This window comes from Burkholderia sp. Bp9143, assembly GCF_003853645.1.
GTDB lineage: Bacteria > Pseudomonadota > Gammaproteobacteria > Burkholderiales > Burkholderiaceae > Burkholderia.
The window spans coordinates 1-54,254 of sequence record NZ_QTPO01000057.1 but is presented as its reverse complement, the minus strand read 5'-3'; the positions used below and the strand labels follow the sequence as shown (position 1 = coordinate 54,254).

The 54,254-nt window shown below is 66.0% G+C and carries 53 protein-coding genes, 1 tRNA gene and 1 pseudogene; 25 read left to right on the top strand and 30 right to left on the bottom strand.

The window, feature by feature from the left end; translation table 11 throughout:
- The first annotated feature begins 314 nt into the window (after positions 1 to 314).
- Positions 315 to 689: a hypothetical protein gene (locus DIE23_RS32690; RefSeq protein ID WP_124616162.1), complete on the top strand. Its 375-nt coding sequence runs from the start codon at positions 315 to 317 to the stop codon at positions 687 to 689.
- 382 nt (positions 690 to 1,071) lie between these two features.
- On the opposite strand, the gene DIE23_RS32685 is transcribed toward DIE23_RS32690, so the two are convergent.
- Positions 1,072 to 2,208 (bottom strand): FRG domain-containing protein, encoded by a 1,137-nt coding sequence (locus DIE23_RS32685; protein WP_124616160.1) that lies wholly within the window; start codon positions 2,206 to 2,208, stop codon positions 1,072 to 1,074.
- A 247-nt stretch (positions 2,209 to 2,455) separates the two neighbouring features.
- Here DIE23_RS32685 and DIE23_RS32680 point away from each other — a divergent pair.
- The 7 genes and pseudogenes from DIE23_RS32680 to DIE23_RS32645 all read left to right on the top strand — a co-directional run.
- A pseudogene (locus DIE23_RS32680) lies at positions 2,456 to 2,641 on the top strand (integrase); the annotation flags it as partial.
- Positions 2,642 to 3,174: 533 nt separating this feature from the next.
- Positions 3,175 to 3,396, top strand: coding sequence for a SymE family type I addiction module toxin (locus tag DIE23_RS32675; RefSeq protein WP_185646581.1), 222 nt, complete (start codon positions 3,175 to 3,177; stop codon positions 3,394 to 3,396).
- A 1,687-nt stretch (positions 3,397 to 5,083) separates the two neighbouring features.
- Positions 5,084 to 6,202: a branched-chain amino acid ABC transporter substrate-binding protein gene (locus DIE23_RS32665; protein ID WP_124616155.1), complete on the top strand. Its 1,119-nt coding sequence runs from the start codon at positions 5,084 to 5,086 to the stop codon at positions 6,200 to 6,202.
- Between the two features lie 172 nt (positions 6,203 to 6,374).
- The gene (gene livH, locus DIE23_RS32660) at positions 6,375 to 7,301 is read left to right on the top strand and encodes a high-affinity branched-chain amino acid ABC transporter permease LivH (RefSeq protein WP_124616153.1); all 927 of its coding nucleotides are present in this window, start codon (positions 6,375 to 6,377) and stop codon (positions 7,299 to 7,301) included.
- An 11-nt stretch (positions 7,302 to 7,312) separates the two neighbouring features.
- Positions 7,313 to 8,584 carry a high-affinity branched-chain amino acid ABC transporter permease LivM gene (locus tag DIE23_RS32655; RefSeq protein WP_124616151.1) on the top strand — a complete coding sequence of 424 codons (1,272 nt, stop codon included), beginning with the start codon at positions 7,313 to 7,315 and terminating at the stop codon, positions 8,582 to 8,584.
- Positions 8,581 to 9,354: a high-affinity branched-chain amino acid ABC transporter ATP-binding protein LivG gene (livG, locus tag DIE23_RS32650; protein WP_124616149.1), complete on the top strand. Its 774-nt coding sequence runs from the start codon at positions 8,581 to 8,583 to the stop codon at positions 9,352 to 9,354. The genes DIE23_RS32655 and livG overlap by 4 nt, the downstream gene beginning before the upstream one ends.
- Positions 9,354 to 10,055: an ABC transporter ATP-binding protein gene (locus tag DIE23_RS32645; RefSeq protein WP_006484776.1), complete on the top strand. Its 702-nt coding sequence runs from the start codon at positions 9,354 to 9,356 to the stop codon at positions 10,053 to 10,055. The genes livG and DIE23_RS32645 overlap by 1 nt, the downstream gene beginning before the upstream one ends.
- 178 nt (positions 10,056 to 10,233) lie before the next feature.
- On the opposite strand, the gene DIE23_RS32640 is transcribed toward DIE23_RS32645, so the two are convergent.
- Positions 10,234 to 10,506, bottom strand: a complete 273-nt coding sequence (locus tag DIE23_RS32640; RefSeq protein ID WP_124616147.1) for a DUF4148 domain-containing protein — start codon at positions 10,504 to 10,506, stop codon at positions 10,234 to 10,236.
- 319 nt (positions 10,507 to 10,825) lie between these two features.
- On the opposite strand from DIE23_RS32640, the gene DIE23_RS32635 reads away from it, so the two are divergent.
- On the top strand, positions 10,826 to 11,908 hold the full coding sequence (locus DIE23_RS32635; RefSeq protein ID WP_124616145.1) for a LuxR C-terminal-related transcriptional regulator: 1,083 nt from the start codon (positions 10,826 to 10,828) through the stop codon (positions 11,906 to 11,908).
- 85 nt (positions 11,909 to 11,993) lie between these two features.
- Here DIE23_RS32635 and DIE23_RS32630 read toward each other — a convergent pair whose 3' ends face one another.
- Positions 11,994 to 13,295 carry an aspartate aminotransferase family protein gene (locus tag DIE23_RS32630; RefSeq protein ID WP_124616144.1) on the bottom strand — a complete coding sequence of 434 codons (1,302 nt, stop codon included), beginning with the start codon at positions 13,293 to 13,295 and terminating at the stop codon, positions 11,994 to 11,996.
- A 77-nt stretch (positions 13,296 to 13,372) separates the two neighbouring features.
- On the opposite strand from DIE23_RS32630, the gene DIE23_RS32625 reads away from it, so the two are divergent.
- Positions 13,373 to 14,257 (top strand): LysR family transcriptional regulator, encoded by an 885-nt coding sequence (locus DIE23_RS32625; RefSeq protein WP_185646580.1) that lies wholly within the window; start codon positions 13,373 to 13,375, stop codon positions 14,255 to 14,257.
- Between the two features lie 207 nt (positions 14,258 to 14,464).
- Here the strand turns inward: DIE23_RS32625 and DIE23_RS32620 are convergent.
- Positions 14,465 to 14,549 (bottom strand) — tRNA-Leu (locus DIE23_RS32620).
- A gap of 150 nt (positions 14,550 to 14,699) precedes the next feature.
- Here DIE23_RS32620 and DIE23_RS32615 point away from each other — a divergent pair.
- Complete coding sequence (locus DIE23_RS32615) at positions 14,700 to 16,025, top strand: leucine-rich repeat-containing protein kinase family protein (RefSeq protein ID WP_124616140.1); 1,326 nt, start codon at positions 14,700 to 14,702, stop codon at positions 16,023 to 16,025.
- A gap of 44 nt (positions 16,026 to 16,069) precedes the next feature.
- Here the strand turns inward: DIE23_RS32615 and DIE23_RS32610 are convergent, their stop codons facing one another.
- The 8 genes from DIE23_RS32610 to DIE23_RS32580 all read right to left on the bottom strand — a co-directional run bounded on the left by DIE23_RS32610 (position 16,070) and on the right by DIE23_RS32580 (position 21,426).
- Positions 16,070 to 16,699, bottom strand: a complete 630-nt coding sequence (locus DIE23_RS32610; protein ID WP_124616138.1) for a LysE family translocator — start codon at positions 16,697 to 16,699, stop codon at positions 16,070 to 16,072.
- Between the two features lie 84 nt (positions 16,700 to 16,783).
- Complete coding sequence (locus DIE23_RS39765) at positions 16,784 to 16,960, bottom strand: hypothetical protein (protein ID WP_185646579.1); 177 nt, start codon at positions 16,958 to 16,960, stop codon at positions 16,784 to 16,786.
- Between the two features lie 32 nt (positions 16,961 to 16,992).
- Positions 16,993 to 17,439, bottom strand: coding sequence for a copper chaperone PCu(A)C (locus DIE23_RS32605; protein WP_124616136.1), 447 nt, complete (start codon positions 17,437 to 17,439; stop codon positions 16,993 to 16,995).
- Between the two features lie 52 nt (positions 17,440 to 17,491).
- Positions 17,492 to 17,857 carry a copper homeostasis periplasmic binding protein CopC gene (gene copC / locus DIE23_RS32600; protein WP_124616134.1) on the bottom strand — a complete coding sequence of 122 codons (366 nt, stop codon included), beginning with the start codon at positions 17,855 to 17,857 and terminating at the stop codon, positions 17,492 to 17,494.
- A gap of 223 nt (positions 17,858 to 18,080) precedes the next feature.
- Positions 18,081 to 18,458, bottom strand: coding sequence for a DUF2946 domain-containing protein (locus DIE23_RS32595; RefSeq protein WP_124616132.1), 378 nt, complete (start codon positions 18,456 to 18,458; stop codon positions 18,081 to 18,083).
- Between the two features lie 118 nt (positions 18,459 to 18,576).
- Complete coding sequence (locus tag DIE23_RS32590; protein WP_124616130.1) at positions 18,577 to 19,071, bottom strand: SRPBCC family protein; 495 nt, start codon at positions 19,069 to 19,071, stop codon at positions 18,577 to 18,579.
- 63 nt (positions 19,072 to 19,134) lie between these two features.
- Positions 19,135 to 19,437 (bottom strand): 2Fe-2S iron-sulfur cluster-binding protein, encoded by a 303-nt coding sequence (locus DIE23_RS32585; protein WP_011659384.1) that lies wholly within the window; start codon positions 19,435 to 19,437, stop codon positions 19,135 to 19,137.
- 99 nt (positions 19,438 to 19,536) lie between these two features.
- Positions 19,537 to 21,426 carry a sigma-54-dependent Fis family transcriptional regulator gene (locus DIE23_RS32580; protein WP_124616128.1) on the bottom strand — a complete coding sequence of 630 codons (1,890 nt, stop codon included), beginning with the start codon at positions 21,424 to 21,426 and terminating at the stop codon, positions 19,537 to 19,539.
- A gap of 344 nt (positions 21,427 to 21,770) precedes the next feature.
- Between DIE23_RS32580 and DIE23_RS32570 the strand changes: the two genes are divergently transcribed.
- Together DIE23_RS32570 and DIE23_RS32565 are read left to right on the top strand one after the other, a co-directional pair.
- A complete protein-coding gene (locus DIE23_RS32570; protein ID WP_260436273.1) occupies positions 21,771 to 22,046 on the top strand; it encodes a DUF2964 domain-containing protein in 276 nt (91 codons plus the stop codon).
- 243 nt (positions 22,047 to 22,289) lie between these two features.
- Positions 22,290 to 22,577, top strand: a complete 288-nt coding sequence (locus DIE23_RS32565; protein ID WP_014898618.1) for a DUF1488 domain-containing protein — start codon at positions 22,290 to 22,292, stop codon at positions 22,575 to 22,577.
- A 151-nt stretch (positions 22,578 to 22,728) separates the two neighbouring features.
- On the opposite strand, the gene DIE23_RS32560 is transcribed toward DIE23_RS32565, so the two are convergent.
- Genes DIE23_RS32560 through DIE23_RS32550 form a run of 3 tightly spaced genes read right to left on the bottom strand, consistent with a single transcriptional unit; the run spans position 22,729 to position 24,472 of the window.
- The gene (locus DIE23_RS32560; RefSeq protein WP_124616124.1) at positions 22,729 to 23,592 is read right to left on the bottom strand and encodes an MBL fold metallo-hydrolase; all 864 of its coding nucleotides are present in this window, start codon (positions 23,590 to 23,592) and stop codon (positions 22,729 to 22,731) included.
- A gap of 3 nt (positions 23,593 to 23,595) precedes the next feature.
- On the bottom strand, positions 23,596 to 23,922 hold the full coding sequence (locus DIE23_RS32555) for a hypothetical protein (RefSeq protein WP_124616122.1): 327 nt from the start codon (positions 23,920 to 23,922) through the stop codon (positions 23,596 to 23,598).
- A gap of 13 nt (positions 23,923 to 23,935) precedes the next feature.
- Positions 23,936 to 24,472, bottom strand: coding sequence for a sugar ABC transporter (locus tag DIE23_RS32550; protein ID WP_124616120.1), 537 nt, complete (start codon positions 24,470 to 24,472; stop codon positions 23,936 to 23,938).
- A 205-nt stretch (positions 24,473 to 24,677) separates the two neighbouring features.
- Between DIE23_RS32550 and DIE23_RS32545 the strand changes: the two genes are divergently transcribed.
- Positions 24,678 to 25,529 (top strand): LysR substrate-binding domain-containing protein, encoded by an 852-nt coding sequence (locus tag DIE23_RS32545; protein WP_124616164.1) that lies wholly within the window; start codon positions 24,678 to 24,680, stop codon positions 25,527 to 25,529.
- 229 nt (positions 25,530 to 25,758) lie between these two features.
- Here the strand turns inward: DIE23_RS32545 and DIE23_RS32540 are convergent, their stop codons facing one another.
- Both DIE23_RS32540 and DIE23_RS32535 read right to left on the bottom strand, forming a co-directional pair.
- The gene (locus DIE23_RS32540) at positions 25,759 to 26,157 is read right to left on the bottom strand and encodes a hypothetical protein (RefSeq protein WP_124616118.1); all 399 of its coding nucleotides are present in this window, start codon (positions 26,155 to 26,157) and stop codon (positions 25,759 to 25,761) included.
- Between the two features lie 700 nt (positions 26,158 to 26,857).
- Complete coding sequence (locus DIE23_RS32535) at positions 26,858 to 28,159, bottom strand: NCS2 family permease (protein WP_096473708.1); 1,302 nt, start codon at positions 28,157 to 28,159, stop codon at positions 26,858 to 26,860.
- Between the two features lie 763 nt (positions 28,160 to 28,922).
- Between DIE23_RS32535 and DIE23_RS32525 the strand changes: the two genes are divergently transcribed.
- A complete protein-coding gene (locus DIE23_RS32525; RefSeq protein ID WP_096501652.1) occupies positions 28,923 to 29,201 on the top strand; it encodes a hypothetical protein in 279 nt (92 codons plus the stop codon).
- Between the two features lie 172 nt (positions 29,202 to 29,373).
- Here the strand turns inward: DIE23_RS32525 and DIE23_RS32520 are convergent, their stop codons facing one another.
- The 5 genes from DIE23_RS32520 to DIE23_RS32500 all read right to left on the bottom strand — a co-directional run bounded on the left by DIE23_RS32520 (position 29,374) and on the right by DIE23_RS32500 (position 34,062).
- Positions 29,374 to 29,748, bottom strand: coding sequence for a DUF2917 domain-containing protein (locus DIE23_RS32520; RefSeq protein ID WP_124616114.1), 375 nt, complete (start codon positions 29,746 to 29,748; stop codon positions 29,374 to 29,376).
- 252 nt (positions 29,749 to 30,000) lie between these two features.
- The gene (locus DIE23_RS32515) at positions 30,001 to 30,288 is read right to left on the bottom strand and encodes a hypothetical protein (RefSeq protein WP_124616112.1); all 288 of its coding nucleotides are present in this window, start codon (positions 30,286 to 30,288) and stop codon (positions 30,001 to 30,003) included.
- A gap of 89 nt (positions 30,289 to 30,377) precedes the next feature.
- Entirely contained in the window at positions 30,378 to 31,283 is a 906-nt protein-coding gene (locus DIE23_RS32510; RefSeq protein ID WP_124616110.1) for a metal-dependent hydrolase, read from the bottom strand.
- A 34-nt stretch (positions 31,284 to 31,317) separates the two neighbouring features.
- Positions 31,318 to 33,105: an SDR family oxidoreductase gene (locus DIE23_RS32505; protein ID WP_124616108.1), complete on the bottom strand. Its 1,788-nt coding sequence runs from the start codon at positions 33,103 to 33,105 to the stop codon at positions 31,318 to 31,320.
- Between the two features lie 57 nt (positions 33,106 to 33,162).
- A complete protein-coding gene (locus DIE23_RS32500; protein ID WP_124616106.1) occupies positions 33,163 to 34,062 on the bottom strand; it encodes a M24 family metallopeptidase in 900 nt (299 codons plus the stop codon).
- 507 nt (positions 34,063 to 34,569) lie between these two features.
- On the opposite strand from DIE23_RS32500, the gene DIE23_RS32495 reads away from it, so the two are divergent.
- Complete coding sequence (locus tag DIE23_RS32495) at positions 34,570 to 35,847, top strand: haloacid dehalogenase-like hydrolase (RefSeq protein WP_124616104.1); 1,278 nt, start codon at positions 34,570 to 34,572, stop codon at positions 35,845 to 35,847.
- An 81-nt stretch (positions 35,848 to 35,928) separates the two neighbouring features.
- Here the strand turns inward: DIE23_RS32495 and DIE23_RS32490 are convergent, their stop codons facing one another.
- The 3 genes from DIE23_RS32490 to DIE23_RS32480 form a co-directional block, all read right to left on the bottom strand.
- On the bottom strand, positions 35,929 to 36,702 hold the full coding sequence (locus DIE23_RS32490) for a slipin family protein (protein WP_124616102.1): 774 nt from the start codon (positions 36,700 to 36,702) through the stop codon (positions 35,929 to 35,931).
- Positions 36,699 to 38,291 carry a nodulation protein NfeD gene (locus DIE23_RS32485; protein WP_124616100.1) on the bottom strand — a complete coding sequence of 531 codons (1,593 nt, stop codon included), beginning with the start codon at positions 38,289 to 38,291 and terminating at the stop codon, positions 36,699 to 36,701. Before DIE23_RS32485 ends, DIE23_RS32490 begins: the two co-directional genes overlap by 4 nt.
- Positions 38,292 to 38,412: 121 nt before the next feature.
- Positions 38,413 to 39,447 carry an AraC family transcriptional regulator gene (locus DIE23_RS32480; RefSeq protein ID WP_124616098.1) on the bottom strand — a complete coding sequence of 345 codons (1,035 nt, stop codon included), beginning with the start codon at positions 39,445 to 39,447 and terminating at the stop codon, positions 38,413 to 38,415.
- A gap of 137 nt (positions 39,448 to 39,584) precedes the next feature.
- Here DIE23_RS32480 and DIE23_RS32475 point away from each other — a divergent pair, with 137 nt between their 5' ends.
- The 6 genes from DIE23_RS32475 to DIE23_RS32450 all read left to right on the top strand — a co-directional run bounded on the left by DIE23_RS32475 (position 39,585) and on the right by DIE23_RS32450 (position 47,202).
- Positions 39,585 to 40,718, top strand: a complete 1,134-nt coding sequence (locus tag DIE23_RS32475) for an acyl-CoA dehydrogenase family protein (RefSeq protein ID WP_124616096.1) — start codon at positions 39,585 to 39,587, stop codon at positions 40,716 to 40,718.
- Between the two features lie 293 nt (positions 40,719 to 41,011).
- Complete coding sequence (locus DIE23_RS32470) at positions 41,012 to 42,718, top strand: AMP-binding protein (protein ID WP_124616094.1); 1,707 nt, start codon at positions 41,012 to 41,014, stop codon at positions 42,716 to 42,718.
- Positions 42,719 to 42,827: 109 nt separating this feature from the next.
- Positions 42,828 to 44,357 carry a CoA-acylating methylmalonate-semialdehyde dehydrogenase gene (locus DIE23_RS32465; protein WP_124616092.1) on the top strand — a complete coding sequence of 510 codons (1,530 nt, stop codon included), beginning with the start codon at positions 42,828 to 42,830 and terminating at the stop codon, positions 44,355 to 44,357.
- Positions 44,358 to 44,375: 18 nt separating this feature from the next.
- Positions 44,376 to 45,278, top strand: a complete 903-nt coding sequence (mmsB, locus tag DIE23_RS32460) for a 3-hydroxyisobutyrate dehydrogenase (protein WP_124616090.1) — start codon at positions 44,376 to 44,378, stop codon at positions 45,276 to 45,278.
- Positions 45,275 to 46,066, top strand: coding sequence for an enoyl-CoA hydratase (locus DIE23_RS32455; RefSeq protein WP_124616088.1), 792 nt, complete (start codon positions 45,275 to 45,277; stop codon positions 46,064 to 46,066). The genes mmsB and DIE23_RS32455 overlap by 4 nt, the downstream gene beginning before the upstream one ends.
- A complete protein-coding gene (locus tag DIE23_RS32450) occupies positions 46,063 to 47,202 on the top strand; it encodes an enoyl-CoA hydratase/isomerase family protein (protein WP_124616085.1) in 1,140 nt (379 codons plus the stop codon). The genes DIE23_RS32455 and DIE23_RS32450 overlap by 4 nt, the downstream gene beginning before the upstream one ends.
- A gap of 67 nt (positions 47,203 to 47,269) precedes the next feature.
- On the opposite strand, the gene DIE23_RS32445 is transcribed toward DIE23_RS32450, so the two are convergent.
- Positions 47,270 to 48,175 (bottom strand): LysR family transcriptional regulator, encoded by a 906-nt coding sequence (locus DIE23_RS32445; RefSeq protein ID WP_124616083.1) that lies wholly within the window; start codon positions 48,173 to 48,175, stop codon positions 47,270 to 47,272.
- Between the two features lie 184 nt (positions 48,176 to 48,359).
- Here DIE23_RS32445 and DIE23_RS32440 point away from each other — a divergent pair, with 184 nt between their 5' ends.
- Entirely contained in the window at positions 48,360 to 49,898 is a 1,539-nt protein-coding gene (locus DIE23_RS32440) for an MFS transporter (protein WP_124616081.1), read from the top strand.
- Positions 49,899 to 50,061: 163 nt separating this feature from the next.
- Here the strand turns inward: DIE23_RS32440 and DIE23_RS32435 are convergent, their stop codons facing one another.
- From DIE23_RS32435 to DIE23_RS40485, 3 genes are all read right to left on the bottom strand, one after another.
- A complete protein-coding gene (locus DIE23_RS32435; protein ID WP_124616079.1) occupies positions 50,062 to 50,643 on the bottom strand; it encodes an HD domain-containing protein in 582 nt (193 codons plus the stop codon).
- 108 nt (positions 50,644 to 50,751) lie between these two features.
- Positions 50,752 to 51,309: a helix-turn-helix transcriptional regulator gene (locus tag DIE23_RS32430; RefSeq protein WP_124616077.1), complete on the bottom strand. Its 558-nt coding sequence runs from the start codon at positions 51,307 to 51,309 to the stop codon at positions 50,752 to 50,754.
- Positions 51,310 to 51,380: 71 nt separating this feature from the next.
- Positions 51,381 to 51,509, bottom strand: coding sequence for a hypothetical protein (locus tag DIE23_RS40485; protein WP_260436271.1), 129 nt, complete (start codon positions 51,507 to 51,509; stop codon positions 51,381 to 51,383).
- A 335-nt stretch (positions 51,510 to 51,844) separates the two neighbouring features.
- On the opposite strand from DIE23_RS40485, the gene DIE23_RS32420 reads away from it, so the two are divergent.
- Positions 51,845 to 53,248 (top strand): HdeD family acid-resistance protein, encoded by a 1,404-nt coding sequence (locus DIE23_RS32420; protein ID WP_124616074.1) that lies wholly within the window; start codon positions 51,845 to 51,847, stop codon positions 53,246 to 53,248.
- A gap of 95 nt (positions 53,249 to 53,343) precedes the next feature.
- Complete coding sequence (locus DIE23_RS32415) at positions 53,344 to 53,922, top strand: hypothetical protein (protein ID WP_124616072.1); 579 nt, start codon at positions 53,344 to 53,346, stop codon at positions 53,920 to 53,922.
- A gap of 62 nt (positions 53,923 to 53,984) precedes the next feature.
- Here DIE23_RS32415 and DIE23_RS32410 read toward each other — a convergent pair whose 3' ends face one another.
- Positions 53,985 to 54,182, bottom strand: coding sequence for a hypothetical protein (locus DIE23_RS32410; RefSeq protein ID WP_124616070.1), 198 nt, complete (start codon positions 54,180 to 54,182; stop codon positions 53,985 to 53,987).
- Between the last annotated feature and the right edge of the window lie 72 nt (positions 54,183 to 54,254).

Here is a 54,254-nt window from a genome sequence, read left to right as displayed (position 1 = left end):
CAGGCAACTCAGAAATGCCGCTGACTTGCCTGCATTAACTTAAACCAACCGGCCTCCACGATTCCCGGCGCGGTTCAACTCGCTTTGGTCGGGTTTGGATGAGGCGCAGGAAGAGAAAATCGCAGTCTTCTGGCGAGATTCGGGACGCATGAAGGCAGCAGTGCCGGACGCTTTTTCTATCGCGACAGATATATTCACTGATCTGAGCGTTTCATTGGCGGATCCGAGTGCTACGGTATCCAGAGTGAAGATGCTCTTGGTTTTTCAAATAGAAAATTAATTATTAACACGAGGCGTGCTCGAGGATTGTTGTAATGGATAGTGACGGGCGGTGTTTGAGTGTGATTCTTTTGGAGGATATGGATTTTTTTGATCTTATCAAAAAAATTGAGGCGGCATTCGTTGCGTGTCTCGTTGTAGAAGATAGGAAGGGCCGCTATTTCGCGGAGTGGCATGGAGATGAGTTTTCCATCAAAGTTATTGATAGAGTTGATCGGCTAGGAGAATTTTTATGTGACGAAAATCATGTTATCGATATCTGTGTCGAGTCGGGTAACAAATTATGTTCTGAATTTGAGGATGAGGTTAGGTTGATTTTGAAAAATGGTGAAATTGGTTGGTGGCGTGCGGTGTGGTCGAGAACTAATCGATTCGAAGGTTTGCGTGAAATATATCCGGATTTAGATTGATTTTAAGCAACGGCTGGCGACGCAGACCAACGGTGCGATGCTGTATGCATCGTCGGCGCGGCAGTCGCTGTCGGCCACAACCTATCGTTAAGTGAGCGGAAAAACTGCCGTTGGAACGGCTGCAATACATCCGAAACCTGACGGACGAACTACGTGCACAATTCGGCCTTAGCCGACCTTGGCGCGGGCTGGGTAATATGACGGATTGCTGACAGCGGCTGCATCGAGCAACCGAACGTCAGCTTCCTGCATCAGCGAACTCACACTCCCGACCCTAAGCGATCGCTCGGCATGAGATCCGGTCAAGGACCCTTCGCAAGATAAACGAGACACTTCGATGTATGACGCCCTATCATTTACGAGATCATTTAATTGGATTGTATTATGGCGAGGGGAAACGCCATGCACGCATTTCCTCACAAGCGCCCTCGATGCCGGGGAAGAGAGACCCGGCAGTAACGCCCATTAGTCGCAAATCGGCCATGACCGTTTCTACTTCTGATACGGGGATATCGAACGCATCAAGGAACGACTCGCCGCGCAATCGCTCCTGAGTTTGCACGTAGTTCTCTACATCATCCACGCTCGTGACGGCTGACAGTGCCTGCTGAGGAATCACTCGAGGATTGTTCTGCGTTGGGAATTCGAGGAACGATAAGTTGTTTCGGGGCGTTGCCAGCATTAATATGGACTCGATCGATTTCATCCACGCATCTAATCTGAATCTGAATATACGTGCATATTTGTCATTCGCATCTGGCGCGTGCCAGTGATGTCTAAACGCGAAGAACGCGGCAACGAAAGGCGAGAATGACCAATCTAACAAGGGAGTTGGGTAGCCGTGATGTTGTAACAAGTGAACGAATCCACCTCGGTCATCATTCAAATTGATATTCATTGCCTGTGTTAGCAGACCGCCGAGACGCTTGTGCATCATCGGCACATCCTCCGCCGTGTAGCGGTACAGATTCGCGCGTCCCTCACGATGAAACAGCGAACGCAGAGGCCAGGTGGAGTTCGACTGCCCTCGGAAAATAAACTTACGGTATGGGGTACCCAGAAGCTCGGCTTTCAGTTCGTTCCAGGTCGTTCGCTTGCCGACGATCCGGCTTTGTGCGTCGACCGCCATTCGACGGACTATCGCGTGCCCCGCGTCACCGACGTCCGTAGTGTATGAAAGCCGCATTCGCTCAGAATTCCAGTCACCTTCGATGTACACCCGTCGCGCGACACTTTGCGGCGACTTGATAACCTGTGATGCATAGACATGGGCTTCGACGAATGGAAATGGAACGTCCGGTCGGCCGGTATAGACTAAAGGAATGCTTTCAACCAAGAAAGGGTTCTGATTCGCGGGCACACAGATAGGGATTGCCCCGCATATGAAAGGTGGTTGCAGAGGCCAGTTGTAGGCAAAACCATCGTAGTTATCACCAAAACGGTCCAGATTTACGACGAGGTTGCCATCACGACTCTGTCCCGAGGAGCCATACTTGATACCCAGCCACTGTCCGTTCATTGTTAGATTCCGTCTTGTTTTGCCTGTCGATCCAATTGACTAATCGCGCCGTCACCAAGTCGCCATGTGATGGACAGATGGTAGTCCAGTGACCGATCTTTGAACAGATTCGCCGCTCGGAAGTCAATGTGACCACGCACACGATCGACTCATATTGGCCGGTTCCGAGCCTCCGGCGAATGCACCAACAGCAGACTTCGAGGCAGGTAACACAATCAAACTCCCGTCTTCCCTTTGGGAGTCTGACATGAAGACCGAACAAACTCGCGAGGCGTGGAACAAAGGCAAGTTGATTGGCCAGAAGCCACCGCTCAAGCCCCAAGAAGTGTGGGCCATCAGGATCTACCTTCACAACGCTCACGCCGTGCGCGATCTGGCTATGTTCAATCTCGCCATCGACAGCAAACTGCGCGGCTGTGATCGTGTCGCGATGGTCAAACAGGCTGCTCAGGGTCGATTTCGGCCATCGGAAGATATGGAAAGCGAAGGTTTCCCGCGAATAGCTTCCTTGTGTCCGGGCGTCCGAAGGGAAGTAACAGGTGTTTTTGTATCGAAACGTGCTCTTGCGCTGAGTGAAGTCAATTCATTCAAACTGTTTCGAATCGTTGCGTTCCGAGGCCGATCGACGTCCGCTTCGGTTCACTCTCTCCGTTCGCATCAGCGCATGCAATAGCCCGGTGGGCGCCGACGAAATTACGTGTCTATGCCTAATGGCTAACGTTCGCGCAAGCAGAAAATGTTTGGCGTTAGCGATGGTCTAATAGAAGTGTCCAATGATGAGCACGTGTGCGTCGCGTGCGAACGAGCGCTAAGCAGCCCGTAAATCCGGTCGAAGCATTGTTTCATCAAGGTAGTAGCAAGGGAGGAATCCGAACTATCAAAAACACTGTAGTAAACGAGCGCGGGCCGCAAGTGCTACCAACACTCACGACCCGCTAACCACAGCCAACTGATGAGGAGTTGCCCATGGCTAAGGCGAATGATAATGCACGTCCCCCGATCACGGAACGTTACGTGACGGTCCAGCAACTGTGGGGTGTTCCGAAAAGCTTCGGCACCAGGCCGAAAACGTTCTTTCCGTATATGAAGATCGGCGGAATGTGGCTGATCAATGACGTGGGTTTTGATCCCGGCAAAAAGGTGCGGATAACGGTCGAGCCGGGAAGGTTGGTCATTACGGCGATGTGAGATATGGCAGCCGCGCTGCACTTTGGCCCGATTCGTCTGGAGGCGGATAAGCCGATCGGCTAATGTGGCGCGAACAACTACATCCAGCCCGCGACCGCCGTTGAACCGGCGATAGGAAAGGCCGCGTAGTCAGCAACGCGCGGCCTAGTCGAATTTCAACTCGCGCAAATGCGAACCCCAACACAGCGTGCGACCGTGCCGCGCAAAGCCGCACATCAAAGCCGGGTAGGGCAGCCGCCACCGGCCACCACCAACCATCACCAAGCGATATTGCAAGACGATCGCGCCGTCCCCGCACCGCCCGTAGCTGTGCAATGCGAACCCGCGCCGTTGTCATAGAACGTCCGCGTCTCCGGTTGCGGCACTGACGGATCGTACGGATTCGGCGCATCGTGCGGACCGCGCGCTCGATCGAAAGGCCGCGTCGGTGCATACGAGTTCCCGCTACCTGGAGCATGTGACCCATTGGCCCGCAGATATTCATTCCAGTTCAGTTCCCGCTGTTCGTGTCGCGGCAACGCGCGACCGAAGCTATCGCTCCCACCCGCACCGAGTTCGACGCGATTCGAAGGCCAAACAGAATCGCGGGATCCATGTTCCGCCGAAGGCTGCGGCTCAAGCGTATCGCCCGCAACCCTCAACGGCCGCGTATCAGGCGTATCGAACGGACTACGTTCAACCGGCGCCGCGTACTTCACACGCCGCGTCGTCCGTGCCGCCCGCCCATCATCCCGAGCCACAGCCCGATGTTCCGAACGAAACACATTGGCACCGCCCGAGTGCTCGACCAGCGAATCGCGGCCTGAAGCGTCGACGGTAGAAACAGAAAGCGCACAAGCAAGCGCAGCGGCAGAAGAAAAGCGAAGAGGATGATTCATCGGGCTCCGAACCAGGTGATAAGCGATGAGAAAAAACGGCAGATCACTGGCTGGCGGTTCGGCGACGGATGGGGGTCGAAGCGGCTCTGAAGCGACTACGAGGCGCGGCGGACGCGACACGCAGGAAGGCTGGCTGGATTGCAGAAGCGAGTTCGAATTATTTCATAAAAATAACAATAAGCTTTCGTTGACTGAAAAAGCGTCAGCATACAGAAGGATCTCCGCCCCAACCCAACGCCCCGCAACGGTGCAGGTCAACGCAATCATCAGTCAATTGATTTAAATAGATCGAACCCTATAAAACAAGAAGATCGCACGCCACCCACCCGTAAATCGCCTACCGCCTTATCCCACAAGCCTCCACACCCCCAACCCACCCAAAATCGCAACCCAATTGCACCCACCGCAAACGTTCCCACCCCCACCTAGTTGCTCCCCAGTCGCCACCAAGGACCCGGCAAGTTTCTCCGTGTTTTCCCTCATAACGTCGGCATTTTTGACAGACATTTAAAAAACCCCCATATAATTTCGGCTGCCTTGCCAACAGCTGTCGGACCATCCCTCCGACCAAGCAGTTGGCAAGCGGGGCAGGCGAAACGCTTGCGCAATGCAAGACGCATCACGATGTCTTTCCGAACCAGACGTCCCCTTCCGGGGACTGCAAGAGCCGGGCCCCGCTACGCATCATCTATCCGCAGGTCCGTCTTCATGTGTCTCGGGCGTGTCCCATGTCCTCGCCCCGGGTGCTGTTCGATTGCGCAAGTCATGCCGCCTTTGCCCGTATGACTAACAACATCGAGGAGCTCCTGATGACGCTGTCCCGTCTTACGTCCATTTCCGTCGCCGCCGTGCTGTTCGCCGCCGGCGCCGCCGCCGCGCAAGCGGACACCGTGAAGATCGCCATCGCTGGTCCGATGAGCGGCTCGGTCGCCCAATACGGCGACATGGTGAAGGCCGGCGCGCTGACCGCGATCGAACAGATCAACGCGGCAGGCGGTGCGGGCGGCAACAAGTTTGAAGTGGTGATGATGGACGACGCGTGCGAACCGAAGCAGGCCGTCGCCGTCGCCAACAAGATCGTCAGCCAGAAGATCAAGTACGTGATCGGCCACGTGTGCTCGGGTTCGACGATCCCGGCATCCGACATCTACGAGAACGAAGGCATCGTGATGGTCACGCCGTCGGCCACCGCGCCGCAGCTGACGGAAGGCAAGAAGCGCCACTTCATCTTCCGCACGATCGGCCGCGACGACCAGCAAGGCCCGGCCGCCGCGCAATACATCATCAACCACGTGAAGCCGAAGAAGGTCGCGGTCCTGCACGACAAGCAGTCGTACGGCCAGGGCATCGCGTCGTCGGTGAAGAAGGACCTCGAAGCCGCGAAGATCCCGGTCGTCCTGTTCGAAGGCATCAACGCCGGCGATTCGGACTACTCGGCGATCATCACGAAGCTGAAGTCGCAAGGCGTCGATTTCGTCTACTTCGGCGGCTACCACCCGGAAATGGGCCTGCTGATGCGCCAGGCGCGCGAGCAGGGCGTGAAGGCGACGTTCATGGGGCCTGAAGGCGTGGGCAACAAGGATGTGACGGCAATCGCCGGCCCGGCATCGGAAGGCATGCTGGTCACGCTGCCGGCCGACTTCTCGGCCGACCCGGCCAACGCAGGCCTCGTGAAGGCCTTCGCGGACAAGAAGCGCGACCCGAACGGCCCGTTCCAGATGCCGGCGTACGCAGCGGTGAAGATCATCGCCGACGCGATCGCGGGCGCGAAGACGACCGACCCGACGAAGGTCGCCGCGTACATGCACAAGACGACGTTCGACACGCCGATCGGCAAGGTCGCGTATGACGCACCGGGCGACCTGAAGGCGTTCAAGTTCGTCGTCTACACGTGGCACAAGGACGCGACGAAGACCGCCGCCAAGTAACACGGAGTACCCGCCCGCGCACCCGCTCTGCCCGTCACCCGGGCAGGGCGCGTGCGCATTTGGCCGTTGCGCGGCCAACGGGCGGCCCGAGACGACACCGTGCGTTGCGCGCGGCCGATCGCCGTGATCCGGCGACAGCCTGCGACCCAGCGCCAACGGGAGCTTCCCGCACATGACTGACTTCTTTCCGCAATTCGCCCAGCAGCTGGTCAACGGCCTGACGCTGGGTGCGATTTATGCGTTGATCGCCATCGGCTATTCGATGGTCTACGGCATCATCGGCATGATCAACTTCGCCCACGGCGAGATCTACATGATCGGCGCGTACGTGGGCCTTGTGACCCTGACTGCAATCGGCATCTCCGCCGGCTATCCGCTGCCGCTCGTGCTCGGCGCCGCACTGATCGTGTCGGTGATCGTCACCGGCCTGTACGGCTTCGCGGTCGAGCGCGTCGCGTATCGCCCGCTGCGCGGCGGCCCGCGCCTGGTGCCGCTGATCTCCGCGATCGGCATGTCGATCTTCCTGCAGAACTACGTGCAGATCGGCCAGGGCGCGCGCGACGTGTCCGTGCCGGTGCTGATCTCCGGCGCATTCGAGATCCATCTCGGCGGCGACTTCGACGTGACGGTTCCGTATGCGCGTCTGCTGATCGTCTGCGTGACGATCGTGCTGATGATCGCGCTCACGCTGTTCATCGCGCATTCGCGGATGGGCCGTGCGTGCCGCGCGTGCGCCGAGGACATGAAGATGGCGAACCTGCTCGGCATCGACACGAACCGCGTGATCTCGTTCACGTTCGTGCTCGGCGCGATGCTGGCGGCCGTCGGCGGCGTGCTGATCGGGCTGACGATCGGCAAGCTGAATCCGTATATCGGCTTCGTCGCGGGCATCAAGGCGTTCACCGCCGCGGTGCTGGGCGGGATCGGCAGCATCCCGGGCGCGATGCTCGGCGGCGTGCTGCTGGGCCTCGCCGAAACCTTCGCCGCAGGCTACATGCCGGCCGAGTACAAGGACGTGGTCGCGTTCGGCCTGCTCGTGCTGATCCTGCTCTTCCGCCCGACCGGCCTGCTCGGCAAGTCGGACATCGAAAAGGTCTAAGGGAGACGCAGATGAGTCAAGTCATTTCCGTTCGCCGCCCGGCCGCCGACGCATCGGTCGGCCAGGCGCTGAAGAATGCCGCGGCCGCCGCGCTCCTGACGGCGATCCTCACGATTCCGGTGCTCGGCCTGCAGCTGAAGCTCGACGGCTATCAGGTGGTGCTGACGCCGCACTGGCGTCCGGTGTGGATCGCGGTCGCGGCCGTGTTCCTGTTCCAGTTGTTCAAGCCGTGGCTCGTGCGCGCGAAATCGGCGGTGAAGCTGCCGGCGATGCCCGCGATGGGCGCGCAGCAGCAACGCGTAGTCATCTGGGTGATGCTCGCGGTTGGGTTCGTGTGGCCGTTCTTCGGCTCGCGCGGCGCGGTGGACGTCGCGACGCTCGCGCTGATCTACGTGATCCTCGGCCTCGGGCTGAACATCGTGGTCGGCTTCGCGGGCCTGCTGGATCTCGGCTATGTCGGGTTCTACGCGGTCGGCGGCTATACGTACGCGATGCTGAACCAGTATTTCGGGCTGTCGTTCTGGGAGTGCCTGCCGATCGCGGCGATTGCCGCGGCGACGTTCGGCTTCCTGCTCGGCTTCCCGGTGCTGCGCCTGCGCGGCGACTATCTCGCGATCGTCACGCTCGGCTTCGGCGAAATCATCCGCCTGCTCGCGAACAACCTGACGAGCCTCACGGGCGGCCCGGACGGCATCTCGAGCATTCCGAAGCCGACGGTGTTCGGCTTCGAGATGGCGCGCTCGGCGAGCGTCGAGGGCGCGAAGACCTTCCATGAACTGATCGGGCTGGAATACAGCGGCGAGCACATGGTGATCTTCCTGTACCTGATCGCGCTGGTGCTGGTCGGCTTCACGCTGTTCGTGACGAGCCGCCTGATCCGCATGCCGATGGGCCGCGCGTGGGAAGCGCTGCGCGACGACGAGATCGCATGCCGTTCGCTCGGCCTGAACCCGACGCGCATCAAGCTGTCGGCGTTCACGCTCGGCGCGGCGTTCGCGGGCATCGGCGGCGCGTTCTTCGCGGCGCGTCAGGGCCTCGTGAATCCTGAATCGTTCACCTTCATCGAATCGGCGCTGATCCTCGCGATCGTCGTGCTCGGCGGGATGGGCTCGCAGCTCGGCGTGATTCTCGCGGCGATCCTGCTGACCGTGCTGCCGGAAGTCGCGCGCGGCTTCGCCGAATACCGGATGCTGATCTTCGGCCTGGTGATGGTGTTGATGATGATGTGGCGTCCGCAGGGCCTGCTGCCCGCGAGCCGTCCCCACGTGGAGCTGCCCCAATGAGCGCGAATGCTGAACTGTTGAAGGTCGCCGGGCTGCAGATGCGCTTCGGCGGGTTGCTCGCGGTGGACGGCATCGATTTCGACGTGCGCCGCAATGAAGTCTTCGCGATCATCGGGCCGAACGGCGCGGGCAAGACCACGGTGTTCAACTGCGTCGGCGGCTTCTACAAGCCGAGCGGCGGCGACGTCGTGCTCGACGGCCATCCGATCGCGGGGCTGCCGAGCCACAAGATCGCGTTGAAGGGCCTGGTGCGCACGTTCCAGAACATTCGTCTGTTCAAGTCGCTGACGGTCGTCGAGAACCTGCTCGTCGCGCAGCATCGCAAGGTGAAGTCCGGGCTGTTGCCGGGCCTCTTCTCGACGCCAGCGTATCGTCGCGCCGAGCAGGAAGCGCTCGAACGCGCGGCGGTGTGGCTCGACCGGATGGGGCTGACGTCGGTCGCCAACCGGCAGGCCGGCACGCTGTCGTACGGGCACCAGCGGCGTCTGGAGATCGCGCGCTGCATGATCACCGAGCCGCGTCTCTTGATGCTCGACGAGCCGGCGGCCGGTCTCAACCCGCAGGAAAAGATCGAGCTGCAGCACCTGATCGACAAGCTGCGCCACGAGTTCGGCGTATCGGTGCTGCTGATCGAACACGACATGAGCCTCGTGATGGGCGTGTCGGACCGCATCCTCGTGATGGAGCACGGGCGGCCGATCGTGATCGGCACGCCGGAAGCGGTTCGCAACGACCCGCGCGTGATCAAGGCGTATCTGGGGGAAGAGTGATGCTGAAGCTGGAACAGGTCCATACGCATTACGGCGCGGTCGAGGCGCTCGCGGGCGTGTCGATCGAGGTGAACAAGGGCGAGATCGTCACGCTGATCGGCAGCAACGGCGCCGGCAAGACGACGCTGATGATGACGGTATGCGGCACGCCGCGCGCGTCGTCGGGCCGCGTGCTGTTCGAGGGCAACGACATCACCGCGATGTCGACGCACCAGATCATGCGGCAGGGGATGGCGATCTCGCCGGAAGGGCGGCGCGTGTTCCCGAGCCTGACGGTGCTCGAGAACCTGAAGATGGGCGGCTTCTTCGCGAGCCGTCACGAGATCGACGACGGCATCGAGCACGTGTTCAAGCTGTTTCCGCGCCTGAAGGAACGCGCGGCGCAGCGCGCCGGCACGATGTCGGGCGGCGAGCAGCAGATGCTGGCGATCGGCCGCGCGCTGATGAGCAAGCCGCGCCTGCTGCTGCTCGACGAGCCGACGCTCGGTCTCGCGCCGCTCGTGATCGCGCAGATCTTCGACATCATCCGGACGATTCGTGACGAGGGCGTCACGGTGTTCCTGGTCGAGCAGAACGCGAACAAGGCGCTGGGTGTGGCCGATCGCGGCTACGTGCTCGAAACGGGGCGCGTGGTGCTTGCCGATACGGGGGCGAACCTGCTCGCGAACGACCGGATCAAGCAGGCGTACCTCGGCGGTTGATGAAGGAGGCCGCCGGCCTGCAACGGGCCGGCGGTGCTTGCCGCATTGGTTGTCGCTTCACATGCAAGGCCGGTCACGGCCTTGTCTTCCTTTTCCTGGCTGATCCTGAATGTGCTTTTCAGTACGTCGCGCAAATGCAGCGCGGCGCGATTGCTGTCGTCCGTCAGCCGGCGCGTCGCTACTGGCCGCCGCCGTACAGGTCGTTGAGACGCTGGAGTTCTCCAGACTTCTGCATACGCAGGAGTTCCTCCTTGACTTGCGCACGCGTGACGCCGGTCCGCGCCCCCGCCTGCGAACCCGCGCTGGGCATGCCGCCCATCGACGTCGCGCTGATCGCCGAGTCGGACGGCTTGCTCGACGCCGCCGCGGCGCCGTCGTCCTGAGCCCGCGCGAGGCCCGATGCGCCCACTACACAGATGACGGCCAGTGCCGCCTTGTACATGCTCTTCATCGTGGCACCTCACATGAAAAAGCGATGCAACAACAACGCGACCGACGCGGATTCCGCATCGTCCGCGTAGGTCGACATTTCGCATGCGTGCGGCCGCTTTAGCCGCAATTGCATTGCGTCGGACAAATTCCGGAAGCCGAACGCAGCAATGGGTTCGTCACGCACATGCAGCCGGAATGGCGGAATGATAGAACCCGCTTGCCGGATTGACGCCCTCTTGAAAGGGGGTAATTGCCGTCGTTGTCATGTGGAGTGTCTAAGCTGGATGGGTATCGCGGAACGTGTGAATGAACCCGGTGCACGCTCGAGGAGCGCATTCATGTCTGACAAGCACGTCGCGCTGATCAGTCATATTCGTCGGCTCTGTTCGCTCGCCGTCGAGCCGCACCTCGTCATTCCTCATGTGATTGAGGCTGCCCGCCACATCGTCGGTGCCGACTGGGGCATGTTCTTCTATGCCGACGAGCACTACGCAGTGTCGGACGTGTGCAGCGAAAACGACACGGTCTACACGTTATTGCCGACGTACTTCGCGAATATCCACAATACCTCCCGGCAGGAAGTGCTGGGCGTCACGTTTTCCGATGCCATGCGTCGCGGGCGCGGTTTCGACAACAGCGCGCACTACGACGCCAAACTGCTGGCGAGCGAGATGTATGCGGACCTGTGGCGGCCGGTGTCGATGCGCCACTGTCTCGAGCTGACCGCGACGGACGGCACGCGCGGCTGGGGTAGCCTGCTGCTGTCGCGTGCACCCGGTTGTCGTCCGTTCTCGGAACAGAATCATCGCGACATCGAACCCGTGGCGCGGCATCTCGCTCACGCACTATCGCGGCCCGTGCAGCCGCCGCTGCACGAATCGGAATGCAGCCTGTCGGCGATCGTGGTGGTCGACGACGATGGCCGGCTCCTGCTGTACAACGCAGACAGCATCCGGATGCTGGCGCTCGCAAGCGGCGAGCCGCTCGCGTTCTACCGTCACGAACGCTTGCCGGACTGGCTCACGCCGCTTCGATCGAACATCAACCGGATCTGGCGCGGCTATCCGGCGCCGCCCCCGACGCTCGAGCGTCGCAACAATGCGGGCCGCTTCCGGTTCATGGCCTATCGGTGTACCGACACGGCCGCGTTGCAACGCGATTCCGCGATCGTGATCTATATCGAACACTTTCCGCCGCTCAGGCTGACGATCGAACGGCTCGGTTTCGCGTTCGGCCTGACCGAGCGACAACGCGAACTCTGCGTGCAGCTGGTGCTGGGCCGGTCGCACAGCGAGATTGCGCGTGACTTCGCGCTACGCGAAAGCACGGTCGTCGATCATGTTCGCAAGATCTATCGCCGGCTCAACGTACACAATCATGACGAGTTGCGCAGCGTGTTCCGGATCGGGAGGCTCGACTAGGTTTGACGGGGCGCGGCAAGCCTGGTCCTGCTCGAATCCTGCAGTCCACCTCTTGTTCACGTGCGGCACAGCGACCGTCGTTCTGTTACAGCGCGCGCGTGATCGCCTGTTCCAGCAGCGACAGCCCGAGATCGATTTCCGCTTCGCTGACGGTCAGCGGCGGCGCGATCCGGAACACGCCGCCCATGCCGGGCAACTGCACGATGTTCATGCTGAGCCCGAGGTTCATGCACTCGCGCGTGATCTTCGCGCCGAGCCCGTCCGCCGGCTCCTTCGTTCGCCGATCCTTGACGATCTCGACGCCGAGCAGCAAGCCGCGTCCGCGCACGTCGCCGATGCAGTCGAAGCGCTCCATCAGGTCGAGCAGTCCGCGCCGCAGCCGGTCGCCCATCACGTTCGCCCGCTGGACGAGGCCGTCGCGCTGCACCACGTCGAGCACGCGCAGGCCGACCGCAGCCGGCAGCGGGTCCGACACGTGCGTCGTATAGAACAGGTAGCCGAGCTGGTGCGCGCGTTCCTCGATCTGTGCTGACGTGACGACGGCGGCGAGCGGCAGTCCCGCACCGAGCGTCTTCGACAGCGTGAGGATGTCGGGCGTCACGCCGTCGTGCTGGCACGCGAACATCGTGCCGGTGCGTCCGACGCCGGTCTGCGCTTCGTCGAGGATCAGCAGCATCCCGCGTTCCTCGCACTTGCGCTTGAGCGCCGCCATGTAGCCGTCCGGCAGTTCGATGATGCCGCCCGAACTGAGGATCGGCTCCGCGATGAACGCGGCGAGGTTGCCGTTCGACTGGCGATCGATCAGGTCGAATGCGTAGTCGAGTTCGGCGAGATAGTCGTAGGTGCCGTTGCGCTCGAAGCGCGGCCGGTACGTGAACGGCGCCGGAATCGCGAACGAGCCGACGGCGGCCGGGCCGACGCCCTTGCGGCCTGCGCTGTAGGTGGCGGACGCCGCCGCACCCGTCATCCCGTGCCATGACTGCGCGAAGCCGACGATCTCGTATTTGCCGGTGACGAGCTTCGCCATCCGGATCGCCGCTTCGTTCGATTCCGCGCCGGTGCTCAGCAGCAGTGCGCGATCGAGCCCGGGCGGCGTGATGTCGGCGAGGCGCGTCGCGAGGTCGACGACGGGGCGCGACAGCATCCCGCTGAACAGGTGATCGAGCTTGCCCGCGTATTCGCCGATGACGGAGACGATCTCCGGGTGGCTGTGCCCGAGCACCGCGCTCATCTGGCCCGACGTGAAATCGAGGATCGCGCGGCCGTCCGCGTCGTAGACGAAGCTGCCTTGCGCGCGCTCGATGATCATCGGCTCGAACGTGCCGCCGTAGCGGATCAGGTGCTGCCTGGCGTTGTGCCAGAAGGTGGCGTCGTCGTTCAGGGACATCGGGCTTCTCCGGACAAGGGCCAAGGATCGCTTGCAGTCTAGGCGCCGGTCTGGTTTTATGGAAACGAATAGTGCTTATGCAAGGTAGAAAAGGAGCTAATACCTTGGGACGTTCGCTCGAAATCGATCTGTTGCGCTCGTTCGTCGTCATTGCCGAAGTGCGTTCGCTGAGCCGCGCGGCGGCGCGGGTCGGCCGCACGCAGTCGGCGCTCAGCCAGCAGATGCGACGGCTCGAGGAGAGCGTCGACCAGCCGCTGTTCCAGCGCACCGGCCGCGGCGTGGTGCTGACGCACCCCGGCGAGCGGCTGCTCGTGCATGCGCAGCGCATCCTGCGGCAGCACGACGAGGCGATGGCCGACCTGTGCGGCACCGGGTTGTCGGGCACCATCCGGTTCGGCTGCCCGGACGATTACGCGGCCGTGTTCCTGCCGTCGCTGCTGCGGCAGTTCTCGAGCCAGCATCCGCAGGCGATCGTCGAGGTCGTGTGCGGGCCGACGCCACGGTTGCTCGAACACCTCGACAAGCGAGCGGTTGATCTCGCGATGATTTCTTTGGCGGACGACGGGGCGACGGACGATTTCATCCGTCGCGAGCAACTCGTCTGGATCGGTTATCCGGGCCTCGATGTCGCGCAATTCGATCCGTTGCCGCTCGCGTTGTCCGATCCCGATACGCTCGATCACATCGCGGCCTGCGAGGCGTTGCAGCGTGCGGGCCGCGATTATCGCGTCGCGTATGCGAGCAGCAGCCTCGCGGGGCTGACCGCGCTGGTGCGTTCCGGGCAGGCGTTCGCGGTGATGACGCAGACGGCGGTGCCCGCGGATCTGGCGATCCTTGCCGGCGATCGCGGGTTGCCGCCGTTGCCGGCGGTGGGCATTACGCTGAGGTTCGACCGGAAGCGGCCGTCGCATCTGACGGCAGCGTTCGCGGAGCATATTCGGGCGGTGCTGCCGGTGCTGTGAGGACGGTGGAGTGCTTTGGCGCGATCGCTGGAGAAGCCGGCAACTCGGCAGGCCAATCTGATCAGCGGACAGTCTCTGATGTCGAGATACCCTGCGTATCCCCGAGTTCAAATGACATCGCGGCGAACACTGCACAAACAAAAAAACCGCGAAGCGTTGCGCTGTCGCGGTTTTTTGCACATGCACGAAACACGGAGAAACCGTGTCTGGTGCCGACGGCGAGACTCGAACTCGCACAGCTTTCGCCACTACCCCCTCAAGATAGCGTGTCTACCAATTTCACCACGTCGGCACTTCGGTACTGCAAGGGGCGCAATTCTAGCGTCACATTGCGCGTTTGTGAAGGGGAGATGACACGATCGCGGGGCAGGTGACGACGATCCCAGTAAAATTCGTCGAAATCGATCCGACGATCCTCACAACCGCAACCCGTTTTCTCCCCGTGACGACGACCCTCGAACAACTGCAGGCCGGCCAACTGTCGGGCGCCCGGCAACTCAAGCTCGCGTGCGGGCTGACCGAATTTCCGCGCGAGATCCTCGATCTGGCGGACACGCTCGAAGTGCTCGACCTGTCCGGCAATGCGCTGTCGGCGCTGCCGGACGACCTGTCGCGGCTGCATCGCCTGCGCATCCTGTTCGCGTCCGGCAATCGCTTCACCGAACTTCCGGAAGTGCTCGGCACGTGCGTGCAGTTGGACATGATCGGCTTCAAGGCGAACCGGATCCGCACGGTGCAGCGTCGTTCGCTTCCGCGCGGGCTGCGCTGGCTGATCCTGACCGACAATGAGATCGACGTACTGCCCGCCGAGATCGGCGACTGTGCGCGTTTACAGAAGCTGATGCTCGCGGGTAACCGGCTGCGTGCGTTGCCGGCCGACATGGCCGCCTGCCGTTCGCTGGAACTGGTGCGTCTGTCGGCGAACCGGCTCGATGCGCTGCCGGACTGGCTGCTGCGTCTGCCGCGCCTCGCGTGGCTCGCGTCCGCGGGCAATCCGTTCGGCGCCGAGCCGGAGGCCGCCGCGTCGGCCGAGCCGGGCGTCGCGGACATCGACTGGGCATCGCTTACCTGCGATCAGAAGCTCGGCGAAGGCGCATCCGGTGTCATTTATCGCGCGCAGTGGCGAGCGGACGGCCAGGCGCCGCGCGCGGTCGCGGTCAAGCTGTTCAAGGGGGCGGTGACGAGCGACGGCCTGCCCGATTGCGAAATGGCCGCCTGCCTGCACGCCGGGCGTCACCCGAACATGATTCCGGTGATCGGCAAGGTGCGCGGTCATCCGGACGGCACCCACGGCCTCGTGATGGCGCTGGTCGATCCGGCGCTGACGAACCTCGCAGGGCCGCCGAGCTTCGCGTCCTGCACGCGCGATGTGTATGCGGCCGATGCGCGATTCGAGCCGGCAGCGGCAGCGCGGATCGCGCACGGCATCGCGTCGGTCGCGGCGCATCTGCATGCGCGCGGCATCATGCACGGCGACCTGTACGCGCACAACATCCTGCACGACAGCGAGGGCGGCGCGCTGCTCGGCGATTTCGGTGCGGCGTCGGTCTACGACGTGAACGATCGCGTGCGCGCGGCGCGGCTCGAACGGCTGGAAGTCAGGGCGTTCGGTTACCTGCTCGGCGAGTTGCTCGAGCGATGCGAGCCGCAGGCATGGGAAGGTTCGCACGCACTCGAAGCGCTGATGGCCGCCTGTCTGAACGAGGAGATCGACGCGCGGCCGTCGTTCGACCAGATTACGGCTGCGCTGGCAGCATCGAAGGACTGACGGCTCCGTCCGCGTTGCGGCGCCGGTAGTCGCCGTGCTGATGCTTACGCCTGCCGCGCAGTCAGCAGCTTGATCCCGAGCCCGACGAACAGCAGCCCGCCGGCGCGCTTGGCCGCGCGTACCCACGGGCTGACGCCGAAGCCGCGATGGAGCAGTCGCACGCCGAACGAATAGACGCTGTGCACGACGACGACGGTGCAGGCGATCGTCGCGTACATCACGACGAACTGCGTCGCGAGCGGGCGATCGTGCGCGATGAACTGCGGCATGAACGCCGACAGGAAGATCATCGTCTTCGGATTGCTGCCCGACACGAACAGCGCTTCACGGAACAGCTTCCTGCGGTCGGGCACGGCGATCGCGGCCTTGCCGTCCGGCGAACGGGGGGTGCGGTCGCCGCGCAGTTGCCGGATGCCCAGGAAGATCAGATACGCGGCACCGACGACCTTCATCGCGACGAACAGCGGCGGCATTGCGGCCAGCACCGCGCCGACGCCGAGCGCGACGAGCATCACGACCACGGCCTGCGCGACGAGGTTGCCCGCGATCGTCGAGGCGGTGCCGCGCGAGCCGTAGCGCACCGTGTTGCGGATGACGAGCAGCACGTTGGGGCCGGGCGACAGTGTCGTCGCGAGATAGGCTGCGGCAAACAGCATCCAGGTCTGAATGGACATGCGTCGCTCCGAAAGGCCGGTTCCGAGGTCGGGGTGAATCCGTGCATGATGCCACGGCGGCGCGGCTCACCCCGACGCACGGCGTCAACGTGCGTCGCGCACGCAGTATGCGGCGATCGACGACGGCGAATCGATCGCGGAAGGGCGCGTCATCCACGCGATCCACGCCGCCCATAGCCCGCAGACGATCAATACGGCGACATTCAGCGGCGTCCGGTAGCGGACGATCAGGTCGGCCAGCGGCAGGCGTTCCTTGCTCATGTGCGTCTCCTTCGGTCGGTGCGGTTGCGGCGTTACTGGCCGGTGTAGGAAGGCGCCTTCGCGTCGCAGATCACGGGCACCGTCGCGCCGTCGGCGAAATGCAGCCGGAACGGCACCTTCGCGCCGGGTGCGACGGGCTGGCGCGGCGCCTCCAGCATCACGTGATAGCCCTTCGGCCTGAACGTCACCGTGCCGTGCGCGGGCACGTCGACCGCTTCGACGTGAACCATCTTCGCGGTGCTGCCGGCCGTCTGCGTTTCGTGCATCATCGCCATCCCGAACGCGGGCGTATCGATGCCCGTGAGCGTGACGGGCTTGTCGCCGTCGTTCTTCAGCGTGAAATAGCCGGACGACGGCACCGTCGCCGGCATCGTACGGATCCAGCATGCATCGGCCTGTACGGCCGCCGCGGCGAACGTGGCGGGCGCCTGCAGCGCGAGCACGGCAAACAGCAGACTGGTCGGAATCGAGCGTTTCATTGATGGTGTTCCTGATCGGGTAGGAAAGATTGCCGCGCGGGCATCGTGTGGATCACTTCAGCGTGAACGTGTAGCGGCCCTGCGTGCGATGGCCGTCGCTCGCCACCGCAATCCACTTAACCGTGTACGCGCCGGCCGCAAGGTCGGCCAATGCGACATGCATCCGCTTCCGGTTGCCGGCGTCGACCGTGGATTTCCCGTCGGCGACCGACTGGCCATGACTGTCGGTGACGGCGATCGAACTGAATGCAGGTTCGAGCGTTTCGCTGAAGTCGATGGTGACCGCGTGCGGCGCGCTCGACAGCGTGGCGTCGGCGGCCGGTTCCAGGGTTTTCGGATGTGCGTGCGCGTGAGCGGCCTGTGCGACGACGAAGCCGAGTGCGACGAGTGCGCCGCGGAGGAAAGCAGTGGTTTTCATGACGGGATGATCCGGTTGGAAATGACAAGGAGAACGATGCATTCGACGCACGGCCGCGCGTTCGCGCACGCGCAACCGCCGGAAGCGGGCGAGCACACGCACGGCACGATGCCGCGAGCAATACGGTCGAACATGATCGTCCTTCGAAACGTGACACGGCGTGCACGCGCAGGCGCGTGCGGACGGCGCGATGCGCTGCGGCATCACGCGCGGTGACGACGAATCAGGACGCGAACGGCGGGGCGCGCGGTTGCGCGGCCGTGAGCGGCAGCGCGCGGCGCAGGCTTTCGAAGCGGGTTGCCTCGCGATGCTGGAGCGGGTGAACATTGGCCGCGAACGACAGTTCGGGCGCGGGCAGGGCCGGCGTATGGGCAAGCAGGCTGCAATAGCCGCAAGCCTGCAGATGGGCCTGCAGGCTTCTCGACGACGCGTCGCCGGCGTGGTCGCCGCCGGCCGGCCCGGCCGTGCAGTGGCCGGCCAGCAGCACGTCGACGCGGTCTTGCGTCGTCAGCGCCTGCGAGATCGTCGGCGCGAGCGCCGTCATCAGGATGGCGAGCATCCCGATCAGACTGACGATCTTCCGGAAACGACGACTCAGCATGCGATGCGCGGGGCGGCGTAGGGGCAACGATGGAGCGGATTATGCCACGCACCCGCGGCGAGGGCATGCGGGCACGCGGATACCGGGAATGACGCGTGGCGCGGGCGGGGCGGCGCGCCTACGCGTGCTTTGCCAGATATTTCGTGATCAGCGTCATCTGCGCGGCCCAGCCCTGATCGTTCATCTCGCGCGCCTTCGCACGGCGCGTTGCGATCAACTGGTCGAAACCCGTCTCGGTGACCGTCAGCAGCGTGCCGCCGTTCGCTTCGGCGAGCGTGAACGTGACGAGCGTCATCGGCTCGGACGTGTAATCGATATTTGGATCGATCGCGAACGGGTGCCAGTGAAAGGAGAACAGTTGCTTCGGCTCGACGCGATCGACGACGATTTCGAACACGGTGCCCGCATACGGCTCCTGTGCCTTGGCGACGTCGTCGTCGACGCGCGTCGGCGTGATGCGGCCGAACAGCGGCCGGTCGGCCACGAACGGCCCGTCGAACGTCACGCCGAACCAGATGCCGAATTCCCCGGCATTGCTGACGGCTTCCCAGACACGCGCCAGCGGCGCGGCGAGCAAGGCTTGTTTCTCGATGCGATCGATTGACTGGGTCATGATGTTCTCCAGGCAGGCGTCATCGTTACGGGACGGCGCGCGGCCGCGCGCCGCGTTCAGTCTTCAGTCGATCATCTCCGCGTCGGGCACGTCGAGCACGACATCCGAGGTTGCGACGGCCACGCACGGGAGCGTATAACCGTCGGCCTTTTCCTCGCGGCTCAGACCCGGCCATTCGATCGTATAGCGTACGCTGCCGCTGACGATCCTGCACAGGCAGCTCCGGCATGTGCCGTTGCGGCACGAGCGCGGCAGCCTGACATGCGCGAACGCGGCGGCCTCGAGCAGCGTCAGCGAATCGGGGGCGTCGAACGTCGCGCCGAGCGGCTCGATGCGCACGAGAGGCGGGTGGTCGGGATCGGTCATGGGTCGAGGCGGGCGGCGGCGCGGCGGCGAGACAAGGCAAGCGCCAAGCATACCCGAAGGCGCTGCGGCCGGCGCCCGTCGGGCAGCCGGCCAGGCGCGTCAGTGTCGCCGCAGGTAGCGATACACGGTATTGCGCGCGAGCCCGAGCTCCCGCGCGGCGGCCGAGACGTTGCCGCCGTGCCGGGCGAGCACCGCGTCGATCATCGCGGCCTGGTGGCTCTGCAGCGTCGTCGCTTCGCGCGCGTCGGCCGGTGCGGCTTCCGCCGCGGGGGCGTCGTCGCAGTCGAGCCAGAAATCGTCGGGCAGGTGCGCGAGCGTGATTTCGGCTTCGTCTTCGGCGAGCATGCCGGCCGTGCGCAGCACGTTGGTCATTTGCCGCAGGTTGCCGGGCCAGCGGTGCCGCATGAACGCGTCGAGCACGTCGGCCGCGAGGCGGCCCGGCATCGGCTCGCTGCGCGCCAGTCGCGCGAGGATCCGCTCGACCAGCGCGGGCAGGTCGGTGCGTGCGGCGAGCGGCGGCAGCGTGACGGCGAGCCCGTTGATCCGGTAGAACAGGTCTTCGCGGAACGTGCCTTCGGCGATCATCGCGCGCAGGTCGCGGTGGGTCGCGCAGACCACGCGCACGTCGACCGGCACCGCGCGTGCGCCGCCGAGCGGCATCACCGCGCGCTCCTGCAGCACGCGCATCAGCCTGACCTGCTGCGCGAGCGGCATGTCGCCGATTTCGTCGAGAAACAGCGTGCCGCCGTCGGCCTGCACGATCTTGCCGGGGCTGCCGCGCTTGCGCGCGCCGGTGAAGGCGCCGTCCTCATAGCCGAACAGTTCGGCCTCGATCAGCGAATCCGGCAGCGCCGCGCAGTTGACCGCGACGAACGGGCCGTCCGCGCGCGGCGACGCCTGGTGCAGCGCACGCGCGAGCCATTCCTTGCCCGTGCCGGTTTGGCCGAGGATCAGCAACGGCAGGTCGCGTCCGCGGATCTTCGCGACGCGTTCGAGCACGGCGGCCATCCGTGCATCGCCGGTGTCGAGCGTCGCGAACGCGATCGCGTCGGGGTCCGGCGCCCGCGTGCGCACGGCGGGGGCGGGTGGCGTGACGGCGACGGTTGTCTTGTGCGCTTCCGCGAATTCGCAGCGTGCGAGCACGCGCACGCCGGTCGACAGCGTGAGGCGGAACGGTGCGCCGGGTGCGCGTGCCGCTTGCTGCGCGAGCTGGCCGAAGTGCATGCCGAACAGCGCATCGCAGCCTTGATGCTGCAATGCATCGAACGTCGCGCCGAGCTGGAATTGCGCGCTGCGGTTCGCGGCGATCAGCCCGCCGTCGGGGCCGAACGCGACGAGCCCGGCGAACAGCGAGTCGACGCAATCCTCGTGGGCGTGGAAGCGCAGCCGCAGCGCTTCCGCGCACTGGTTCGCGAACAGATGGTTCTCGATCAGTTGCGCGGACATCCGCACGAGCGCGAGCGTATGGGGGCTGAAGCCGCGCGGGTCGCCGCTCACGTCGAGCGTGCCGAGCGTGCGGCCGAACGGGTCGATGATCGGCGCGCACGAGCAGGTGAGGATATGGTTCGCGCGCAGGAAGTGTTCGGACCCATGCACGGCGACCGCCTGGCCCGATGCGAGCGCAGTGCCGATCGCGTTGGTGCCGCGTGCGCCTTCGGCCCACGACACGCCGGTGCACAGCGCGACGCGGTTCGCCTTCTCGATGAAGTCCGCGTCGCCGATGCTGTGCAGGATCACGCCGTCGGCATCGGTGAGCAGCACGAGGCTTTGCGTGTCGGCGATTTGCGCGTGGAGGTTCTCCATCACGGGGCGCGCGTGCGCGAACAGTGAATGGTTCGTGTCGAGCAGTTCGCGCAGCGCGAGTTGCGACAGCGCCGAGAAATCGGGGCGCTCGTTTGCGCGCAGGCCGACCGCGGTCGAACGGGCATGCGCCTGCGCGAGCAGGTCGATGCGGCCCGCGGTGGCGGGCAGCACGAAAGATTGAGGCATGTCTTGTCTCCTGTCGGCCCCAGTTAGCGCTTCAGCGCTTACTGGGGCCCCATGCTTCGCGGTCGGCCGGAGTTAGCGCTTCAGCGCTTACTCTGGTCCCATGCTTCGCGGTCGGTCCGAGTCGGTGCTTCAGCGCCTACTCCGGTCCCATGCTTCCCGGTCGACCCCAGCCAGCACTTCAGCGCATTCCGAGGCCCCATGCTTCGCAATCGAACCACCTGGACGCCTTGCACCGCACCATCCGCCATCCGGGCCGCCGCCGTTGATATCGCCTCATCATACAAGCGCCGCGCGCGTTGTGCGACTGCGTACAAAAACCCCTTGCTTTTAAGTACCCGCCTGCAATGATGGAAGTGGAGCATGCACGCGCCGTGTTCCGCATCGCAACATGCATGCGACGTGACATGCATCCGTTCGGGAGACGCATCATGGTTCGGACGGAACTGAGAGTCGTGCTGGCGGCCATCGCCACGTTCATCATGCTGGGCGGCATCGCCGTGGCGATCCACGGTCTGCTGTTCGATCTGACCGACGCGGTGCAATACGGTGCGGCCGCGATTGCGGTGGGCGCCACGACCGCCGCGATCTCGCTGAACATCTGGCCCACCGATCCTCACTGACGCCGTTCGGCAAACGGTGCCGGATGTCGTACTGGTCAGAGGAAATGCGCGTCGGAACGACGCACATCGCAAATTTTGCCTCCTGCGCGAAACCGTCTAAAGTGGAATGCAACCGGCACGCATTGTCCGCGCCATATCCCCGTGGATCGTGCCTCTGCCGGCGAGCCCGCGTACATTTTCGTCCGGCCGGTAGCGGACGACGAACGCGGTCATTTGCTTTCTACCGGACGACAGGCGGCTCCCATGCAGATCCATTTCACGAATGAGAAGCCCGAATATTCGGGGCGCGACCTGATGCTTGGATTCACGGCGCTGGTCAATGGCGAGCGCGTCCAATGTCAGATCACCGCCGAGGCGCTGGAGGATCATTTCGGTGCGGCATCGCCGCGCTTCGAGGACATGGTCGGTGCGTACGATCAGCACCGCGAGCGTATCGAGGCAGCCGCACGGCGGTTGCTGTCCGAGACGCGCGCGCAATGCGTGACGCTGCGCAGCGGCTACGTGCGCTTCTACGAAGCGAACTGGCGCTGAGCCGGACGACCGGGCAGCGACGGAGCGGGCGCCGGACACCGGCGCCCGTGTCATATCGGCGCATGCCCGCCGGTGCCTTGCTTGCGCGGGATGATGCGCGCCGCGATTCGCGCATCGTGTGGCGCGAGCGCATCCCTGCGTTCCGTTTCGCCTAATCCGCCCCGATGAGCACATACGCGCCGTCGGTCGAGCCGTTCGTGCGCGCGATGCGTGCGAAGCCCGTGTCGGCGAGGTGCATGCCCGCAATCGGCAGGTTGTCCGAAGCGACTTCGGCGAGGGTCGCCGCGCGCGTCGCCGATGCCTGCGACGGATCGCGATCGAACGCGATCGACACGTCGGGGCGAGCGACCTGAATCGGCGCGAAATGCACGAGATCGCCCCAGATCAGCAGGCGCTCGCCCCGCGATTCGACGCGATAGCCGGTATGGCCGGGGGTGTGCCCCGGCAGCGGCACGGCGACGATGCCGGGCCGCACGTTACCCGCTCCGATGGTACGTAGCTGCGCCTGATAGACGTCGAACGTGCGCCGCGCGATCCGGAAATTGACGCGTGCTCGCTCGCTTGCTCGTTCGTACGCGTCGTCGTCCAGCCAGAACGCACGTTCCCGTTCGTGAATGAGCACCTCGGCTTGCGGGAAGGCCGGCTGCCCGCCGGTGTCGAGCAGGCCGCCGATGTGGTCGGGATGCGCGTGCGTCAGCACGATCGTGTCGATGTCGCGTGCGTCGATACCGGCTTGCGACAGCGATGGACCCAGCAGGCCGCCCCAGTCCCGGATGCCGCCGGCACCGGTGTCGACGAGCACGGTGCGGCCGTTCCCGCGTATCACGTAACAGTTGATGTTGACGTCGGACGGTGCGTATATCCCGGCCCGTTGCATGATGCCGGTCGCGTCGTCGACGTCGATGTTCGACAGCAGGTCGAGGCCGGCCGTCAGCGTGCCGTCGCTGATCGCGGTCACCGAGAAATCGCCGACCTGACGGCGCGGGAACGAAGGGCGGGGAATGGGTGCGCTCATGGATCAATGTCGGGCGTGAAGGTGGGGGGTGTCGTAGCCGAAGCAGCGGATGCGTGCGACGAATCCGGTGTGGCGGAGAATCTCGCGATCCAGTTCGGCCATGAATCGATCCATCAATTCAGTGGTGCGAAATGATGTGGTGCGAAAGCGGATCTCCGCGCTGACCGGATGTCCGCAGCCGTGCCGGATCGGAACGTACGCGACGTGGATGGTGCCGGGTGCGGCGCTCAACACATCGCTGCAGAGCGCCTCGCAGGCCGACGACAGTGCGTCGAGCGCCGCGTTGGACGGCATGCTCGCCTCGGGGATGAAAATCGTGACGCTGGGCATGGCCGGGCTCCCGTCACCGTGCGGTCGCCGACGGCGGCGTGCTGACGAGCCGGTCGCCCATCGGCGCATAGCGCCGGGTCGCGGTGCCGGACGCGAGCCGTGCCTGATCGCGATCCAGGACGGCCAGCCAGCGAGTGGCCGGCAGGCGGTCCAGCGCGACCGCCTGCATGGCCATGGCCGCGATACCTGCTCGCGCGAACGGGGCGTCGTCGTCGCAAACGGCCAGCCATTGATGACCGGAGACGGCCGGCGCGGGTGTCGCGCTGTCGTACACGTTGCGGCGCCACGCCACGATGTGCGGCTGCCACCGCGCGAAATTGCCGCCGCCCTTGTCGCGATACTCGTCCGACGTCAGCACGTCCGGGCCGTCGATCGTATGCAGCGCGAGGTAGACGGGGCCGTCGCCGTCGCCGTCGAGGGCGCGAAAGCGTTGCGACGTGCGGAAGCCGGATACGGAGATCAGCGCCGGCAGTTTGACCCGGCTGTAGAAGTCGTTCCACTCGGCTTCGACGGCGGGCTCGGCAATGCTGCATTCAACAGCATAGATCATGACATCTCCACGGGGGGGGCGAGAGGGCTTTCGGGATCGATCGGTCCGCTCGACGGGTTGAGTTTTTGTCATGATAATGAGCCGGTGAATGGGCGAAAAACGATGATTCGTCATCGTTCAGTGACATTTGATCAAGCCATGACCGACGGTGGTCGGACCGGGAGCAATCGTGACGCGACGCAGGATTCCGAGCAATTCGGCATTGATGGCATTCGAGGCCGCGGCGCGGCATGGGAGCTTCGCGCGTGCCGCCGACGAGCTGGCGTTGACGGAAGGCGCGATCAGCCGGCAGATCGGCCGCCTTGAGACGTTTCTTGGCGTGTCGCTGTTCGAGCGGGTCGGCAACCGCGTGCGGGTTGCGCCGAACGGCGTGCGCTACGCGGCGCAGGTTCGCGAAGTGCTGGACCGGCTCGAACGCGACAGCCAGTACATGATGGGTCAGCCCGGCGACGGCGGCAGCATCGATATCGCCGTGACGCCGACGTTCGCGACGCGTTGGCTGATTCCGCGGCTCAAGGGATTCCAGGCGCAGCATCCGAACATCACGGTGCATTTCGCCGATCGCGCCGAGCCGTTCGTGCTGGCCGGCAGCGGATTCGATGCGGCGCTTCACTTCGAGCATCCGGCCTGGGCGGGCATGCATACGTACCGGTTGTGCGAGGAGGTGCTGGTGCCGGTCTGCCATCCGTCGTTGCTCGCGGGCGGGCACCCGGACGCGTTGCTGGGCACGCTGCCGCGCCTGCACAAGCGCCAGACGCCCGATGCGTGGTCGGCGTACGTGCAGGAGACGGGGTTGCCGGTGAACAATCCGGCCGCCGGCGCGCGCTACGATCTCTACTCGATGCTGATCGCGGCGGCCCTGGCCGGGCTCGGCGTCGCGCTGGTGCCGCGCCTTTATGTCGACGCCGAGATCGCGCAGGGGCTGCTCGCGGCGCCCTGGCCGGGCGGGCGGGGCGTGGTCAAACGCTTTTGTCTCGTGTTGCCCGAAGCACTGGAGCTGTGCGAGGGGCCGTTGCAGACCTTCGCGCGCTGGGTGCTCCGGGAGGCGGACGCGTGACCCGATGTCGCCCGCACCATGCGCCTTCCCGAACGAAAACGCCACGCGACGATGCCATGCCGTTCAGTTCTTCACTGAACGGCATGGGGTCTTCGGACCGCTTTTTCCACTGCTTCGCCGATAGTCGAAGCACGGCTGCAAACCTCTCCATGCTGGTTTCGGCCTGTCCATACCACCAATCGGCAAGCCGAAACCAGTCACTCAATTGAACCCGGACTGCCCCACCCGGTTATCGAGCGGGGTTGGTTGCCGTGATGAACGGGTCGAACGACATGTGGACGCTACCCTCCAGCAGCATGTTGATGGAGTATTGAACGTTGGTCCCCGGGGTGTTGACCCGCCCGCCCCACACGGCGCCGTCGTATTGCGGATATTGTTGCGGGTTGACCATGTTGGGAATCGCGTTCCCCCAGAAGCCGAGAATCGAAATGGATTCGCCGGGGTTGAGGGAAACGGCGGACCAGACGATCGTGTCGCCATTTTCGCATTTCGTCCGCAATTCGTTACTGCCCTCCGAACCGTCCCCGCTGTAGCCCGTCGAATCCACCATGAATACATACTTCGGCAGATTGTTTTCGGCAATGGCTTTGGCGACATTGACAATCACATTTACATAGATCGTTGCCATGACGACTCCTGATTGTGAAATAGGCAATATTTTTCCAGCCCCATGCCCATTCGCGTGGAGGATGCCCCGTGCGTGCTTGATATATTAATTCACGCCGATCGAATAAAAACGAAAGAATCGCTCCCATTGATGAGCAAGAAGATTGCGCGACCATCAAGATGTTCGGCCGTGCAAGCGGAATATAGCAGCCGGATTTTATAAATCAACCCAATAAGGATGACTGTAATTGCGGACATCATCAAATCCCGGTGCTGTGTCGATTTTTGAAAATATCCAGGGATATTGGTGCCATGCGGCATTTGTATTAAATGGCGGCTTAATATTTTTAATATTGCGACCGCAAATATTCGGATTGAATATTCCGGGAAAATTCAATGCCATCAATACGCCGAGACGCATTATTTCGCGCCATACAATTATCGCTCGACGCTTCCTCCCCACACGCGGTCGCCCTCGTGCAGTTGCGCTTCACTCCGTTCGCAGTGGCCAGCTTGCGGCGGGACTGTCACCCGCACCCGCACCCGCAGGCGTGCACCCCTGCCGGGCGCCCATGTGAAACGACCCGGCCGCAAATGCGACCGGGTCGTCAAGGTCCGTCCTTTTCGCCATCCCGTTCGGTTCCTCGACAGGAACCGCAACGGAACGGCATCAAACCGGAAGGTGGCGTTTCTTCATCATGCAGCGCATCGGAGCGCGAGCGTCACTCGCTGCCGAGATAGAAGAAGCGGAACAGGAACACGGCCGCGATGATCCACACGATCGGCTTGACCGTGCGGGCCTGGCCCGTCAGCAGCTTCAGGCCGCCGTACGCGATGAAGCCGAATGCGACGCCGTTCGCGATCGAGTACGTGAACGGCATCAGCAGCGCGGTCAGCGCGGCCGGCACGGCTTCGGTCGCGTCGTCCCACGGCACGTCGACCATCTCGCGCAGCATCAGGCACGACACGTACAGCAGTGCCGGTGCCGTCGCATAGCCCGGCACGACGCCGGCGAGCGGCGCGATGAACAGGCACGCGAGGAACAATACGGCGACGGTGATCGCCGTCACGCCCGTGCGGCCGCCGGCCTGCACGCCCGATGCGCTTTCGATATACGCGGTGGTCGACGACGTGCCGAGCACCGAGCCCGCGACGATCGCGGTGCTGTCGGCGAGCAGCGCCTTGTTCAGGCGGTTCATCTTGCCTTCGACGAGCAGGCCCGCGCGGTTCGCGACGCCCATCAGCGTGCCGGTGGCATCGAACAGCTCGACGAGGAAGAACACGAGGATCACGTTGATGATGCCGGTCGACAGCGCGGCGCCGATGTCGAGCTTGAACAGCGTCGCGTCGATCGACGGCGGCGCGGAGAACACGCCGTGGAACTGGTTGTCGCCGAAGAAGAACGACAGGATCGTGACGCCGATGATGCCGATCAGGATCGCGCCGCGCACGCGCAGGTGGTCGAGCGTGACGATCGTGAAGAAGCCGACGATCGCGAGGATCGTGTCGTGCTTGTGCAGGTCGCCGAGCGTAACGAGCGTGGCCGGGCTGCCGACGATCACGCCCGAGGTCTTCAGCGAGATGATGCCGAGGAACAGGCCGATGCCGGCGGTGATCGAGATGCGCAGCGATTTCGGAATGCCGTTGACGATCGCCTCGCGCACGCGGAACAGCGTGACGAGCAGGAACAGGCAGCCCGAGATGAACACCGCGCCGAGCGCGGCCTGCCACGTGAAGCCCATCCCCTTGACGACGGTGTACGCGAAATACGCGTTCAGGCCCATGCCGGGTGCGCAGGCGATCGGGTAGTTCGCGTACAGCCCCATGATGATCGAGGCCAGCGCCGCGACGAGGCAGGTCGCGACGAACACGGATTCCTTCGGCATGCCGGCATCGCCGAGGATCGCGGGGTTGACGAAGATGATGTAGGCCATCGTCAGGAACGTGGTGACGCCCGCGAGTATTTCGGTGCGGAAGTCGGTGCCGGCTTCAGCGAAGCCGAAATACCGCTTGATGGATTCCATGAAGGCGTTTCTCCGGTCGGGTTGTCGTGTTGCTTGTTGTTTGTGCCGAATTGTTGTAAGGCAGCGCGAGGCCGGCCTACTGTAACCAGCCACTATTGCCGCGCTATCGGCGGATTGTAATAGCGCGGATAGCTCGGACGATATAGTTGCGGGGCACGATCGGCTGCGTTCGCGCGGACGGTCGGACAGGCCGGCCGCGCGAGGAAGGCGCGCATTTTACCGGTTCGGACGACGCGGGCAGGTAGAAACGATGGAAACGATTCGATGGCAGGCGGGGCGCGTCGGCCGATGCGGGTGCAACGGCATGAGGCGCGTGCGGCGCGCGGCCGCCCCACGATGACGTGCAAGTGAAATGACATGCCCGCACGCTGGAAGAACGCAGGGCGGGTGCAACGCGTGCGCGAACGCGCGTGCACGACCGGCGCAGGTGCGCGGCGGCGTGCAGCGGCCATTCGTCAGTCGAGGCGGTTGCAGATATCGGGCTATCCTGCGCCGAAGCCGTTCCGTCCGCAACTGTCATTTCGCGATGCGAGCCCGACTGTGGTTTCTGTGTAAAAGATTGCAAGTCGTCATCGCGTTAACCGGCAAGTCTTTCTAGGATAGATACACCGCGCGCACACGCCGGCCGGTTGTTGCCGACGCGGGGGAGTCGCAGTCCGTGCAGGCCAGGCGGTGAAGTGCGGTGACGGTCGTTGCGCGTCCGGGCAGGCGCGACCGATTGCGATTGCCCGATGCGGGTTCGTCCGTAATCACGGAGGTCAGCATGTTGAACTGGATCAGCCGTTGGGCAATGCGGCACGCCCCCACGCCGGAAAAAACCGCTGCGTCGATGCTCGTGACGGCGCGCATGGAACTGTTCGCAGCCGAACAGCGCGTCATCGATGCGAAATTACAGGCGGATTACTGGCGCGCACGGGTGTCATTTCTCGAGGAGGTGCAAAAGCAAGGCATCGACCCGTGGGTGACCTCGCAGGCGGCGCAACGCCCCGACCTTGATTCCACTCCCCGCAGCACGGGCCCGCGTCTCGCCGCCAGCACCTGATGCACGCGATGCATGCAAGGGTTGCGCACGGCGCGCGATCGCACGCGGCACGCACGCGCGTGCCGCGTCATTCGATGCGCACCCGCGACGCATTGCGCCGCGGGTGCGTCCGTTTCCGGATGCGTTGATTCCGCGCGTCCCGGTATCCCGTTGCGCGCGTGACCGCGCATCGTCAATCCCGTCTTCGCCATCGTCCGACGAGCAAACGTTGCATTCGCGCGAGCGTGCGTCTCAGCCGTTCGCCGCGCCGCACGTACGCCGTCGTGATCGACGCTTCGGCCGGCCGGTCGTCATCGGTGCCGAGCCAGATGCGATCGCCGCGCGCGATGCGCAGCACGTCGCCGGGTTGTACCCAGTAGTCGTCGACGCTCGGCGGCCGCGTGATCCACAGCGGCGCGCCGTGCGCACGAATTTCCGCATCGCCGGGCGCGCGCCAGGTCAGTGTCGTGCGCGGCGCAACCGCGAAACGGATCACCACGGTCGGTAACGCGATCGCGCCGACGCGGCGCGAATCGGGACGGTCGAACAACGGGCTTGCCTGGTCCATCGTCTTCTCCATTCGTTGAGCCGGACGGATGACGCGCACCAGAACAAAAAGGCCTCATCCGTTTCCGGCGAGGCCTTGTGTGACATGCGGTACTGCTCGGATGCTAACGCACAAGCGCCTCCCGTGATCCATTCTTTCGAATGTTCACCGGGCAATGATTCGCGATGGCGATGAGCTTGAACGTAGGCATGCGAACGAGTTTGTCGATGTCGTACGGCGTTGTCAACGACTATTTTCGAGATACGTGGCGTGTCACGCGTCGCGCTGCGCGAGGCCGTTCACGAGCAGTTCGGACAGCAGGCCCGTCATCCCGTTCGGATGGGTGGCGGCGCGTGCCTTCAGCTGTTCGACGAGTTCGGCGTTGAGCTTGCACGCGAACGGCACGAGGCCCTGTTCCTGGTCGAGCTTGCGCTGCGTGCGGCGATCGAGCTTCGCCGCGTCCTCGGCGCCCTTGCCGAAGCGCGCGGAGCTCGACTGCTTCATCGCGTGCGTCAGCTTGAGCGCCTTGTTCTTTTCTAGATCGGTTTTCTTCATGGCCATCGCGGCACCTCCGGGAAATGAAGCCGCGATTGTACGCATTTCGGCGGGCGTCCCCGCCGAAACCGTCGCGAACCCGCTTGCGGACCCGCTCACGCACCCTTCGTCGTGCCCCAGTTGCCACCGTGCGCGGCCGCCTGCGCGGCCGGCGAGCGCGCCAGATACGCGAGCGCCTGCTCGGTCGAGCCTTCGTGGTGCGGTGTGTAGCCCGGCTTGAAATAGCGCAGCGCCGCGCCGATCACTTTCCAGAACGACGGCAGATGCCCGCGCCGCGAACCCTTCCACCACGACAGAACGAAACCCGGATAGCGTCCGGCGGCGGGATCCCGCCGGTACATGAACTTCGCGCCGCTCGTGATGAAGTAGAGCAGCAGCACGATCACGAACGCCATGTGCATGCAGCGCTCGGGGTAGTTGCCGCCCATGTGGTTGTAGATGTCGAACGCGACGGTCCGGTGCTCGACTTCCTCCGCGCCGTGCCAGCGCAGCAGGTCGACCATCGTCGGGTCGGCACGGCCTTCGTCGAGCCCGTGCGCGTTGAGCACCCAGTTGCCGAGATAGCCGAAGAAATGTTCGAGCGACGCGATCACCGCGAGCTGCTGCCGCAGCCAGAAGCGCGTGTGGCCGATCTTCAGCCCGAACGGCGCTTCGCCCAGCACGCGCGTGAACAGCCAGTTCAGCTTCTGCGTGAACGGCTTCGTGTCGATTCCGTGCCGGTCGTAGTAATGCTTGAGCACGCCGCCGTGCGAGCGCGAATGCACCGCTTCCTGACGCAGGAAGCCTTCGGCTTCGTCGCGCAGGCGCGCATCGGTGATATGCGGCAGCGCCTTGTTGTACACGCGGCAGAACCACAGCTCGCCTTCCGGGAACAGCAGGTTCAGCGTGTTGATGATGTGCGTGCTGCCCGGGTCGTTCGGCACCCAGGTGATCGGCGTGTCGCTGAAGTCGAACTTCACGTGCCGGGCCTTGATCTTGTGATAGTCGGCGGTAGCGGTCATCTGTGTCTCCCTTCCTGTGCGGCGGTCTGCGCCGTCAATGCGAGGCCATGCTGACGCGGGCGAGCATCCGGCCGAGCCACGGCATGAAGCGGCCGACGAAGCGCAGCACATGCGCCTCGGTGCCCACTGCCACGACCGGCCGGTTGCGCAGCACGCCGTCGACCATCGCCTTGGCGACGGTTTCCGGCTTCAGGCCGCGCATCTGGTACAGCTTCGTCGCGCGTTTGCGCAGCCGTGCCTCGTCCTGTGCGTTGGCGCCCGCGTATTGCGTCGACGCCATGATTCCGGTCTCCGCGAAGCCCGGGCACACGGCCGTCACGCCGATGCCTTTCTCCGCGAGTTCCGCACGCATGCATTCGCTGAGCATCAGCACGGCGGCCTTCGTCGTCGCGTAAGCGGGCAGGTCGCGCGACGGCCCGAACGCGGCGGCCGACGCGGTATTGACGATGTGCCCGCCGGTGCCGCGCGCGGCCATCTGCTGTGCGAACAGCCGCGAACCGTGGATCACGCCCCACAGGTTCACGTGCAGGATGCGTTCCCAGTGCCGCTCGCTCGTGTCGAGCATGCCGCCGGCCATGCCGATGCCCGCGTTGTTGATCACGATGTCCGCGCCGCCGAGTTCGCTGCCGACCCACGCCGCGAGCGCTGCCATCTCGTCGGCGGAGCCGACGTCCACGCGTTTCGCATGCGCCTGCGTGCCGGTCAGGCCGAGCAGCAGCGCGGTGCGCTCGGCGCTCGCGAGATCGATGTCGCACGCGACGACGGTCGCGCCTTCGCGGGCAAACGCGAGGGCCGCGCAGCGGCCGATGCCGCTGCCCGCGCCGGTGACGACCGCGACCTTGCCGCTGAAGCGGCCGCTGGTCGCGCGGCGGCGTGCGTTCGCGAGCGCGGGCGGCTCGTCGCCCGATTCGACCGCGTCGATCAGCTGGTCGGCGAGGCCGGCGAAGCGCGCGGGATCGGCGAGCGGCAGCCAGTGGCCGGCCGCGACTTCACGACGGTAGTACTGCGGCACCCAGCGCGACAGGTTCTCGGACAGCGCCGGGCTCACGTACTTGTCGCCGAGCGGCACGATCGTCTGCACCGGCGCGTGCGCGTAGCGCTCACGCGGCGCGAACAGGCAGCGGATGAAGTTCGCGCGATAGAGGCGCACGCCGCGCGCGCCGTCGTCGGCCTGCGTCGCGCGCGGGACGGCCGGGGTCTTCTCGACCCGTCGCAGCAGGCCCGGCCACGCGCGGCCGAGCCACAGCCGCCAGCCGAGTTCGGGGATGAACGGCAGGTGGAACAGGACCACGTACCACGAGCGCACGAGCTGGCCGCCGAGCTTGGCCAACGACGCGGGCGTCGGGTGCAGCACGCGTTCGCGCAGCCAGAAGCCGACGTGGTCGAGACACGGCCCCGAGCACGACGTGTACGACGCGATGCGGCCGGCGAGCCGCGGATCGGTGACGAACTCCCAGCCCTGGATCGAGCCCCAGTCGTGCGCGATCAGATGGACCGCGCGGCCGGGGCAGAGCGCGTCGATCACCGCGATGAAGTCGTCGGTCAGCTTCGCGAGGTGGTAGTCGGCCGTGCGCTTGGGCACGCCGGACAGGCCCGCGCCGCGCACGTCGTAGGCGATCACGTAGTGCTTGCGCGCGAGCAGCGGCGCGACCTGCTGCCAGACGCTGCTGTCGTCGGGGTAGCCGTGCACGAGCACGACCGGCGAGCGGGCCGGGTCGCCCCAGGTCCTGACCGCGAGCGTCAGGTCGCCGGAGGCGACGGTCGTCTCGCCGTGAACCGATTCGAACAGGGCCAGCGGCGCTTCGTCGGAAAGAGGCTGCATCGTGAGTCCGTCGTTCAGGGATTCAGGGATTCGGGAGGAAGGCGCGAGGCGTGCGCGTCAGGCGGCGGCCGGCACGTTCGCGACGGCCGGCGCGCGTTCGGCCTGACGGCGCTGCCAGCGGCGCACGTGCGGCAGGTCGTCGTCGAGCCAGTACGCGTCGTCGTCGGTGATCACCAGCAATTCCTCGAATTTCGCGCCGACGCCGGCGAAGCCGAGATGCGGCTCGACGGCCCACAGGCCCGGCACGGGCGCATGCTCGGAGCGGCGGTCGATCGACCACAGCGGCGACCAGCCCTGTTGCTTCGCCGCGCGGCCCTGGTCGAGCAGCAGGTTGCGCGTCGCGTTCAGCCCGAAGCGTGCGACGAAGCGCGGCTTCGACAGCTTGTGGATCTTCGCGACGCGATGCGCGAGCACCTTGAACGGATACGCCTTGTGGCGCGGCTCGACGCCCTGGCGGCGGCACAGCGCGTCGACCGCCTGCGCGACCTCGGCCATCGGGCGGCGCTCCTTCACGAGCCGCACGATCATGTCGCGATGGTCCATCAGGTCGTCCTGCAGTTGTTCGAGGATCGGGTTCTGGCCGAGGCAGTGCGCGTAGCCGACGTCCGCGACGATCCCGTCGAGCACGGGCGCGACGTCGAGGATCACGGGCATGTCGATCTCGAGCTGGCGGTTGCTCGGGAAGAACGCGAGGTTGAAGCCGCCCAGGTGCTTCAGGCCCGAGAAGCCTTCGAACGCGGTGCGGTCGCCGAACCATGCGAACGGCTTGTGCAGCCAGTCGTGCACGCCGTTGTCCCGCAGCCATTCGGTCAGGAGGCGAGCGGCTTCCTTTTCGGTGATGCCGGGGTAGAGCATCGCGCCGACGGTCTCGACGCAGCGGTAGGCAAGCTGCTGGACCGCGCGGAACTGCGGCAGCTCGTCGAGGTGGACTTCCGGCAGCGGGTTGTGAGCGATCATGATGCGTCTCCATGTGTCGGCCCGCGTTTGCGTGTCGGCGCGACGCGAGTCCTGTGCAAGGCTGGGGCGCTGATCCGGAACGCATCGGCCGGTGATCTTGGGCGAATTATTCAGTCAGCATTTAATGTGCCATTGAATGATGTAATGATCATAACCGGTTCGACGTCGTGTGCCAGCCCCCGGAGGTGAGGACTTCTCCTAATGAAGAGCGGAAATGGAGGAGAAGCTCTAGGTTTCCGGCGGTGGGGCCGGCCGGCCCGTTGTTGCGCACGCGTCCCGAGCGGGGGAGCCAGCCGGGAGCACCACGCGAGGTTCCGGCGCGGGCCCGGCATGTCGCGCCGGATCAACTCTCCGTCGTGTCGCGGCGCGACGCTGTCAAATTGACGAAATAATTTCGTCACATCATCCGTCCCCATTCGAAGCCTTTGCGGTTTCGCGGGGCCGGTGTGCCGCGCGTCGCGCGGGGCAGCGACCGAAGCCGATTCGGCATTTCAACGGAGAGAGACCATGCAACGCCGCCGGTTCATGAACACCCTTGCCGCGGCGACCGCTGCGACGCCGCTAATGCTCAAGGCCGGCATCGCCGGCGCGAAGAGCGTAATCGCGCCGGACACGCTGGACCCGGGCCGCTGGTCGCCGTTCAACGCCGCGCGCCTGCAGGCGGTGCTCGACCAGCATGGCGTCGCGAGCGCGCGCTACGATTTAAAGCGTCGCCCGTATGCGGTGTTCGACTGGGACAACACGTGCATCATGAACGACTGCGAAGAGGCGTTGCTGATGTACCAGATCAACCATCTGCAGTACAAGCTGACGCCGGACGAGTTCGTCGGCGTGATGTGGAAGGACGTGCCGAAGGGCGCGTTCATGAAGGACTATACGACCGTCGACGGCAAGCCGGTGACGATGGAGGACCTCGCCGCCGACGTCGAGTCCGACTACCGCTGGCTCCATGCGAACTACAAGGGCTTCGGCGGCGACAAGAGCCTCGACGAGGTTCGCGAGACCGACCAGTTCAAGGATTTTCGCGCGAAGCTGTACTTCATGTACGACGCGATCTGCGACACGCATCCGCTCGAAGTCGGCTACAAGTGGATCATCTACTTCTACAAGAACATGACGACCGCCGAGCTGCAGGCGATGGCGGAAGCGTCGAACAACTACGGTATCGGCGACGCGCTGCGCAAGGTTCGCTACGAAAGCCCGAAGGCGCTGCCGGGCAAGGCCGGCGTGGTGGCCGATACCCATTTCCACGGCATCCGCATTCACGAGGAAATCCGCGCGGTGATGCATACGCTGCGTGCGAACGGTATCGACGTGTACGTGAGCACCGCGTCGCTCGACGACGTCGTGCGCGTGTTCGCCGGCAATCCGAACTATGGCTACGGCGTGGCGCCCGAGAACGTGATCGGCCTGCGTCTCGACATGCAGGACGGCAGGTACACGAGCACCTATCCGGCCGGCTGGCATTTCAACTGGGGGCCCGGCAAGACGGTGGGCATCCGCAACGTCCTCGCGTCGAAGAAGGGTTACGGCCCGCTGCTGGTGTTCGGCGACAGCGACGGCGACGCGTGGATGCTGCGCGATTTCAAGGACACCGCGGCCGGCGTGATCGTCAACCGGATGAAGAAGGGCGAGATCGGCGCGGACAGCACGCTCGCGGCCGGACAGATCGGCAACCCGGACGCGCGCTTCCTGCTGCAGGGCCGCGACGAGCACACGGGCCTGATGATCCCGGACGAGAAGTCGATCAAGTACGGCAAGACCGAGCGCAAGCTGCTGGCCTGACGCGGGCCGGGCGCCGGGCCGCCGCGGCCCCGCGTCCATCCGCGTCGGCCGCGGCCTCGTGCGAGCCGGCACACGCGCGTCTCATTGCTCGCCCGGCCGGCCCAACCGCTCCAGCAACGCCCCCAGCAGATCGATCGGCAGCGGAAACACGATCGTCGAATTCTTGTCCGCCGCGATCGTCGTCAGCGTCTGCAGGTAGCGCAGCTGCATCGCCTGCGGCTGCTGCGCGAGCCGCTGCGCGGCCTGCAGCAGCTTCTCCGACGCCTGCAGTTCGCCTTCCGCGTGAATCACCTTCGCGCGTCGCTCGCGCTCGGCCTCGGCCTGCCGCGCGATCGCGCGGATCATCGTTTCGTTCAGGTCGACGTGCTTGATCTCGACCGTCGACACCTTGATCCCCCACGCATCGGTCTGCGCGTCGAGCGTCTTCTGGATGTCGGCGTTCAACTGTTCGCGCTCGGCGAGCAGCGCATCGAGCTCGTGCTTGCCCAGCACCGAGCGCAGCGTCGTCTGCGAGAGCTGGCTCGTCGCGTCGAAGAAGCGTGCGACCTGGATCACGGCCTTCTCCGGATCGACGACGCGGAAATACACGACGGCATTCACCTTTACCGACACGTTGTCGCGCGTGATCACGTCCTGTGGCGGCACGTCGAACACGACGGTGCGCAGGTCGATCCGCACGACCTGCTGGACGATCGGGATGATCAGCACGAGCCCCGGCCCCTTCACTTTCCAGAACCGGCCGAGCATGAACACCACGCCGCGCTCGTACTCGCGGAAGATGCGGATCGACGATGCGACGAGCACCACGACGAAGACGATCAGGACGCTGCTGAAGCCGAACGTGTAACCCATCATGTTGGTTCTCCCTGGTGTTGTTGTTTCTGCGTCGGCACGTCGTAGAGCGGCGTGACGGTGAGCAGCAGTCCGTGGCGACCGGTGACACGCACGCGGCAGCCCGCGGCGAGCGGCTCGCTGCTCGCCACGCGCCAGCGCTCGCCGTGGACGAGCGCCCAGCCGGCGGCCGACGGCGCGGGGCTGGTGGCGCCATGCGGCTGATCCGGATGCAGGCCGTCGTCGATCACTTCGCCGATGCTGCCGACCATCGCCTCGGCGCCCGTCACGACCGGTCGCCGCCGCGCGCGCAGCGCAATGCTCGACACGCCGGCGACGAGCAGCCCGCCGCCGATCGCGAGGCCCCCGATCACCGGCCACGGAATGCCGTAGCCGGGCACGTCCGTGTCGATCAGCATCAGCGCGCCGATCGTGAACGAGACGATCCCGCCGAAACCGAGCACGCCGAAGGTCGGCAGGAACGCCTCGGCGACGAGGCAGCCGAGGCCGAGCAGCACGAGCCCGAGGCCCGCATAGCTGATCGGCAGCAATTGCATCGCGAACAGCCCGATCAGCAGGCAGATGGTGCCGGCGACGCCCGGCAGCACGAAGCCGGGGTTCGCGAATTCGAAGAACAGCCCGTAGATGCCGATCGTCAGCAGGATCAGCGCGACGTTCGGATCGGCGATGATCGACAGGAAGCGGCTGCGCCAGTCGGGTGCGAGCACGACGAGCGGCGCATGCGCGGTCGCGAGGTGCAGCGTGCCGGCGGTCGTCGTCACGGTGCGACCGTCGAGCTGGCGGGCGAGGTCGGCCGGGTCCTGCGCGATCAGGTCCACGACATGCTGCGTGCGTGCCTCGTTCGCCGACAGGCTCAGGGCTTCGCGCACCGCGCGCTCGGCCCATTGGGCATTGCGCCCGCGCAACTGCGCGAGGCCGCGGATGTATGCGGCGGCGTCCTGAGTCGCCTTGCGGATCTCGGTGGACTGCGTGTCGTTCGGCAACTCGGCCGGCGTCGCGGATGCACCGGACGCGCCGGCACCACCCGATGTCCCGGCCGGCGACGGCTTCGTCGCACCCGGTGTCCCCGGTGTGGCGGGCGTACCGGGCGCGCCACCGCCGATGCCGAACTGCACCGGCGAGGCCGCGCCGAGATTGGTGCCGGGCGCCATCGCGGCAATGTGGCTCGCGTAGACGATATAGGTGCCCGCGCTCGCGGCTCGTGCACCGCTCGGCGCGACGAACGCGGCGACCGGCACCGGCGAGCCGAGGATCGCCTTGATGATCTGCCGCATCGACGTGTCGAGGCCGCCGGGCGTATCGAGTTGCAGGATCGCGAGCGGCGCATGCTCGTGCGCCGCGCGGTCGAGCGAGCGGACGATGAAGTCGGCGCTGGCCGGCCCGATCGCGCCGTTGATCGGGATCACGATGACGGGCGGGGCGGCGACGGGAGCTGCGGGTGCGGCGGCAGGGGGCGACGCGGCAACCGCCGCGGACACGACGAGCAGCGCCGCGAACAGCGCGGCGCGAGCGACCCGCGCGGACAGCGGGTGACGGGGGCGGCCGCCGGGCGATGCAGGTGCCGGCGGCGGCCCATGACGGTGAATGCGCATCGGGGCGTCCGGGCGGCGCGCGGCCGCACGCCGTCCGGCTCGCGGAAAGGGCGTTGGCCCGATATTTGAAGCTTAGGCGGTTTCGGCGGAAAGCGCGAAGGCGGGGCCGCCGGTCGTCCGCTCAGCCGGCGCCGCCGCCTCGCGCGAGCGCTTCTTCCCGGTACTCGGCCGGGCTGCGCCCGCTCCATTTGCGAAACGCGCGGTAGAACGCGCTCGGTTCCGCGAAACCGGTGGCGGCCGCAACGTCGGCGATGGTCCGCGCCGGATCGGCCAGCGCCTCGAACGCGAGGTCGCGCCGCAGCGTGTCCTTGATCGACTGGTATGCGTGGCCTTCCTGGTGCAGCTTGCGGCGCAGTGTCGCCTCGGCCACGTGCAGCCGCGCGGCCATCCCGCCCGCACCGGGCCACGACGCGGGCGGCATCCCGCGCAGCACGGTGCGCACTCGCTGCGCGAGCGCGTTCGGGTTGCGGTACTTGACGATGAAGCTGGCCGGTGCGTTGCGCAGGAACGCCTTCAGTGTCTTCGCGTTCTGCACGACCGGCAGCGTCGCGAATTCGGGATCGAAATCGACATACGAATCGGGCTGGTTGAACCGCATGTCGTCGCACAGCATCGACGGGTATTCATGGTCGGTCGGCGGCGTGTCGCAGCGAAAGCTCGCGTGCAGCAGCGGGATGCGTCGCCCGATCAACCAGCAGGTGAGCCCGTACACGATGATGAAATAGGTCGCGTACGTGAACATCGCGGGCGCCGCGGCGCTGTTGCGGTGCACGAAGCGCAGCCGCACGCGCTGCGGGTTGGCGTCGAGCTCCGCGTGCAGGTCGTCGAGCACGCAGTGCATGAAATTCACCGCGCGCGCCATCGCGTGCAGCCCGTCCTGCGCGGACAGCGCGGCCTGGCTCATCGCAATGAAGCTGCCGCTGCGCATCGGGTGGCGATCCTGCCCGAAAAACTCGTCGTCGAGCGCGCGTGCAATGGCGTTCCACAACGCGCCGTATTGCTGCGCGGACACCCGCGCACGCGGCTGCGCGAGCAGCGCGGGCGCGATGCCGGCCTGCGCAAGCAGCGGCTCGGCCGAGACGCCGCGCCGGGTGGCGAGCGCGACGCTGTAGGCGACGAGGCTGATCGCGACGGTTCCCTTGTCTTCCTGCTTCATCGAAGCCGCCGGTATGGCAAAAACGCTCAGTGTAAATGAGCGGCGCGAGCATCGAACAGTCGCGCGTGCTTGCCTACACTTGTTGCATCGAAACGGAAGGTCGGTCGCGGCACGCGGCCGCGGGAGACAGCAGCGCCATGGACGAGCTTTACACCGAAGACCAGCGGATGATCCGCGACGCCGCGCGCGCTTTTGCCACCGAGGTGCTGGCACCGAACGCCGCGCAGTGGGACCACGACGCGCACCTGCCAGACGCCGTCGTCGCGCAGCTCGGCGAACTCGGCCTGCTCGGGATGATCGTGCCGCAGGAGCTGGGCGGCGCCTATACGGATTACGTCGCCTACGCGCTGGCGATGGAGGAGATCGCGGCCGGCGACGCCGCGTGCGCGACGCTGATGAGCGTGCACAACTCGGTCGGCTGCGGGCCGATCCTCGGCTTCGGCACGCCCGCGCAGAAGGATCGCTGGCTGGCCGAGATGGCGGCGGGCCGCATCATCGGCGCGTTCTGCCTGACCGAGCCGCAGGCCGGCTCCGAGGCGAACAACCTGCGCACGCGGGCGGAACTGCGCGACGGCAAGTGGGTGCTGAACGGCGCGAAGCAGTTCGTGACCAACGGCCAGCGCGCCGGGGTCGCGATCGTTTTTGCCATGACCGACCCGGAAGCCGGCAAGCGCGGTATTTCCGCGTTCCTGGTGCCGACCGACACGCCGGGCTTCATCGTCGGCAAGCCCGAAAAGAAGATGGGCATCCGCGCATCGGACACGTGCGCGATCACGTTCGAGAACTGCGCGATTCCGGAAGAGAACCTGCTCGGCAATCGCGGCGAAGGGCTGAAGATCGCGCTGTCCAACCTCGAAGGCGGGCGCATCGGCATCGCCGCGCAGGCACTGGGCATCGCGCGTGCCGCGTTCGACAAGGCACGCCGCTATGCAGGCGAGCGCGTGCAGTTCGGCAAGCCGATCGCGGAGCACCAGGCGATCCAGCAGAAGCTCGCCGACATGGCCACGCAGATCAACGCGGCGCGCCTGCTCGTGCATCACGCGGCGAAGCTGCGCACGGCCGGGCTGCCGTGCCTGTCGGAAGCATCGCAGGCGAAGCTGTTCGCGTCCGAGATGGCCGAGCGCGTGTGTTCGGATGCGATCCAGATCCACGGCGGCTACGGCTACCTCGTCGATTACGAAGTCGAGCGTCATTATCGCGATGCGCGCATCACGCAGATTTACGAGGGCACCAGCGAAGTGCAGCGGATGGTGATCGCACGACAGCTTTGAGTCGCGGCGCGCTCCATCCGACACCACGCAAATCAATAAGCCGGCAAACAAGGAAGGCACGAGGGCAGCGCGGCAAACGCGGCACGCAACGACGTGACCGTGCGCCGCGCAACACGGAACCGGGCATGCGCTGCAGCACCTGCGCCGGTTGACCGCTGGGCATGGAGACTGGAGACATACCAGGGCATGGGGCCAGCATAAGTGCTAAAGCACTAACGCTGGGCCGACCGCACAAGGCATGGGGCCAGCGTAAGTGCTAAAGCACTAACGCTGGGCCGACAGGAGACGACACGATGACCGTACAGGCATTCCTGGACGCACGCGACTTTCTGCTGCGCCATCGCACCGACTACGAAACCGCTTACCGCGATTTCGAATGGCCGGTGCTCGATGCGTTCAACTGGGCGCTCGACTACTTCGACCCGATGGCGCGCGGCAACGACAAGCCCGCGCTATGGATCGTCGACGCGGCGACCGGTACGGGCGACCCGTATTCGTTCGCGCGGATGTCCGAGCGCTCGTCGCGGATCGCGAACTGGCTGCGCGGCATCGGCGTCGTGCGCGGCGACCGGATCCTGCTGATGTTGCCGAACCGTGTCGAGCTGTGGGACGCGATGCTCGCCGCGATGAAGCTCGGCGCGATCGTGCTGCCCGCGACCACGCAACTGTCGGCCGACGACGTGCGCGATCGCGTGCAGATCGGCGGCGCGACCTACGCGATCGTCGACGAGAACGAAACCGCCAAGTTCGAACAGGCCGATCTCGGCCTCAAGCAGAAAATCGTCGCCGGTGCGCCGCGGGACGGCTGGCTCGCGATGAACGACGGCTACGCGGCGAGCGCCGTATTCGAGCCGGACGCCGTCACGCAGTCGAACGAATCGATGCTGCTGTACTTCACGTCGGGCACGACGTCGAAGCCGAAGCTCGTCGAGCATACGCACCGCACCTATCCGGTCGGGCACCTGTCGACGATGTACTGGGTCGGCCTGCAGCCGGGCGACATCCACTGGAACATCAGCTCGCCGGGCTGGGCGAAGCATGCGTGGAGCTGCTTCTTCGCGCCGTGGAATGCGCAGGCGTGCGTGTTCGTGTTCAACTACGCGCGCTTCGAGCCGAAGGCGGTGCTCGATGCGCTCGTCAAATACCAGGTGACCACGCTGTGTGCGCCGCCGACCGTGTGGCGCATGCTCGTGCAGCAGCCGCTCGCGTCGTTCGACGTGAAGCTGCGCGAGATCGTCGGCGCGGGCGAGCCGCTGAATCCCGAGATCATCGAGCGCGTGAAGAAGGCGTGGGGCATCACGATTCGCGATGGCTATGGCCAGACCGAGACGACCTGCCTGATCGGCAATACGCCGGGCCAGCCGGTCGTCGCGGGCTCGATGGGGCGGCCGCTGCCCGGCTACCGGATCGCGTTGCTCGACCCGGACGGCGCACCCGTCGGCGAAGGCGAGGTCGCGCTGCCGATCGGCGCCGGCGTGACGCGCCCGGTCGGGCTGATGACCGGCTATGCGAACAATCCCGACGCGACGGCCCACGCGATGCGCGACGGTCATTACCGCACGTCGGACATCGCGATGCGCGGCGACGACGGCTACTACGTGTACATCGGCCGCGCGGATGACGTGTTCAAGTCGTCCGACTACCGGCTGAGCCCGTTCGAACTGGAAAGCGTGCTGATCGAGCATCCGGCGATCGCGGAAGCGGCCGTCGTGCCGAGCCCGGACCCGGTGCGGCTGTCGGTGCCGAAGACGTTCATCACGTTGCGCCAGGGCTACGAGGAAAGCCCCGCGCTCGCGCTGGAGATCTTCCGCTTCTCGCGCGAGAAGCTCGCGCCGTACAAGCGCATTCGTCGCCTGCAATTCGCGGAGTTGCCGAAGACCATCTCGGGAAAGATCCGCCGCGTCGAGCTTCGCCGCCGCGAGATCGAGCGCGGCGACGATGCGAGCACGCGGATGCCCGGCGAATACTGGGAAGAAGATTTCGCCGCGGAACTGAAATGACCGGCCGCGGGCTGTGCGCGCCGCATGCCGCGGCCGCCGCCCGCAGCCTGATTGAACCGGCCGCGCGGCGCCTCCGCGCTACGCGGTCCACTGCAAGGAGAGTGCATCGATGAACGCGAATCCGACGCCCCAGACGGGGCAAGACGTGCCGACGGTCAAGCTGCTGATCGACGGCGCCTTCGTCGAGTCCACCACGAGCGAGTGGCGCGACATCGTCAACCCCGCGACGCAGCAGGTCCTCGCGCGAGTGCCGTTCGCGACCGTCGCGGAAGTCGACGCGGCGGTGCAGGCCGCGCATGCCGCGTATGCGACGTGGAAGAACATGCCGATCTCCGCGCGCATGCGCATCATGCTGAAGTTCCAGGATCTCGTGCGTGCGAACCAGCAGCGCATCGCGAAGACGCTGACGGCCGAGCAGGGCAAGACACTGCCCGACGCCGAAGGCGACATCTTCCGCGGCCTCGAGGTGGTCGAGCACGCGTGCTCGGTCGGCACGCTGCAGCTCGGCGAATTCGCGGAGAACGTCGCGGGCGGCGTCGACACCTATACGCTGCGCCAGCCGCTCGGCGTGTGCGCGGGCATCACGCCGTTCAACTTCCCCGCGATGATCCCGCTGTGGATGTTCCCGATGGCGATCGTGTGCGGCAACACGTTCGTGCTGAAGCCGTCCGAGCAGGATCCGATGTCGACGATGGAACTCGTCGAACTGGCCATCGAAGCCGGCGTGCCGAAGGGCGTGCTGAACGTCGTGCACGGCGGCAAGGAGGTCGTCGACGCGATCTGCACGCATCCGCTCGTGAAGGCGATCTCGTTCGTTGGTTCGACGGCCGTCGGCACGCACGTGTACAACCTCGGCAGCCAGCACGGCAAGCGCGTGCAATCGATGATGGGCGCGAAGAACCACGCGATCGTGCTGCCCGACGCGAACCGCGAGCAGGCGATCAACGCGCTGGTCGGTGCGGGCTTCGGCGCGGCGGGCCAGCGCTGCATGGCGACCTCCGTCGCGGTGCTCGTCGGCAACGCACGCGACTGGTTGCCGGACATCGTCGAGAAGGCGAAGGCGCTGAAGGTCAACGCGGGCTCGCAAGCGGGCACCGACGTCGGGCCCGTGGTGTCGCGCGGTGCGAAGGCGCGCATCCTGTCGCTGATCGATGTGGGCATCAAGGAAGGCGCGAAGCTCGAGCTCGACGGCCGCGATGTGAAGGTCGCCGGCTTCGAGGAGGGCAACTTCATCGGCCCGACGATCTTCTCCGGCGTGAAGCCCGACATGACGGTCTATACGCATGAAATCTTCGGGCCGGTGCTGGTCGTGATGGAAGTCGACACGCTCGACGAAGCGATCGCGCTCGTCAACGCGAACCCGATGGGCAACGGCGTGGGCATCTTCACGCAGAGCGGCGCGGCGGCACGCAAGTTCCAGAGCGAGATCGACGTCGGCCAGGTCGGCATCAACATCCCGATTCCGGTGCCGGTGCCGTTCTTCAGCTTCACCGGGTCGCGCGGCTCGAAGCTCGGCGATCTCGGCCCGTACGGCAAGCAGGTCGTGCAGTTCTATACGCAGACCAAGACGGTCACCGCGCGCTGGTTCGACGACGACGCGACGGCCGGCCCGGTGAACACGACGATCCGGCTGCATTGAGCCGCGGAGGACATGACCATGAAGATCGGTTTTATCGGACTGGGCCACATGGGTGCGCCGATGGCGCTGAACCTGTTGAAGGCCGGCCATGAAGTGCATGCGTTCGACCTGAGCGCCGACGCATTGCGCGCGTTGCAGGACGCCGGCGCGCAGGTGGCCGCATCGCCGCGCGACGCGGCATCGGGTGCGACGTTCGTGATCACGATGCTGCCGGCCGCGCCGCATGTGCGCTCGGTGCTCGCCGGCGAGAACGGCGTGCTGGCCGGCCTCGACGCCGGCGCGACCGTGATCGATTCGAGCACGATCGACCCGGCAAGCGCGCAGGCGTTCGGCGCGCTCGTGCGCGAGCGCGGCGGTGCGTTCGTCGATGCGCCGGTGTCGGGCGGCACCGGTGGCGCGGCGGCCGGCACGCTGACCTTCATGGTCGGCGGCAGCGATGCGGATTTCGAGCGCGTGAAGCCGGTGCTCGCCGGCATGGGCAAGAATATCGTCCACTGTGGCGCGACGGGGATGGGGCAGGTCGCGAAGGTCTGCAACAACCTCGTGCTCGGCATCTCGATGGCGGCCGTGTCGGAGGCGATGTCGCTCGGTGTCGCGCTCGGCATCGACCCGAAGGTGCTGGCCGGCATCGTCAACACGTCGACGGGTCGCTGCTGGAGTTCGGACACCTACAACCCGTATCCGGGCGTGATCGAGACCGCGCCGTCGTCGCGCGGCTACAGCGGCGGCTTCGGCACCGACCTGATGCTGAAGGATCTCGGCCTCGCCAACGACGCCGCGAAGCAGGCGCGCCAGCCGGTTTATCTCGGCGCGCTCGCGCAGCAGCTGTACCAGACGATGAGCAGCCGCGGCGACGGGCAACTCGATTTCTCGGCGGTGATCCGCCTGTACCAACCCGCCACGAAGAAGGACGCCTCATGATCGAACTGGACTACGTCGACGACGGCGCGATCGCGTGCGCGACGCTCAAGCGTCCGCCCGCGAACGCCTTTACCGCCGACGGGCTGCGGCAGTTGCAGGAAACCGTCGCCGCATTGAACGCGAACCCGCGCGTGCGCGCGCTGGTGATCACCGGCGACGGCCCGAAGTTCTTCAGCGCGGGCGCCGACCTCAACACGTTCGCCGACGGCGACCGCGCGGTCGCGCGCGCGATGGCCGCGCGTTTCGGCGCGGCGTTCGAGGCGCTGCACGACGCGCGCGTCGTGACGATCGCGGCGATCAACGGCTATGCGATGGGCGGCGGCCTCGAATGCGCGCTCGCGTGCGACTTGCGGATCGCCGAGACGCACGCGCAGATGGCGCTGCCCGAGCCGTCGGTCGGCCTGCTGCCGTGCGGGCTCGGCACGCAGACGCTGCCCTGGCTCGTCGGTGAAGGCTGGGCGAAGAAGATCATCCTGGCCGGCACGCGTGTCGACGCGGCGACGGCACTCAGGATCGGCCTCGTCGAGGACGTGGTCGAAAGCGGCGCGGCCCGCGATGCGGCGCTGGCGCTCGCGCGCAACGTCGCGCGGCAGAGCCCGCATGCGGTCGCGTACAGCAAGGAGCTGATCGGCCTCGCGCGCCGCGGCGTGCCGCGCGGCGCGGCGCTTGCAGTCGAGCGCGAACGCTTCGTCGACCTGTTCGACACGAACGATCCGCGCGAAGGCGTGGCCGCGTTTCTCGGCAAGCGCGCGCCGCAATGGCATACCGATGGAGAGCCGCAACGATGAGCACACCGGTGACGACTCACGACAGTTTCGCGCAACCCGCGCCGGAGGTGCTGTTCCGCGTGGTGAACCGCGTGGCGCTCATTACGCTGAACCGGCCGGCCGCACTCAATGCGTTGTCCTATCCGATGATCGGCGAGCTGGCTGCGCTGCTCGAACGCTGCCGCACCGACGACCAGATCGTCGCGGTCGTGCTGCGCGGCGCGGGCGAGAAGGGCTTCTGCGCGGGCGGCGACGTGCGCGCGCTGTACAGGATGGTGGCGCAGCGCGAAACCTGGCTGCCGTTCTTCGTCGACGAATACCGGCTCGACTACGCGATCCACACGTTCCCGAAGCCGGTGGTCGCGCTGATGGACGGCGTGACGATGGGCGGCGGGATGGGGCTTGCGCAAGGCGCGGCGCTGCGCGTCGCGACCGAGCGCAGCAAGATCGCGATGCCGGAAACGCGCATCGGTCTCGTGCCCGACGTCGGCGCGACGCATTTCCTGTCGCGCATGCCGGTCGAGCTCGAGCTGTACGTGGGGCTGACGGGCGCGATGCTGTCGGGCGCCGATGCGCTGACCGCGAAGCTCGCGGACCTGTGCGTGCCGTCGTCATGGCTCGATACGTTCGAGACGCGCATCGAGAGCGTCAAGTGGGACGGCGACGTACTGCCGGCGCTGCGCAAGGTGTTCGAGCCGCCGTGCAACGTCGTGCCGCATGCGGCGCTCGACACGCAGATGGCGTGGATCGTCCGTCACTTCGACAAGCGCTCGACGGTCGAGCGGATCGTCGCGACGCTGAAGCAGGATCTCGCGCGTGACGAGCTGGCGCGCGAGCACCGTCAATGGCTGCAGGCGACGCTCGATGCGCTGACCGGCCATTCGCCGACGATGCTGTGCGTGACGCGCGAAGCGCTGCTGCGCGGCCGTCAGATGACGCTGGCCGAGTCGTTCCGGATGGAGCTCGGCATCGTGGCGCGCGCGATCGAGGAGGGCGACTTCCGCGAAGGCGTGCGCGCGCATCTCGTCGACAAGGATCGCAAGCCGCGCTGGGCACCGGCGTCGCTCGTCGAGCTGCGCGCCGAGCGCGTGCGGCATTTCCTGACGTCGCCGTGGAAGCTGTTCGCGCATCCGCTCGCCGATCTCGGCGCGGCGTGATGACGCGAAACCGACGCGCCCGTGCGGCGCGTCGGTTTCAACGCATTTCCCTTTTTCTCGCGTGCGCTCAGCGCTCGATCATCGGCGGCACCGCCTGCACGAGCGCGTCGATCATGCAGCGCGTCTTGCGCGGCAGGTAGCGCGTTTTCGGCCAGATCGCGTGGATGTCGCCTTCGCAGACGAAGCAGCGGTCGAGCACGACGACCATCTCGCCGCGCTTCACGTAATGATCGAGCAGCCAGCTCGGCAGCCACGCGATCCCGAACCCCGATGCGCCGGCCGCCGCGATCGCCTGCACGTCGTCGAAACTGAGCTGGTGCGGCATGTCGATACGCACCGTCGAGCCGTCCGGTGCACGCAGGTCCCACGGCTGCGCGACGCCCGAACGTGAATACGCGATCGTCCGGTGGTGCTTCAGGTCGTCGAGCGATTGCGGGGTCCCGTAGCGCGCGAGATACGACGGCGCCGCGCCGAGGCTCCCGTATTGCGTGCCGAGCCGCCGCACCGCGAGGCTCGTGCTGTCCGCGAGCGGGCCGATCCGCACCGCGAGGTCGATGCCTTCCTCGACCAGGTCGACGAAACGGTCGGTGATCGACACGTCGATCCGCAGGTGCGGATAGGTGCGTGCAAGATCCAGCACGATCGGCGTCACGCAGTGATGCCCGAACGCGAGCGGCGCGCTCAGCCGCAGCTTGCCGCGCGCTTCGTTGCGGCCGCAATCGAGATCGGCTTCCGCCGCTTCGAGTTCCGACAGCGCGCGCACGCAGCGGTCGTAGTACGCCTGGCCGTCGTCGGTCAGGCTCTGGCTGCGCGTCGTGCGCTGCAGCAGCCGCGCGCCGAGCCGCTTCTCGAGCCGTGCGATCGCCTTGCCGACCGCCGAGCGCGTCATGTCGAGCCGCTCCGCGGCCAGCGCGAAGCTGCCGGATTCCACTACCTGGACGAAGGTCGTGACGCCGTCGAGTCTGTCGGTCATGGCGGGATGGGTTGATGGTTGATTGCGTCCTGTGATTCCCCAGTCCGGAGAAATGGACGCGTCAATGGGGAGGGGAATTCTCACTATAGTACCGATTCCCGTCCAGCGTGCGTTGCCGGCCGCACGCGGCGCATCCCTCTCACCTGGAGGCGCGCGGCCTGTCGCGGGCCGTCGCGCAATACGCATGACCCTATCCGACTCCCGCAGGAATGCGGTCGCGCTCGCGGCCGTCTGTCTCACGTCGCTGATGTTCGGGCTCGAGATCTCGAGCGTGCCGGTGATCCTGCCGACGCTCGAACACGTGCTGCATGGCGACTTCAACGGCATGCAGTGGATCATGAACGCGTACACGATCGCGTGCACGACGGTGCTGATGGCGGCCGGCACGCTCGCCGACCGGTTCGGCCGCAAGCGCGTGTACGTGATCGGCACCGTGCTGTTCGGCGCGACGTCGTTGCTGTGCGGGCTCGCGCCGAACGTGCCGGTGCTGGTCGCGGGCCGGCTGCTGCAGGGCGCGAGCGGCGGCGCGATGCTGATCTGCCAGATCGCGGTGCTGTCGCACCAGTTCCGCGAGGGCCGCGAGCGCGGCCGCGCGTTCGGGATCTGGGGGATCGTGTTCGGGATCGGTCTCGGCTTCGGGCCGATCGTCGGCGGCGCGATCGTCGCGGCGGCGAGCTGGCCGTGGGTGTTCCTCGTGCATGCGCCGCTCGCGGCCGTCGCGCTCGTGCTGATCGGCGGCGCGGTACAGGAGTCGCTCGATCCGCATGCGGGCACGCTCGACGTCGCGGGCATCGTCACGCTGTCGCTCGCCGTGCTCGGTCTCGCGTTTTACATCACGCAGAGCGCGGCGTTGGGGCTCACGAGCGCGGCCGGCCTCGGCGTGCTTGGCGCGACCGTGCTCGCGCTGGCCGGCTTCGTCGTCGCGGAGCGCGTGAGCGCGCGGCCGATGTTCGACTTCTCCGTGTTCCGGATTCGCGCGTTCACCGGCGCGATCTTCGGCTCGATGGGGATGAACTTCAGCTTCTGGCCGTTCATGATCTACCTGCCGATCTGGTTCCAGGTCGCGCTCGGCTACGACAGCGTGACGGCCGGTCTCGCGCTGCTCGCGTACACGCTGCCGACGCTGGTCGCGCCGCCGGTCGGCGAGCGGCTCGCGCTGCGCTACGGGCCGGGCGTCGTGATTCCGGGCGGCCTGTTCACGATCGCGGCCGGCTTCGTGCTGATGCGGATCGGCAGCGGCGTCGAGCACGCCAGCTGGCTCACGATGCTGCCCGGCTGCGTGATCGCCGGCATCGGGCTCGGGCTCACCAACACGCCGGTCACGAACACGACGACGGGCGCGGTGCCGAGCGCGCGGGCCGGGATGGCGTCGGGCATCGACATGAGCGCCCGGATGATCTCGCTCGCGCTGAACATCGCGACGATGGGCTTCGTGCTGGTCGCGGGGATCGTCGCGAGCCTGAAGGCCGGTGTTGCGGGGGCGGTCGATGCGGGGGCGCTGCGCACGCTGGCGCAGGAGATCGCGTCGGGCCGCACCGACGGGCTGCAGGCAATTGCACCGGCGCTCGCCAAGGCCGACCCGGCCGGCACGGCGCTGCACGCGGCGCTGGTGCACGGGTTCGGCTGGGTGATGGTGTATGGGGCGGCCGGCGTGGCCGTGCTCGCGACCGCGAGTGCGGTGGCGTTCGCGCCGGCGCGGCGCAGGGCGGTGGTGTGTGAATGATGCGTGCGGCGTGTGCGGCGTGATGCGTCGTTACCGCCGCGCAGCCGCGATCGCCGTCACTGGTCGATCGCGTTCCTCGTCGAGCGCGGGCATCGCGCGGCCCCCATTCGTTCAGGTGCGTGAGCACCTTGTGTGAATGCTGCCCGCGGTCGGTTCCGCGAGCTTACGCGCCGTCTCCGCGTGCGTGGATCCTGCGTTGCGTGTCCGCGTCGACGATCGCGCGGATCGCGCCGAATAGCGGCGCCGTGTCGGTGTAGCGCCGGCCGTAGCCGAGATTGAACGCGTAGTCGAAGTCGGGCGGATTGCTGCCCTGGTTGTGCTGCAGGATCGTCTCGAGCTTGTCGAGTGCCTTCGCGGCGCGCGCTTCCGGTGATGCCGTCGCCTCGTATTCGTCCCACAGTGCGACGATCTCGTCGCGCAGCGCGCGATCGAGCCCGGCCGTCAGTGTCAGCAGGTCGTCGCGCTCGTGCGTGCTCTTGTCCGGATGCGCGGCCTGCTCGATCGCGGGGATGTCGCCGTGCAGCGCTTCGCCGAGATCGTGGACGACGCACAGCTTCAGCAGCTTCAGCGTGTCGACGCCGGGCAGCGTGTCGGTGAACACGAGCGCCATCAGGCACAGCCGCCAGCTGTGCTCGGCCGTGCTTTCGGCGCGCCCGGTCGACGTATGGCCGCTGCGCAGCACGTCTTTCAGGCGTTCGGCTTCGCGCAGGAAATCGAGCCGCGCGTGGATCGTGTCGAGGTTCATGACTGGGGAATTGCTTGAATCGGGCCGTCAAGCGTACGCCGTGCGCACGCGCTGCGTCCACGCATGAAATATGCGTGCCGCGCTCGCGCCCGGCGACTGGCGCGCGTGCTACAGCGTTTCGACGAGCCGCGCGGCGGAACCGTCCGACAGCGTCATCCTCGTCCACCGGCAAGTGCTGCCGCGGATCGGCACGACGCGCGACGCATTGGCGCCGGTCGCGAATTCGACGCTCGGCGGCCCCGCGCGATCGTGCCAGCCGAGCGGGTCGAGCGCGGCTTCCATGCGGACGATTTCCGGCGACGCATAGCGCCACAGCGACGTGCCGAGCAGCGTCGGCAGCGGCCGCGACAACTCGGCCGCGCGCGACGGCGAGCAGGCGAGCAGACGGTGCGTGAGGTCGCACACGAGATGCATGCGGGCCGTGCTGCTCGCGATCAGCCGGGCGAGCGCGTGGTCGCCCGCCGAATCGAGCCGCGCGGCAAGCAACTGCTCCGCGGTCGCGCGCTCGTCGGGCGACATCTGCTGGATGCCGGCTTCCCAGCGCGAGATCGTCGATTGCGCGACGCCGAACAGGTCGGCCGCGTGGCTCTGCTTCACGCGGCGCAGCGTGCGCCAGCGCTTCAACTGCGGGCCGAGCGGCGGGGTATGAAGCGGCGAGGTCGTCATGTCGATGCTCCAGTTTGCGGTCGTGATGCGAGCGCGTGCATGGCAGGCGGCCGCACCGTCGGCGGCTGCCGTTAAATGATCCCCGGGCCGCCGTTCGCCTTGATCCCGACGACCGCGATCGGCACGAGCACGATGCCGCCCAGCACGAGCACGCCGTCGGCGGCGACCGTGACCGGCGTCGCGACGATCCGCAAGCCCATGCCGACCGCGGACGGCGATTCTCGCGAATCCGGCGCGCGTTGTCGAACGGGAAATCTGCCGCGGCAGCGGACGATATGCATGCCGGGTCCGACGGCAGGTCCGGGTACCCGGTGTCGCCGACGTCGCCCCGGAAGTGTTTTCGCCGGGCTTTCAACCGGCTCCACCATATCTTATTATTCGGCCAGAGCGGCGCGCCGGCCGCCATCGGTCATGTCGACGCATGACGCGCCGGTCAGCATGACCGCCTTCCGGCTTCCGCATCGCACGATGCGCCGTCGGGACGACAGGAGACGCGTGACCAGCGCGTATCCCGAAAAAACAATACGAGGGCGCGATGGTACGACTGGTCTTGCTGTTGCTGGGCATCGAATATCTGCGAACGCGCTGGCGCGGGCTGACCGTGCTGGGCTGGCTATGGGTCGTCGCGGGCGTCGGCATCTTCGTCGACGCGCTCGACGGTGCGCTGCATTTTCCGATCGAACTGTTCGCGTGGCTGTTCCTGATCGAGGGGCTCGCGACGCTCGCGGTGGCCGGCAGCGGCGTCGGCGGGCAGCGCATCCTGCGCTACGTGAAGGGCATCGCGGTCGTGGTGGCCGCCGCGCTCGTGTTCGCGGGTCATCATCACGGACACTTCCTGCTGTCGATGATCTTCGGCACGCTGTTCCTCGTCGACGGGCTGTTGCAGTGCACGTCCGCATGGATGGTGCGTTACCGGCGCTGGCACGTCGCGTTCGCGTGGGGCGTCGTCGAGATCCTGCTCGCGATCTTCTTCTACCAGCCCTATCCGACCCACTATGTGGGCACCGTGCCGTACTGCCTCGGCCTGCTGCTGATGTTCGGCGGGATGCACATGCTGAGCCTCGCCGCGCGCGTGCGGCGGCTGACGCGCAACCCCGCGTTCGTCACGTCGCCGGCGCCGGCGATCGTGCCCGACATCGACGCGGCGCCCGATATCCCGCGCTTCACGCAATCCGAATGGGACGGCCCGCCGGCCGATCACGAGCACGCGCTCACCGTGCACGTGTGGACGCCGACCGGCACGTCGAAGGCCGACGCCCAGCGCTATCCGGTGATCGACCGCTACATCGCGGCGGTGGACGTCAATGGCGTGATCTCGACCGGCCATGCGGCGCTGGAGTCGCCCGAGGGCATCTATATCAGCCTGTATCCGGCCGTCGAGATCGATCGTTCTCCGGACGAATTCACGCGGCTTCTGCGCGCGACGCGCGAGAACGACGTGCCGGGCCTGTTCCAGCCGGACTATGCGACCGAGTCGAAGGCGTGGTGTCCGTCGACCGTGCGCGTGCGGATCCGTAACTACGATCCGGCGAAGCTGGGCGCGTTCTGGTCGTCGTATCGGCAGACGGTCACGTACAACCTCACGCACCGCAACTGCTCGAGCACGGTGTCGAACGCGCTCGAAGCGGCACTCGACGGCGCGGTGTGGCGTCTCAAGGGCACGCGGGCCGGGTGGGGCGCATTCGTCCGGCTGCTGCTCACGCCCGAGCTGTGGGTCGCCGCCCAGATCCGCAAGCGTGCGGTGACGATGGCCTGGACGCCCGGTCTGACGCTCGACTATGCGCGCGCGCTCAGCATGCTCGCCGATCCGCGGCCGTTCGCATGGTGGAAGGTCGCGCGCTCGGCCGTGAAGGCGATCATGGCGTCGCGCCGCGCGTGGCGCGAGCAGGACAGCGCGGCGCTGTCGCCGGGTGGATCGGAAGCCGCATCGGTGAAATAATCGCGTGGCGCCGGATGAGGGCCCGGCGCGACAGGGGCCGCAGCCGTGCGATCCGGCGCCGCGGCCCGCCATCAGAACCTGCTTGACGAACAACAATGAACTCCACGAGCGCATTCCGCATCCTGATTCCCGTCTCCCTGGCGCTGGCGGGCGCCGGTCTCGTGCAGGCGAGCGCAGACGAGGTGCCGCGCATGAGCAATGACGTCTACCGGACGTCGGTGTCGTTCTGCTCGAACGTCGCGGCTGACGAGAAGATCGCATGCCAGGGCGACATGATCGCCGCGGGCAGCCGGATCGTCGCGGCGATCGGCGGCCTGCCGCCGTCGTCCGCCGTCACGATCGACGAAGCCGCGCGCGGCAGGCTGCCGGCGGCGGAGCGCAAGGGGCTCGCGCCCGTCGAGGCCGTCGCGATCGACAAGGACGACGATCTGGCCGGGCTGGCCGGCATGGTGCGGTTGTGCGACGTATACGAATCCGAACCGGCGTCGCGTGCGCGGCATCATGCGGCGCTGAAGCAGCAGGCGCCGGATGCGGCGCCGCGCGCCGAGGCGCTGCTGGCGGATGCGTCGACGGCGGCGCGTCAGCGCGTGAGCATCGGCGTGTGGCAGATTCTCGCGCTCGAGGGCCCGGATTCGGCCGCGCGCGCATGCACGCAGCTCGGTAGCGGGTCGTGAGCGCCGGTGTGCCCGTGGCGCGCCAGTGCCGATCGTTCGGTGTCCGTGACTGATCCGGACGGTCAGCCGCTCATGATCGTGGCCGGCCCGACCCGGATCGGCTTGCCCAGCCGGGTGGCCGTCACCATGGGGATGCTCCGTTTGAGGATGAAGGTGACGACAGGGTAGGCAGGCGTCGCAAGCCAGCGGTGGAAGGCAAGCGTCGGCGCCGGTGGTAACGGGCTCGGCGTTGCACTACGAATTCCTTCGTGCACCTTCATCAGTTGCTCCGAGAAACCTCGCCATTTCCCCCAAGGGGACTTCCTTCGGGGCGCATGGCGGGGAGGAAAGGA

Bases quoted from the DNA above. Each gene is read 5' to 3' on its own strand.
- DIE23_RS32545 (WP_124616164.1), top strand. From the start codon at position 24,678: ATGGCATTCGAGGCCGCGGCGCGGCATGGGAGCTTCGCGCGTGCCGCC.
- DIE23_RS32495 (WP_124616104.1), top strand. From the start codon at position 34,570: ATGCAACGCCGCCGGTTCATGAACACCCTTGCCGCGGCGACCGCTGCG.
- DIE23_RS32520 (WP_124616114.1), bottom strand. From the start codon at position 29,748: ATGGACCAGGCAAGCCCGTTGTTCGACCGTCCCGATTCGCGCCGCGTC.
- DIE23_RS32445 (WP_124616083.1), bottom strand. From the start codon at position 48,175: ATGACCGACAGACTCGACGGCGTCACGACCTTCGTCCAGGTAGTGGAA.
- DIE23_RS32610 (WP_124616138.1), bottom strand. From the start codon at position 16,699: ATGTCCATTCAGACCTGGATGCTGTTTGCCGCAGCCTATCTCGCGACG.
- DIE23_RS32560 (WP_124616124.1), bottom strand. From the start codon at position 23,592: ATGAGCGCACCCATTCCCCGCCCTTCGTTCCCGCGCCGTCAGGTCGGC.
- DIE23_RS40485 (WP_260436271.1), bottom strand. From the start codon at position 51,509: ATGGGCTTGCGGATCGTCGCGACGCCGGTCACGGTCGCCGCCGACGGC.
- DIE23_RS32415 (WP_124616072.1), top strand. From the start codon at position 53,344: ATGAACTCCACGAGCGCATTCCGCATCCTGATTCCCGTCTCCCTGGCG.
- DIE23_RS32665 (WP_124616155.1), top strand. From the start codon at position 5,084: ATGACGCTGTCCCGTCTTACGTCCATTTCCGTCGCCGCCGTGCTGTTC.
- DIE23_RS32540 (WP_124616118.1), bottom strand. From the start codon at position 26,157: ATGGCAACGATCTATGTAAATGTGATTGTCAATGTCGCCAAAGCCATT.
- DIE23_RS32450 (WP_124616085.1), top strand. From the start codon at position 46,063: ATGAGCACACCGGTGACGACTCACGACAGTTTCGCGCAACCCGCGCCG.
- DIE23_RS32595 (WP_124616132.1), bottom strand. From the start codon at position 18,458: ATGCTGAGTCGTCGTTTCCGGAAGATCGTCAGTCTGATCGGGATGCTC.
- DIE23_RS32475 (WP_124616096.1), top strand. From the start codon at position 39,585: ATGGACGAGCTTTACACCGAAGACCAGCGGATGATCCGCGACGCCGCG.
- DIE23_RS32435 (WP_124616079.1), bottom strand. From the start codon at position 50,643: ATGAACCTCGACACGATCCACGCGCGGCTCGATTTCCTGCGCGAAGCC.
- DIE23_RS32590 (WP_124616130.1), bottom strand. From the start codon at position 19,071: ATGACCCAGTCAATCGATCGCATCGAGAAACAAGCCTTGCTCGCCGCG.
- DIE23_RS32505 (WP_124616108.1), bottom strand. From the start codon at position 33,105: ATGCAGCCTCTTTCCGACGAAGCGCCGCTGGCCCTGTTCGAATCGGTT.
- DIE23_RS32605 (WP_124616136.1), bottom strand. From the start codon at position 17,439: ATGAAACGCTCGATTCCGACCAGTCTGCTGTTTGCCGTGCTCGCGCTG.
- DIE23_RS32655 (WP_124616151.1), top strand. From the start codon at position 7,313: ATGAGTCAAGTCATTTCCGTTCGCCGCCCGGCCGCCGACGCATCGGTC.
- DIE23_RS32550 (WP_124616120.1), bottom strand. From the start codon at position 24,472: ATGATCTATGCTGTTGAATGCAGCATTGCCGAGCCCGCCGTCGAAGCC.
- DIE23_RS32685 (WP_124616160.1), bottom strand. From the start codon at position 2,208: ATGAACGGACAGTGGCTGGGTATCAAGTATGGCTCCTCGGGACAGAGT.
- DIE23_RS32525 (WP_096501652.1), top strand. From the start codon at position 28,923: ATGTTGAACTGGATCAGCCGTTGGGCAATGCGGCACGCCCCCACGCCG.
- DIE23_RS32630 (WP_124616144.1), bottom strand. From the start codon at position 13,295: ATGTCCCTGAACGACGACGCCACCTTCTGGCACAACGCCAGGCAGCAC.
- livG (WP_124616149.1), top strand. From the start codon at position 8,581: ATGAGCGCGAATGCTGAACTGTTGAAGGTCGCCGGGCTGCAGATGCGC.
- DIE23_RS32420 (WP_124616074.1), top strand. From the start codon at position 51,845: ATGGTACGACTGGTCTTGCTGTTGCTGGGCATCGAATATCTGCGAACG.
- DIE23_RS32480 (WP_124616098.1), bottom strand. From the start codon at position 39,447: ATGAAGCAGGAAGACAAGGGAACCGTCGCGATCAGCCTCGTCGCCTAC.
- mmsB (WP_124616090.1), top strand. From the start codon at position 44,376: ATGAAGATCGGTTTTATCGGACTGGGCCACATGGGTGCGCCGATGGCG.
- DIE23_RS32485 (WP_124616100.1), bottom strand. From the start codon at position 38,291: ATGCGCATTCACCGTCATGGGCCGCCGCCGGCACCTGCATCGCCCGGC.
- DIE23_RS32565 (WP_014898618.1), top strand. From the start codon at position 22,290: ATGCAGATCCATTTCACGAATGAGAAGCCCGAATATTCGGGGCGCGAC.
- DIE23_RS32555 (WP_124616122.1), bottom strand. From the start codon at position 23,922: ATGCCCAGCGTCACGATTTTCATCCCCGAGGCGAGCATGCCGTCCAAC.
- DIE23_RS32645 (WP_006484776.1), top strand. From the start codon at position 9,354: ATGCTGAAGCTGGAACAGGTCCATACGCATTACGGCGCGGTCGAGGCG.
- DIE23_RS32410 (WP_124616070.1), bottom strand. From the start codon at position 54,182: ATGAAGGTGCACGAAGGAATTCGTAGTGCAACGCCGAGCCCGTTACCA.
- DIE23_RS32470 (WP_124616094.1), top strand. From the start codon at position 41,012: ATGACCGTACAGGCATTCCTGGACGCACGCGACTTTCTGCTGCGCCAT.
- DIE23_RS32635 (WP_124616145.1), top strand. From the start codon at position 10,826: ATGTCTGACAAGCACGTCGCGCTGATCAGTCATATTCGTCGGCTCTGT.
- DIE23_RS32640 (WP_124616147.1), bottom strand. From the start codon at position 10,506: ATGAAGAGCATGTACAAGGCGGCACTGGCCGTCATCTGTGTAGTGGGC.
- DIE23_RS32465 (WP_124616092.1), top strand. From the start codon at position 42,828: ATGAACGCGAATCCGACGCCCCAGACGGGGCAAGACGTGCCGACGGTC.
- DIE23_RS32430 (WP_124616077.1), bottom strand. From the start codon at position 51,309: ATGACGACCTCGCCGCTTCATACCCCGCCGCTCGGCCCGCAGTTGAAG.
- copC (WP_124616134.1), bottom strand. From the start codon at position 17,857: ATGAAAACCACTGCTTTCCTCCGCGGCGCACTCGTCGCACTCGGCTTC.
- DIE23_RS32455 (WP_124616088.1), top strand. From the start codon at position 45,275: ATGATCGAACTGGACTACGTCGACGACGGCGCGATCGCGTGCGCGACG.
- DIE23_RS32500 (WP_124616106.1), bottom strand. From the start codon at position 34,062: ATGATCGCTCACAACCCGCTGCCGGAAGTCCACCTCGACGAGCTGCCG.
- DIE23_RS32570 (WP_260436273.1), top strand. From the start codon at position 21,771: ATGATGGAAGTGGAGCATGCACGCGCCGTGTTCCGCATCGCAACATGC.
- DIE23_RS32625 (WP_185646580.1), top strand. From the start codon at position 13,373: ATGCAAGGTAGAAAAGGAGCTAATACCTTGGGACGTTCGCTCGAAATC.
- DIE23_RS32510 (WP_124616110.1), bottom strand. From the start codon at position 31,283: ATGACCGCTACCGCCGACTATCACAAGATCAAGGCCCGGCACGTGAAG.
- DIE23_RS32585 (WP_011659384.1), bottom strand. From the start codon at position 19,437: ATGACCGATCCCGACCACCCGCCTCTCGTGCGCATCGAGCCGCTCGGC.
- DIE23_RS39765 (WP_185646579.1), bottom strand. From the start codon at position 16,960: ATGAGCAAGGAACGCCTGCCGCTGGCCGACCTGATCGTCCGCTACCGG.
- DIE23_RS32580 (WP_124616128.1), bottom strand. From the start codon at position 21,426: ATGCCTCAATCTTTCGTGCTGCCCGCCACCGCGGGCCGCATCGACCTG.
- DIE23_RS32535 (WP_096473708.1), bottom strand. From the start codon at position 28,159: ATGGAATCCATCAAGCGGTATTTCGGCTTCGCTGAAGCCGGCACCGAC.
- DIE23_RS32690 (WP_124616162.1), top strand. From the start codon at position 315: ATGGATAGTGACGGGCGGTGTTTGAGTGTGATTCTTTTGGAGGATATG.
- DIE23_RS32515 (WP_124616112.1), bottom strand. From the start codon at position 30,288: ATGGCCATGAAGAAAACCGATCTAGAAAAGAACAAGGCGCTCAAGCTG.
- DIE23_RS32675 (WP_185646581.1), top strand. From the start codon at position 3,175: ATGGCTAAGGCGAATGATAATGCACGTCCCCCGATCACGGAACGTTAC.
- livH (WP_124616153.1), top strand. From the start codon at position 6,375: ATGACTGACTTCTTTCCGCAATTCGCCCAGCAGCTGGTCAACGGCCTG.
- DIE23_RS32490 (WP_124616102.1), bottom strand. From the start codon at position 36,702: ATGATGGGTTACACGTTCGGCTTCAGCAGCGTCCTGATCGTCTTCGTC.
- DIE23_RS32440 (WP_124616081.1), top strand. From the start codon at position 48,360: ATGACCCTATCCGACTCCCGCAGGAATGCGGTCGCGCTCGCGGCCGTC.